39 protein-coding genes and 1 pseudogene are annotated in these 41,559 nt (G+C 55.5%); 17 read left to right on the top strand and 23 right to left on the bottom strand.

What is annotated here, in order from left to right; genetic code table 11:
- From WD429_RS04635 to urtE, 10 genes and pseudogenes are all read right to left on the bottom strand, one after another.
- Positions 1-885, bottom strand: a complete 885-nt coding sequence (locus tag WD429_RS04635; RefSeq protein WP_368421002.1) for a M14 family metallocarboxypeptidase — start codon at positions 883-885, stop codon at positions 1-3.
- Positions 886-972: 87 nt separating this feature from the next.
- On the bottom strand, positions 973-1,944 hold the full coding sequence (gene rho, locus WD429_RS04630; RefSeq protein WP_368421001.1) for a transcription termination factor Rho: 972 nt from the start codon (positions 1,942-1,944) through the stop codon (positions 973-975).
- A 139-nt stretch (positions 1,945-2,083) separates the two neighbouring features.
- Positions 2,084-4,801 (bottom strand): NB-ARC domain-containing protein, encoded by a 2,718-nt coding sequence (locus WD429_RS04625; protein ID WP_368421000.1) that lies wholly within the window; start codon positions 4,799-4,801, stop codon positions 2,084-2,086.
- Between the two features lie 724 nt (positions 4,802-5,525).
- On the bottom strand, positions 5,526-6,521 hold the full coding sequence (locus WD429_RS04620) for a DNA adenine methylase (RefSeq protein ID WP_368420999.1): 996 nt from the start codon (positions 6,519-6,521) through the stop codon (positions 5,526-5,528).
- Positions 6,522-6,586: 65 nt separating this feature from the next.
- Positions 6,587-8,053: a hypothetical protein gene (locus WD429_RS04615; protein WP_368420998.1), complete on the bottom strand. Its 1,467-nt coding sequence runs from the start codon at positions 8,051-8,053 to the stop codon at positions 6,587-6,589.
- Between the two features lie 65 nt (positions 8,054-8,118).
- Positions 8,119-8,664 carry a hypothetical protein gene (locus WD429_RS04610; RefSeq protein WP_368420997.1) on the bottom strand — a complete coding sequence of 182 codons (546 nt, stop codon included), beginning with the start codon at positions 8,662-8,664 and terminating at the stop codon, positions 8,119-8,121.
- Positions 8,665-8,696: 32 nt separating this feature from the next.
- Entirely contained in the window at positions 8,697-8,963 is a 267-nt protein-coding gene (locus WD429_RS04605) for a nuclease-related domain-containing protein (protein WP_368420996.1), read from the bottom strand.
- Between the two features lie 168 nt (positions 8,964-9,131).
- Entirely contained in the window at positions 9,132-9,317 is a 186-nt protein-coding gene (locus tag WD429_RS04600) for a hypothetical protein (RefSeq protein ID WP_368420995.1), read from the bottom strand.
- A 40-nt stretch (positions 9,318-9,357) separates the two neighbouring features.
- Positions 9,358-9,685 (bottom strand): annotated as a pseudogene (locus WD429_RS04595) (GTP-binding protein); the annotation flags it as partial.
- A 150-nt stretch (positions 9,686-9,835) separates the two neighbouring features.
- Positions 9,836-10,519, bottom strand: coding sequence for an urea ABC transporter ATP-binding subunit UrtE (gene urtE, locus WD429_RS04590; RefSeq protein ID WP_368421004.1), 684 nt, complete (start codon positions 10,517-10,519; stop codon positions 9,836-9,838).
- 472 nt (positions 10,520-10,991) lie between these two features.
- Between urtE and WD429_RS04585 the strand changes: the two genes are divergently transcribed.
- The gene (locus tag WD429_RS04585; RefSeq protein WP_368420994.1) at positions 10,992-11,261 is read left to right on the top strand and encodes a ComEA family DNA-binding protein; all 270 of its coding nucleotides are present in this window, start codon (positions 10,992-10,994) and stop codon (positions 11,259-11,261) included.
- 109 nt (positions 11,262-11,370) lie between these two features.
- Positions 11,371-12,309 carry a DMT family transporter gene (locus WD429_RS04580; RefSeq protein ID WP_368420993.1) on the top strand — a complete coding sequence of 313 codons (939 nt, stop codon included), beginning with the start codon at positions 11,371-11,373 and terminating at the stop codon, positions 12,307-12,309.
- Between the two features lie 15 nt (positions 12,310-12,324).
- Here the strand turns inward: WD429_RS04580 and gloA are convergent, their stop codons facing one another.
- A complete protein-coding gene (gloA, locus tag WD429_RS04575) occupies positions 12,325-12,873 on the bottom strand; it encodes a lactoylglutathione lyase (RefSeq protein WP_368420992.1) in 549 nt (182 codons plus the stop codon).
- Positions 12,874-13,000: 127 nt separating this feature from the next.
- Here gloA and WD429_RS04570 point away from each other — a divergent pair, with 127 nt between their 5' ends.
- From WD429_RS04570 to WD429_RS04555, 4 genes are all read left to right on the top strand, one after another.
- Positions 13,001-13,660: a GntR family transcriptional regulator gene (locus WD429_RS04570; RefSeq protein WP_368420991.1), complete on the top strand. Its 660-nt coding sequence runs from the start codon at positions 13,001-13,003 to the stop codon at positions 13,658-13,660.
- Between the two features lie 8 nt (positions 13,661-13,668).
- A complete protein-coding gene (locus WD429_RS04565) occupies positions 13,669-14,721 on the top strand; it encodes a YbhN family protein (RefSeq protein ID WP_368420990.1) in 1,053 nt (350 codons plus the stop codon).
- 2 nt (positions 14,722-14,723) lie between these two features.
- On the top strand, positions 14,724-16,961 hold the full coding sequence (locus tag WD429_RS04560) for a glycosyltransferase (RefSeq protein WP_368420989.1): 2,238 nt from the start codon (positions 14,724-14,726) through the stop codon (positions 16,959-16,961).
- A 175-nt stretch (positions 16,962-17,136) separates the two neighbouring features.
- Complete coding sequence (locus WD429_RS04555; protein ID WP_368421003.1) at positions 17,137-17,991, top strand: YbgA family protein; 855 nt, start codon at positions 17,137-17,139, stop codon at positions 17,989-17,991.
- Positions 17,992-17,994: 3 nt separating this feature from the next.
- Here WD429_RS04555 and WD429_RS04550 read toward each other — a convergent pair whose 3' ends face one another.
- From WD429_RS04550 to WD429_RS04540, 3 genes are all read right to left on the bottom strand, one after another.
- Complete coding sequence (locus WD429_RS04550) at positions 17,995-18,723, bottom strand: YdiY family protein (protein WP_368420988.1); 729 nt, start codon at positions 18,721-18,723, stop codon at positions 17,995-17,997.
- A gap of 26 nt (positions 18,724-18,749) precedes the next feature.
- Positions 18,750-19,754: a rhodanese-related sulfurtransferase gene (locus WD429_RS04545; RefSeq protein WP_368420987.1), complete on the bottom strand. Its 1,005-nt coding sequence runs from the start codon at positions 19,752-19,754 to the stop codon at positions 18,750-18,752.
- 88 nt (positions 19,755-19,842) lie between these two features.
- Positions 19,843-20,577: a DsbA family protein gene (locus tag WD429_RS04540; RefSeq protein ID WP_368420986.1), complete on the bottom strand. Its 735-nt coding sequence runs from the start codon at positions 20,575-20,577 to the stop codon at positions 19,843-19,845.
- 122 nt (positions 20,578-20,699) lie between these two features.
- Here WD429_RS04540 and WD429_RS04535 point away from each other — a divergent pair, with 122 nt between their 5' ends.
- On the top strand, positions 20,700-21,665 hold the full coding sequence (locus tag WD429_RS04535) for an NAD(P)H-dependent flavin oxidoreductase (protein WP_368420985.1): 966 nt from the start codon (positions 20,700-20,702) through the stop codon (positions 21,663-21,665).
- A gap of 246 nt (positions 21,666-21,911) precedes the next feature.
- Here WD429_RS04535 and WD429_RS04530 read toward each other — a convergent pair whose 3' ends face one another.
- Entirely contained in the window at positions 21,912-22,313 is a 402-nt protein-coding gene (locus tag WD429_RS04530; protein WP_368420984.1) for a hypothetical protein, read from the bottom strand.
- The gene (locus WD429_RS04525; RefSeq protein WP_368420983.1) at positions 22,310-23,176 is read right to left on the bottom strand and encodes a DUF6502 family protein; all 867 of its coding nucleotides are present in this window, start codon (positions 23,174-23,176) and stop codon (positions 22,310-22,312) included. Before WD429_RS04525 ends, WD429_RS04530 begins: the two co-directional genes overlap by 4 nt.
- A gap of 143 nt (positions 23,177-23,319) precedes the next feature.
- On the opposite strand from WD429_RS04525, the gene WD429_RS04520 reads away from it, so the two are divergent.
- Entirely contained in the window at positions 23,320-23,493 is a 174-nt protein-coding gene (locus WD429_RS04520; RefSeq protein ID WP_368420982.1) for a DUF6435 family protein, read from the top strand.
- A 96-nt stretch (positions 23,494-23,589) separates the two neighbouring features.
- Here WD429_RS04520 and WD429_RS04515 read toward each other — a convergent pair whose 3' ends face one another.
- The 5 genes from WD429_RS04515 to tkt all read right to left on the bottom strand — a co-directional run bounded on the left by WD429_RS04515 (position 23,590) and on the right by tkt (position 30,211).
- A complete protein-coding gene (locus WD429_RS04515; RefSeq protein WP_368420981.1) occupies positions 23,590-24,564 on the bottom strand; it encodes a DnaJ C-terminal domain-containing protein in 975 nt (324 codons plus the stop codon).
- Between the two features lie 311 nt (positions 24,565-24,875).
- Positions 24,876-25,940, bottom strand: a complete 1,065-nt coding sequence (gene fba / locus WD429_RS04510) for a class II fructose-bisphosphate aldolase (RefSeq protein ID WP_368420980.1) — start codon at positions 25,938-25,940, stop codon at positions 24,876-24,878.
- Positions 25,941-25,989: 49 nt separating this feature from the next.
- Positions 25,990-27,150, bottom strand: coding sequence for a phosphoglycerate kinase (locus WD429_RS04505; protein WP_368420979.1), 1,161 nt, complete (start codon positions 27,148-27,150; stop codon positions 25,990-25,992).
- A gap of 29 nt (positions 27,151-27,179) precedes the next feature.
- Positions 27,180-28,211 carry a type I glyceraldehyde-3-phosphate dehydrogenase gene (gene gap / locus WD429_RS04500; RefSeq protein WP_368420978.1) on the bottom strand — a complete coding sequence of 344 codons (1,032 nt, stop codon included), beginning with the start codon at positions 28,209-28,211 and terminating at the stop codon, positions 27,180-27,182.
- A complete protein-coding gene (tkt, locus tag WD429_RS04495; RefSeq protein ID WP_368420977.1) occupies positions 28,211-30,211 on the bottom strand; it encodes a transketolase in 2,001 nt (666 codons plus the stop codon). Before tkt ends, gap begins: the two co-directional genes overlap by 1 nt.
- 191 nt (positions 30,212-30,402) lie before the next feature.
- Between tkt and WD429_RS04490 the strand changes: the two genes are divergently transcribed.
- The 7 genes from WD429_RS04490 to WD429_RS04460 all read left to right on the top strand — a co-directional run bounded on the left by WD429_RS04490 (position 30,403) and on the right by WD429_RS04460 (position 37,685).
- Entirely contained in the window at positions 30,403-31,407 is a 1,005-nt protein-coding gene (locus WD429_RS04490; RefSeq protein ID WP_368420976.1) for a metalloregulator ArsR/SmtB family transcription factor, read from the top strand.
- Positions 31,408-31,553: 146 nt separating this feature from the next.
- The gene (gene metK, locus WD429_RS04485; protein ID WP_368420975.1) at positions 31,554-32,744 is read left to right on the top strand and encodes a methionine adenosyltransferase; all 1,191 of its coding nucleotides are present in this window, start codon (positions 31,554-31,556) and stop codon (positions 32,742-32,744) included.
- Positions 32,745-32,850: 106 nt separating this feature from the next.
- The gene (ahcY, locus tag WD429_RS04480; RefSeq protein ID WP_368420974.1) at positions 32,851-34,224 is read left to right on the top strand and encodes an adenosylhomocysteinase; all 1,374 of its coding nucleotides are present in this window, start codon (positions 32,851-32,853) and stop codon (positions 34,222-34,224) included.
- 12 nt (positions 34,225-34,236) lie between these two features.
- Positions 34,237-35,106, top strand: coding sequence for a methylenetetrahydrofolate reductase [NAD(P)H] (gene metF / locus WD429_RS04475; RefSeq protein ID WP_368420973.1), 870 nt, complete (start codon positions 34,237-34,239; stop codon positions 35,104-35,106).
- Between the two features lie 301 nt (positions 35,107-35,407).
- The gene (locus WD429_RS04470) at positions 35,408-36,166 is read left to right on the top strand and encodes a transporter substrate-binding domain-containing protein (protein WP_368420972.1); all 759 of its coding nucleotides are present in this window, start codon (positions 35,408-35,410) and stop codon (positions 36,164-36,166) included.
- A gap of 87 nt (positions 36,167-36,253) precedes the next feature.
- Positions 36,254-36,925 carry an amino acid ABC transporter permease gene (locus WD429_RS04465; RefSeq protein WP_368420971.1) on the top strand — a complete coding sequence of 224 codons (672 nt, stop codon included), beginning with the start codon at positions 36,254-36,256 and terminating at the stop codon, positions 36,923-36,925.
- 13 nt (positions 36,926-36,938) lie between these two features.
- On the top strand, positions 36,939-37,685 hold the full coding sequence (locus tag WD429_RS04460) for an amino acid ABC transporter ATP-binding protein (RefSeq protein WP_368420970.1): 747 nt from the start codon (positions 36,939-36,941) through the stop codon (positions 37,683-37,685).
- 21 nt (positions 37,686-37,706) lie between these two features.
- Here the strand turns inward: WD429_RS04460 and WD429_RS04455 are convergent, their stop codons facing one another.
- Entirely contained in the window at positions 37,707-38,237 is a 531-nt protein-coding gene (locus tag WD429_RS04455) for an NUDIX hydrolase (RefSeq protein ID WP_368420969.1), read from the bottom strand.
- Positions 38,238-38,249: 12 nt separating this feature from the next.
- Positions 38,250-39,293, bottom strand: a complete 1,044-nt coding sequence (locus WD429_RS04450) for a nucleoside monophosphate kinase (RefSeq protein ID WP_368420968.1) — start codon at positions 39,291-39,293, stop codon at positions 38,250-38,252.
- Between the two features lie 199 nt (positions 39,294-39,492).
- On the opposite strand from WD429_RS04450, the gene WD429_RS04445 reads away from it, so the two are divergent.
- Together WD429_RS04445 and WD429_RS04440 are read left to right on the top strand one after the other, a co-directional pair.
- On the top strand, positions 39,493-41,064 hold the full coding sequence (locus WD429_RS04445) for an N-6 DNA methylase (RefSeq protein ID WP_368420967.1): 1,572 nt from the start codon (positions 39,493-39,495) through the stop codon (positions 41,062-41,064).
- Positions 41,054-41,559: restriction endonuclease subunit S (locus WD429_RS04440; RefSeq protein WP_368420966.1), on the top strand; the 506-nt coding region annotated here is incomplete at its 3' end. The genes WD429_RS04445 and WD429_RS04440, both read left to right, overlap by 11 nt.

Raw genomic sequence — 41,559 nt, 5'->3', positions numbered from 1 at the left:
CTAATGAAATTCAGGCGGAACCGCCAACTGGACAACTAGGCTGACAGAGGGGGGGTATACCTCGGTGGTGGTCCTGTAGCGGGCGTTGGTCATGCTGGTGCAAAGGCCAAGCTGCGCCAGCGGATACTGAATAACGCCCCGAGCGGCCGCCGATGAGCCGAGGATCTCACCGTTGTCATCCGCCGGCGCGATATGGGTGATCTTTTCCACCGCCTTGATCAACGCCTGCTGAAATTCAGGCTGCGGGCTCTCGGTGTCATCCACCAGGTAGAAGCCGTCCGGAATGTCACCCGGCTCAAACGGTTTGCCATCGCGGGCCGCAAGCGCTGGGCGGAACTCGGTCTCGTCGGTATCGGTCGTCTCGTGCAGGTCGATGTGCAGCAGTATTGGCTCGTCTATCGAAGCGACCAGTTGCATGAGCGCCGCTGACTCCCCGGCTTGGCCGTCATCACGAAACGAGCGGTTGGGATCAATCGCGTTCGCGTTCCAGCGCTGGCTGCGTTCGTAAGCCCAGGGGCTGACGCAAGGCGCGACCAGTAGGTTTACACGACCAGCATAATCCAGTGCATGTTGTTCAACGAACTGCAGCGCGCCGTGTACACCGCTTGTTTCATAACCATGCACTCCGCCCGTTATCAGCACCACCGGCCGATCAGCACGCCAGTCGCGGCTGCGGATCGCCATCAGCGGATAAACGTCCGGGCCGTATTCCAGGCGGCCATACTCTTGCACGTCGAAGCGCGAACGCAACCGCTCGATCACGCTCAGTACATCAGATTCGTAACTGCGTTGACGGGTCTGCCGTAACAACCACTGGGAACGTTCCGCGTCGCCCCAGGGATTGCCGGGCGTACCGACTGGATAGGCCGCTGAAGCGGTGCTCATATCGCTTGTCTTCTTCGGTCCGTCGCTCGCGCGCATAGGCATGGTATCGATCCTGGGAAAATAGATCTGCCCCGGTTTTTCGCAGATTCAATCGGTGTGCGCCCCGGGGATGCTGCTCAGAAGCTCGGCATTTGTGGGGTACTTCTCAAGCAGCTCAACCAGCTTTCTCGTGCCCTCTAGCGGTTTGAGACCGCTAAGTGCCCGGCGCAACGCTCTTACTTTGTCTAAATATTTCGGATCTATCAGCAGCTCTTCACGGCGTGTACTGCTTTTCGAAATGTCCAGCGCGGGGAAGATTCGCTGGTTCGCAACGTCTCTTGATAAAACCAGCTCCATGTTCCCCGTGCCCTTAAATTCCTCAAATATAACCTGGTCCATACGGCTACCGGTATCAACCAGAACGGTTGCCAAAATGGTAAGCGAGCCGCCATTCTCAATGTTTCGTGCAGCGCCAAACAACCTCCGCGGGATCTCCATCGCTCGCGCATCAACCCCGCCAGACATAGTGCGACCGCTGCTCTTTCGCTCCGCATTATGCACACGCGAAAGCCTCGTGAGAGAATCAATCACAACCATGACGTTGTGACCCTCGCCAGCTTGTTGGCGGGCGATATCAAGAAGCTCATCGGCAACGCGAACGTGGTGAGCATAGCTCTCATCCGAAGAAGAAGCGTGTACCTCAGCCGGGACGCTACGCTTGAAATCAGTGACCTCTTCGGGTCGCTCATCTATCAATAATGCGTAAAGTTTAATCTCGGGATACGCCTTTCCCACCGCCTGGCAAATATCTTTTAAAATCGTCGATTTTCCAGACCCCGGCGGTGCAACGATCAAACCTCGCTGCCCCATTCCAATCGGCGTGATCAAATCCATCGCTCGCACCGTGAGCTTTTCTGAACCTGACTCCAAACGAATCCCCGGCGCTGGATTGATAGCCACACCGTTTAAAAAACGTTTTTGTGGATCAGCCTCACCCTCAACCCTAGCTTCGGCTTCCTCAGCCACTGGTTTGGCGTCTTTAATTGGTTTCCGGGTTAAACCTAATGTCTTTCTCGTCATGTCTGTTTGATAGCTCTTGTTTGATAGATATTTTTCGGAATGGGTTGATGAAGCCAAAAAACAGTGTGTACAAAATAAATCTGTCCCGGCTTTCCTTCCGATTCGCCCCTTTTCTGCCATCTTTCAAACGAAACGCGCCTTATTTATCTGCAAGGCGAATTTCTTCAGCAAACGGTCCCCGGTCGTTCTCACTCGGTTTAAAAGTTACGTTCCTCTTAAATTCCTCATCAAGTATATTCGGGGGATGCAATTCGCCTCTATGGAAAAAATATTCCACTTCATCTATTCCAGATATAAAACCAAACGAAACGCCCTTCGTTTTTTCTACGATCCTAGAAACTGTGCCTAAGATGCGATCAGCACCTTCAGGAGTCCAGGCAAATCTAATTTCTTCCTTCAAACTTATAATCTTTTGTTTTACACTATCATCAAAAGCTTCAATATTTCGAGCAACACTACTGTCTATTGCTTGCAAGGATCCTACATTAAACCGTTTTATATTATCTTTAATTGAATCAATAATAGAAAAAATTAAAGAGAAATCATTAGATTTTTTGCCAAGCGCATCGAGCGGACCAAAAAGGCTAACCAATTTTGAGACTGTCCCATGATCGAAGTCTTCTTCTTTAATCGAATTCACAAGGATTGAGCCAGCACGCTGAAAACACTTCCTAGCCTCTTCCAAATCATTATCTCTCGAATAAAGCTCACCCATGCGCCGATAACATGTAGACGCCTGATCAAAAGTACTAATCCTGAACTTTCTAAGCTGCCCCTTCTGATTCGGAATCAATTCTTCATACAAAACTGAAGCATCTTTATAGTCGCCGCTCAAAGTAAGAATCCAAGCCTTACAGGTTTTCAATGCGTTATCATCGGAATCAATTTCTACAGCTTCGTTTATTTGCTCTAAGGCTCTGTCGAAATCTTCTTCCGCGATCAAGAACTGCGCATATGAATAATGAGAAATCGCAGAATGGGGAGCTAGATCAACCGCAGTATCATACTGAGATCCTGCTTTAAAGGGATTCTGCTCTTTCAAAATCATACCATGAATCCTATAACACTCCGAAAATTCTGGCATCATTTTCTTCGCAGTATCCACAAGGCTTTCAGAACCTTCAAAATTTCCCTTTTTAGCTTCTATGAGTGCTTTCTTTAAATAAATCGAACAAATCTTCTCATCTCTTGTTTTCCAAGATATAGCATTAACGTCATACTTATAGTGATTTCTGATAATACTATGTTGATCGAGTATCTTTTGAAGCTCTTTCCTTTTGGCCTTTACCAATTGGTATATATCATCTTTCACAGGTCGAATACTATTTATATACTCTTCCGCCACTCCCGTAAGATTGTAAAGCCTTTCCTGCCTCTCTAAACGGTCGCCCGTGGAAACCAACATACTTGAATTGTTTAACTGATGTAGAGCCTCTTCAACTTCTATTTCAGGCGTCTCACCCAGAAAAAACCTGAGCTCAACAGCAGAAACCGGCCGACGCATACAAGCAACTATTGATATTACTTTTGACTCAACACTTCCAAGTCTGTCGTAAAGATTTTCAAAACAAAACCGAAGCGCGTCCGTAAAACTCACATTCTTTTTGTCTATCAAATCGGAAGGTGATTTGCCACCAGCAACAGCAAGAACATACCATTTAATTAATAGGGGATTATTATATAACCTGACACATAAATTTTTTAATATATCATTCTTTTTCTTATACAAGCTATCAAGGTTTAACAATTTAGACATAGTTCTCATCAATTCAATAGCGTGCTTGTCGTCAAGATTGTCCAACTTATAACGATACTCTATTTCACCAAGACCGATTCTAGTTGTTATTAATACCTTAGAATCCGCGGGTACATCCGCTAAAAAATCTCGAACTTCCTCACTTGATATCGTTTCGAGGTTATCTATGCACAGCAATATCCTAAACTCTGACATATATTCCGAAATTTCCGCCAATGCTGTTTTAGCATTGCTTGGATCAAGCCCTGATAAATTTTTCGAAACCTCGTGGAACAACCCAGCTCCTGTGTCAACCGCACTTTTTATCTGCTCAATTCCCTTAACCGTGAGACGATTAGCTTTGAGCGTTACCCAAACTATTATCTCAAATACTGGTTCATTAACGCTAACATCTTCACAAATTTCCAGGATGTCATAAAGGCATCTCTGAGCTAGGGCTGTTTTTCCTACACCACCCTCACCAACAATTGAAATAACCTTTGTATTAGAGGTCAAAAGCTTATTTATAGATTTTCTATCTTTTTCTCTGCCCATAAACCCAGTGTCATCAAATTCTGGAAGTGGCAAATTATGAGAAATAGTTTTTTTTGATTCTTTCCAAAAATTTGGAATATTAAGAGATAAAGCGAATGCTGGATTATCCAGATTTTTTCGTGCCTCGTTTATATTTTTCCATAACATCCCTCCGCCTCTTTTATTTAACTCATAAACAAAATCCAAAAGATCATTTAAATCATTAGGCTCTAAAGGTCGGGAATGGCACACCCTATTCCTACATTTTGTAAGATTTTCTAGGTTTTGACAGATATATAGAATATCTTCATTGGAAAATTGGCTCTGTATCGGCTTTAACTTATGAAGTACTTTACTTAAGTCATAGAAGTCCAAGAACTCTAATAGCTCATTCAGTGTCCCCTCTTTTGAGTAGGCTTCTTTTTTATGATCGAAGTACCGTTGCCTAGCATTCTCAACCACGTCATCCGGAAGAATATCAAATCTGTCATCAGGCAACTCATTGAATATGAAATTTCTAAGATCCGTTTCAATAGAGGAAACCAAAGAAAAACAAGACATTCTAGTTGCAAAATTTCTGATAGCCATCACTTACCCGTTTTTTTAAGATTAACGAATGGAGAATCTATAAATCACACAGTTTGACGCCTTTCTCCATCGGACACATGAACCGATGATACGGCAATAAGGATGCAATTGAATACTACAGGTATAAAAGAAACTGTATCAATGCGATGGACATCATCTTCTATTCCTAAATGTTGATTCTTCCATGATTCCATAGCCACAAGGTAGATCATCTCGTCACCTCGTGTCTGCGCCAGGCACCAAAACGTATAAATTTCTTCCACTGAAAAGGCTGCGAATCACGTATTGCCCCGCAGCTTTCTATTTTTTTCTTAACGTTAATATCACCTCAATCGAGTCAGAACGACGTCAATATCAAATTCATTTTAACGTCTCGTTTGTGCCGACTTAATCCGTACAAGGTCACAGCGACAGTCGCACTAGCCACCAAGAAGCATTCAATATGCAGCACATAACCAATGGCTTCGTTGCCAGAATGAGTGGAGGTTGCTGTAGAGGCGACCATCAGTAGTCAATTACATGTATTCATGGCCCTTTAGCCCTTGCCTTACGCGGTTTCGGCGATCTTTTTCGTGCGTCTTTGCCGATACACTGACCACGTACAGAGCAAGGTAAGATCAGAAAGTTCCGGCCTGAGGGCGGCAGACAGGTTTGTCGCCACCAAAAAACAGAACTGTCCCGATTTTCCGATTACCGCGATCAATGCCGAGTCAAAAACATAGCCTCACGCTTCTAATGCCTCTGCAGCGGTAAGGCTATCGCTGGGAAATGCGCCAAGCTCTTCTTCAACCTGTGGCGGCAATGGAATACGACACAGTGATGAAGCTACGAGAAGCTCCCTTCCAATCTTCGCCTGTTGCATGAGATAGCTCAGCTCAAGGACTCCCATTGTCCGCTCGGCATACAGGGAGTGGATGAGGGGATGATCATCGTAGGTAATCACCCAGCGCCATGCTTTGCACTTGATAAACTCTGCCAGTTCCCGGTGCTTCGCTTCATCAAATATATTTGCTTTGTACAGGTTTCCGCCTTGGACCACGTAAGGCGGGTCAAGGAAGATCAGAGAATCACTGACCACTGATTCATCCAGACCACGTAACAGATCACAGGCATCCCCACAGGAAACCACAACCTTATCTCTGTGTCGGCCGATGGTTTCGGCCCTCTCGATCAGTGCGGTACGGTTAAATCGACAATCAATCTTGTAATTTCCGGTTTGCTTTAATCCACCGATAGGACCACCACTCAGAAGTCCAGAACGGTTGCACCGATTCATGAAAAACGCGGCAAAACCGAGCTCTAACGTCGACGCTTCTTCGGGGCAGTTGATCACCTCTTTCCAGCGGTGCCATTGCTCAATCGTGACTGGTGTCGAGGCAACCAAGCTGATGAAGGCATCTGTATCATTGAATACCGAATCCCAGAATGCCGCTATGGCAGGGTTTGCGTCATTCAAGTAAAGCCGGCTGATTATCCCGGCATCCAGCAGCGGAATCGATGCGCCGGCGCCACCACAGAATGGTTCGATAAGTGTGCCCTCGGTCTTCCCATTGGCATGGACAATATTGGCCAGAAAATACTTCAGCGAGCCTTTCCCACCAGGATATCGAAGCGGTGTAAGATCTCTCGGTAATTTCTCTCGCCGGAAAGCTTCCTGGAAGTTCACTTTCCAGAAGTCTTTAGCAGAATTACATGCAAATGATGAGTCACGCCGGTTCATGCCACGTCTCTGTTGTTGATTTTGAACTGAACTTATCAAAATGGCTGGCCCATGGCCATCGATTTTTAGCCCTGCAGCAAAAACCGTAACAGCGGCTGTAATCTGGTGATAATGTCTCTCACATCACGCGGGACCAGAACGTGCTGATCATTGTGGGCCGCCATATTAAGAAAGGTTTTCGGGACCGTTCGATGGTCCTGAACGCCTCTGCGGAGGTTGTCATCCGGTATGGTTTTCTCGCTCGAAGCCGCAAAGGTGATGATTTTTTCCAACCCGGGGATATACCCCTTGGATCCGGCTGGAGCATGCTTTGCCATGAGCTCACCCCATTTGCCAACTTTCTTCATGCGAGCAATCAAAGCCACCTCCAAAAGCGATCTGAGAAGCAAGGCTGTTCCGTTCGGCAGTCTTTCCGGATAGATTCCCTGGAGCTCGTCCAGAAGTGCGCTCGCCTTGTCATTATTCAGGTTGCAGTCGATATCTGCATCGAGCGCTGGCCCCTGCCTTTTTTGTGGAGGCCGCTTGGTGGGCTTCTTCGGCTGGGATGGCGTTTGTTTTGGAGGGTGCACAGTCTCCTGGGTTACCAGTTCACTACCTGAAGTGGACTTTGATGAGCGCTCCGGCTTAACCTCTGAGGGCAGCTTGTCGAGATAGTCCCCAATCTCGGTCTTGCTATTTGTGGTACGACTGTTCAGCTCTGCTTTCTGTTCACTACCTGTTCCAAAGTACGGGACGGAATCATAAACCAATCTTTTCAGAAAAAGTTTGGTCTTGCTCGCATCCCAACTGAACTGAGGCCAACCCTTGACATCAAACTCAATGTCACCGAATCGCTCCTTGGTAGCAGGACTTTTCAGTACACGAGACAGTGCCTCAATGGGAAAGCTGTCGACATTTTCTAATAGTTTTTCGCGCTCGTCGTCGCCCCAGTCCAAGCCCAGAAACAAATCGAAAAGGCGTGCTTCTTGAATAGCTTTTCGCAAATCAGCGACTTTTAACCCCGTCTCTTGCTCTACAAACTCTAAGTCTTCACCCGCATCCATAGCATTGATAGCAAATTTTCCTTGGGCAAAGCGGGACCAACCGCGAACAGGTGCCTGATTCAGATGGCGTGACACGATCAGTTGCATTGCCGCTTCTCGTGAAGGAGCAATGACTGCTGGGATTTTCCTAAAGCTATCGAGCACAGGCTCCGCGAGACTCGCCCACTTCTGAACAAATCGCTGATCCTTCTCCGGAGCCAGCTTTGGCTTTAGGAGAACGCGGCATGAACAGACCCGTCTATTTCCCTCGACCACTATGAATTTGCTTTTTGATCCTTCCTTTCGGATAACAACAACCCGTTGATCTGGGAAGTATCCCGCCTTTGCAATGGAACGAACCATCTCCCTAGCTTTACCAGCTTCGAATATTTCCTTAAAGACATCGGCCTGGCTGGCATTGTGAGATAAACCTGGAAGTCGAGGGTTATCAGAGTCAAGCTCTATAGATTGAGGCGAAAGTGGTTTGTTTGGCCATTGTTCGTATCCCATTGAGTACTACTCCTTTTACAGCACTACGTTTCTTTTTATAGATGCCCTAATAATTCAATGGAGGGCTATTTGGGCTTTTTAACTATGTTATTCACTAGAGATTTGAAATCATCGATGTACGCCTTGATCTTGGCGGGAATCCAACGGTCCCAATCGGGACCTTTTTTTATCCCGAGCTCCACGGCACCGATTTTCTTTACCTTGTTCAGGCACTCATTTATTGCCGAGTTAGAGTCATCTAAAAACTCTATCCAATTAGTATTATGACTGGCATGGCCAAGTCCCCTGTTCATTTCCTGAATCACCTCTAGAACATCTGAAGAAATAATAAAGTCTGAACTATCAGCTATTTTCCAAACCTTCTTCTTAGCCCTTTCAAAGTTCTCCCAGAGTTCGGCTTTTTCGTCTTCAGCTAACTCCTTCCGATGACCGGCGCCTGCAGCGATTTCTTCACTAGGCACGAGGCTCATTTCGTGAAGTGCTTCTACCAAGTTAATGTAGGCTTCAGCTTTCCTTTCCCACCAGCGCTCGGTCCTAAAGCGCCTAAGAGTCAACCAGGCACTAAGAAATGAAGCTACGACAGCTATCGTGATTCCACTCAAAAAATCCATTGCATACTCCACGCTCTCGTAAACCCGGCCACCTAGCCACACATTACTCTCGGATCACCCGTCGCTGCTTGGGAGACGATGATATGGTCGATCTGGGTGGTGCCGTCTTCCGTGGTTAGGGTGACGTTTTTGATCAGGTGGTAACGGTCTTTGTCCAGAGATAGCCGAGCAGAGACATTGACCAAGGATTCCCCAACATGGCCCTTAAAGCGGCGAGAACCGAATATCGCCAACAACGCGATGAGTGGTATGAAGTACCATAGCTTTTCAAGAGGCTGTAACAGTACTGCAGAGTCCATCGGACATTTTCCTTAACGGTCAGTGCTTCCATAACGAACACCCAATTACCCTAGACCATTTCATCGCCTTGCGCTTGTTTTTCTTATAAAAATCGACATTTTTAGTGACAAAAAAAGCTGCTCGGTCTCCCGTACAGCCTTTTTTTGTGATGGGACGAAGCTTTGCGCTCAGTCCTCGCTTTGGGACTTAACCTTCTTCCAGGCCATCAGCACAATCGCCCCAACAATCCCCGCCGCAAACAAATCTTCAATGTGCAGCATATCACCAATCGCCTCATGCCCCGAGTGCGCCAGCACGTTAGTGGAGGCCACTAGCAACCCCACACCAGCACCGTTCTTTTGAATTCTTTTCATGTCTGTTTCTCCGTTAACGGTTTAAACCAAAACTGTTTAATCAGGCAGACGCCGCCACTTTCTCAGGCCTACGCTCCGGCAGCATTCCGCGCTCCAGAATGGAGCTAATGATGGTTTCCAGCGTTACCCCGTCATACAGGTTGGTGAACACAAAGGGCCGTTCGCCACGCATTTTTTTTGGAGTCGCGGTCCATTACGTCCAGGGAGGCGTGTACCTGTTCGGCGATGTCGATCTTGTTGATGATCAGAAGGTCGGATTTGGTGATGCCGGGGCCGCCTTTTCTCGGAATTTTGTCGCCGCTGGAGACGTCGATCACCTACAGGGTGAAGTCAGACAGTTCCAGGCTGAAGGTGGCAGAAAGGTTGTCGATACTGGTCCGGTGCGATTTGGCACCAGTACCGAGGGGCTGCGCTGAACCGATGCAGAAAGGCTTCTTTACGATAACCTACCGGGTCTCGGAAGACCGGTTTCGAGACAGTACAGGAATCTAGCATGGTGATGGCTTCCCTGAAATTTGTTACACCGTCAGGTGTTTCTTTATCAACTCATCAGTCAACCCCGCAATCTCATCCTCAGCGACCCGCCTCCCCCGATCCAAAATCGCAAACCGATCCGCATACTTCCTAGCAAACGGCAATTTCTGCTCAACCAGCAGCACCGTTAGCCCGTCTTCTTCAATCAGCCTGCGAATAACCTCCCCAATCTGCGCCACTATATTCGGCTGAATCCCCTCCCCCGGTTCATCCAAAATCAGCAGCCTGGGCTCAATCACCAACGCCCGGCCAATGGCCAACTGCTGTTGCTGCCCACCAGACAGGTCGCCGCCTCTGCGGTGTTTCATTTCCTTCAGTACCGGAAACAGCTCATACACCCGCTCGGGGATTTTCTTGCTGCCGTCCTTACGCACGGCCAGGCCGGTGCGAAGGTTTTCTTCCACGGTCAGCAGGGGGAATATTTGCCGGCCCTGGGGCACGTAGCCGATGCCGAGGCGTGAGCGATCTTCGATTTTCTTTTTGGTTAGTTCCACATCTTGGGCGAATTCGATGCTGCCGCTTTTGGTGGTTTCTTCGCCCATGATGCATTTCATCAGGGTGGTTTTGCCCACGCCGTTGCGGCCCATTACGCAGGTGCACTGGCCCTGGGGTACGTCCAGGTCCCAGAGGGTGTGCCTTTCGCCGTAATATTGGCTAGGGCAGCCCATCCGCGCGGGCAACAAATTGCCCGGGAGACCGCATAAACACTGAACTCCGGTTCATTTTCAGACCGCGCCACCGGCTCACGAATCTGTAAGAGATATCGCACAACACCGAGAGCGAATGTCCGATATCTGCAGATCCCGACCCCTGTAGACTATCGATTGTCAGGGATGACAAGCCAGCAAGGAACGTTGGCGCAAGGATGATGATGACTCCAGGGATACGGAGCAGCCCAAGGAACCGGGCAGGCAGGGACGACCACCAGGGATGAAGCACACAGGACGTGTGCAGCCTGAAGGATCAGGCGGGGGTCAGCCACGGAGAAAGGATCACACGGAAGGTGGTCCTGCCCCGTGCACTTTCTATACCTTCCAGTTTGTATCTACCTGCGGCATCTATCCGAAAAGCGAAACTTCCTGCTGATTGCGTTCTGGCATCCAACTATAACGACAGTATTCAGCTCCAGGAGTTTACCCTATGAAAGCTACCCCAATGATTGCCACACTCGTTCTGCTGTTCAGCCTGTTTACCGGCTTTGCCCACGCCGAACCCGCTTCGATTAACATCAACACCGCGAACGTAGAAACGCTCGCCAGCCTGAATGGCATTGGTGCGAGCAAAGCGGAAGCGATTGTCGCCTACCGTGATACCAACGGCCCGTTCCAGTCTGCGGAAGACCTGGCCAACGTCAAAGGCATTGGTGCGCGCACGGTCCAGAAAAACGCCGACAGCCTCACCGTTGAGTAAGCCGTGCCCGGCGGTGCCGTGCGGGCTCCGCTACTCTTTGCCACTGGCGTCGCCAATACGGCACTGTTAACCTCACGCCCTTGTTTTCACGGAACTGGGCCGATAACCGATGATACACGGTGCACTCCTCATAGCCTTGGCCGCCTTGCTGTGGGCCACCACCGGTGTTGTTGCCAAATTCCTGTTTACCGGCACCGAACTGCAGGCCATCACCCTCGGTTTCCTGCGGCTTGCGGTGGCATTGCCATTCTTTTTCGTATTAATGCTGCGTGAACGACACCAACTGGCCAAGCGTCAGCCAGCCGCCGACCGCCAACCCCTGTTGACCCTGAAAGCCCTGATTCCGCTGGCCGCCCTGGGCCTGTTCCAGGCTTGCTACCAGGGCAGCTACCTGATTGCCGTGGACCTTACCGGTGCCGGTATCGCCACCCTCATTGCGCTCTGCCTGGCACCGGTTCTGGTGGCCATCGTGGCGGCACCAATACTGGGCGAAACACCCAGCCTGGTCACGGTACTGGCCCTCGTCGCCGCCATCATCGGCACTTCCATGCTGGTGGTCAGTGACATGGGCACCGCCGGCGAATTGCGTCTGGCGGGTATTCTTGTCGCCGTATTCGCCGCCGTGGTCTACGCCGGCTTCACCCTGACCAGCCGCCATACCTCCACCGGCACACCGGTGTTCACCACCGCGTTCATCTGTTTCGCCACGGCGGCGCTGGTGCTGCTCGTTGTGCTGCTTGCGATTGACGGTTTCGCCGGCCTCGGTTCGTTGGGCATCAAGCACTGGCTGATGGTGGCCTACATTGGCGTGGTCCCCACCTGCATCGGTTATGTGAGCTTTTTTACCGGTATGAAGACCACACCGGCGACTCTTTCGAGCATCATCGTGACTATGGAGCCGCTGTTTGTGGCCCTGCTGGCCTGGCTGGTTCTTGGGGAAGTACTGGGGGTGGTCGGTGTTGCGGGCGCGCTGATTCTCACCACAGCGGTGATCGTAGCGTCACGGAGCAGTGCCGGGGCAACGGCCGGCACTGCTCAAAAGACCTGATTTAAAGCTGGCCGATCAGCTGCTCTTGCGCTGTTTCTCCAGCATGTTCGGCTGCAGGATTTCGATCCAGTAGCCGTCCGGGTCTTTGATGAAAGCCAACCCTTTCATTTTGCCGTCGTCAGGCTTCTTGACGAATTCCACATCAAGCTTTTCAAAGCGCTCACAGGCGGCGTACACATCGGGTACCGCCATGCCAATGTGGCCGAAGCCCTGAGGCTGGTCGTTGCCATTGTGATAACTGAAGTCCGCTTCCTTTTCCGTGCCCCAGTTGTCGGTCAGCTCCAGCATGGCTTCGCGGCCGAAGGTGAAGGTGGTGCGGTGAGCATCGTCGGTGGGCACGGTGTTGGCCTGGCGGTCATCGAGGTAAGCCAGGAAGTACAGGGTGAACTCCATCTCCGGGAAATCGAGTTTCCGGACAAGGCGCATGCCCATTACACGGGTGTAGAAGTCCAGGGAGCGCTCGGGGTCTTTGATGCGCATCATGGTCTGGTTGAAGACATAGCCTTCGGTTTCCGGTACCGGTGCTTCGTGCAGGCCGGGGGCCTGTTCAAAGTGCTTGGGCATGATCGGTTCCTTTCTGTTTGTCAGGATTCAGACAGTATACCTGTGTGCGTTTCAGTAAGATTTCAAGGGGCTGTGATAGACTCCGGCCCACATCGAGTCCCGAAAATGTCCTGTTCAGAGAGCCATTATGGATTTTCAGGTTCCCAACACCCTCGCGGAGCAAATTGCCAACTATTTGGCTGAGCGTATCATGACCGGACAGATACGCCCGGGTGATCGCATTCATGAGGCCACCACGGCCACGGAATTGAAGGTGAGCCGAGCGTCAGTGAAGGAAGCGCTCTACACCCTTGAGCGCTGGCACCTGGTGGAGATCACCCCCCGCAAGGGCGCTTCGGCCACCAAACTGGACGAAGCCCACGCCGCTGAGCTTTACGATGTCTACATGCATCTGTTGATGATGCTCGCGGTGCGGGTCAGCGAGCGCTGGCAGGAAAAAGACAAGCAACCGATGCTGGACGCAGTCGGCAAGGTGACCGAGCAAATGAAGCAGCCGTCCGCCGATATTGCCGCGATTGTTGAGACCAGCTTTGAGGTCATGGAAGTCTGCTGCGATGTGGTCGGTAATCCCTACCTCACCGAGGCGCTCTCCAATTTCAAGCCGGCGGTCAGCCGTGCCTATTACCTGAGTGCCGAGCGTTACCAGCAAGACCTGGCCCAGACCAGCGAATTTTTCACTGAGTTGCCACTAGCGGTCATGGCAAGGGATTCAGCCACGGCCCAGTTGCTGATCCGGAAATTCGCCGAGCACCAGAAAAAGCTGATTCAACAGGCTCTGGCTTCCTAGGGCCTGTCATGACGGACTCCACCGACCTAACATACTCAAAACGGACGTCCGGGCGACGGCTGGCGCTGTTCAGCCTGATCTTTATTGCGCTTACGGGTGTGGGCCTGTATGCCGTTTATGACCGCTTCGCCGGGCGCAGCCTCAGTTTCGACGCCCGGCTGGTTGCCCCCGAAACGCTCGCGGCCATCCTCGCCCTGCTGTTGGTGTATTTTACGGCCGACGGCTTGCGCCTGCACTTCACCCTGCGGGCACTCGGGCACCGGCTCTCGCTGAAGGCGATTTTCCGCCTGGTGTTCATCAACCTGTTCTTCTCCAACGTGACGCCCATGGCCACGGGCGGCGGCTTTGCGCAGATCTGGTACCTGCACCATCACGGCGTTCCCGTGGGCCGGGCAACTGCGGCGACCACCATCCGCACGGTGTTGGCGGTGCTGTTCATCTTCTCTCTGACCCCGATATTCCTGCTGACCCTGGACGCCTTCAACGGCCACTCCATAGCCGGCGAGGTGGGCATCGCCCTCGCCATTTTTATTGCCCTGTACCTTGGGTTTTTCGCGGTGCTGCTGTTCAGAACGCGCTGGCTGATTGGCCCCCTCAGCAAAGTGCTGGCGGCGCTGCGCCGGGCCCACTTTATCGGGGACGCTCGCCATCAGCGCTGGCAATTCAAGGCGCGGCGGGAGATGCTGCGGTTTTCCCACAGTTTCAGCGACTACCTGCGCGGGCGACCGTTGTTCATCGCGCTGTCGGTGCTGTTCACCGTGGTGTTTCTGCTCAGCCTGTTCAGCTTTCCGGCGCTGCTGATGGCCAGTCTCGGGTATGAGGTGGACTATCTGGCGTCGCTCGGGCTGCTGGTCGTTACCACCTTCGTGATGTATTTCTCACCCACGCCTGGGACATCGGGCATATCAGAGGGTGTGTTTGGCAGCTTTTTTCGCGATATTCTTTCAGGCAACCACCTGATTCTGGTTATCATCAGTTGGCGGCTACTGACCATTTATCTGGGCATGCTGATCGGCCTTGTGGTGCTTCAGGCGGAAGTTCTCAGACAACGCAGGGAATAGCGATGATCTTTCGCAATCCTTTAAAACTGCTGTTCTACCTCTGCCTGCTGATTGTAGTTCTGCTGGTGGGCTACAAGCTTTACCTGAACCTGTTTATGGAAGAGTACGAGGGCGTCCATACCGGGCAGGTGGAGCGTATAGAACGGCTGACTCAGGCGGGCGAGCCGTTCAGCTTTGCGGTGGTTGGCAATATCAACAACTCCGTGGGGATTTTTGAGCAGCGGATCATTCCCCTGCTCAACAACTCTGATCTCGATTTCATGGTGTCCGCCGGCAATGCCGTAAGCGGCGGCGGTGAGGACAAATACCGCGCCCTTCATGGCACCCTCAGCCACCTCGACATGCCCTACCTGCTAACGTTCGGAGCCCACGAATACGAGGACTTTGGCAGTTTCCGTTTCTACGATCACTTCGGTCCGCATTTCTTCAGTGTGGCCGTCGGAAACGCCCGCCTGATGTTTCTCGACAGTACCGGCAAAACGCCCTGGCAGTGGCAGGTACGCTGGCTGGATGACTTGCTGAGTCAGGACTCGTCCGCAGCACGGATTGCCTTTATCGGGCACCCACCGTTCGAGCCAGAAGGCGATATGCCTTTTGACCGGGATGAAGACTACCTCCACCCTGCTGAGTTTCGCGCAGCCCTGATTGGCATCGCCGACCGATACGACATAGACCGCGTGTTCTCGGCCAACCTGTCGGCCTTTTCCGAAACCCAGAGCGGTAACACTCAGTTTATTACCACCGGCGGTGCCGGCGGGCTGATACTGAACGATGACACCAGCTTCTACCACTACGTGCGAGTGGACGTGAGCGCCGATGGCGAGGTCAGCCATAGCCTGCAGCGGGTGGGCAATGGCCAGCACCCTGTCCTCAAACGTCTGGAAGGCCTTTGGTTCTTTATTTACTCGCTGTTTTACACCGGTTATATCAATTTCCTGCTGATCGTGGCGTTGTTCGCCGCCGTCGCTATCAAGCTCTACGGTGCCATCTTCGTGGCCAAGGACTATTACCCGGATTACGACCTGGACCCTGCCCCCTGGCTGGATAAACCCCTGCGCATTGCCATGTTCACCAACAACTATCTGCCATTCATCGGCGGTGTGCCCATTTCCATTGACCGGCTTCGCCGCGGGCTGGAGCATCTGGGTGACAGGCTGCTGATCGTGGCCCCCCGATACCGGGACCAATCTCCGGAGGAATCCGGGGTGCTGCGAGTGCCGTCGTTACTGGCGATGGGAGAAAAACGGGAATTCCGGTTGGCGAATATTTTTCTGGCCCGCATCCGCCGTGGTGTTCGCGACTTCCGGCCGGACATCATTCACCTTCACCACCCGATCTGGCTGGGTTCGCTGGGTCTGTTTATGGCCCGCAGGCTCAGGGTACCGGCGATCTACACCTACCACACCCGCCTGGAACACTACGCCCACTTTGTGCCCTTGCCGGGCATGCTGTTTCGCAACCTGATCTCTCACGCGTTGATCAAACGCTTCGCCAATAAGTGTGACGGGATCATTGTGCCGACCGACTCCACAGAGGAGTACCTGCGCATGATCGGCGTCAAAACACCGACTTTCGTTCAGCCGACCGGCATTGAATATCAACGTTTCCAGGACGTCACCCCGGAACAGGTTTTGGATCTTCGCAAGCAACTCGGGCTGGGCGCCGAAAAAGTCCTTATCAGCGTGTCGCGGTTGTCGAACGAGAAAAACATCGATTTCATGATTGAAGCCATCAACGAGCTGCGCCACCAGACCGACGTACCCTTCCGTTTCCTGATGATCGGTGACGGGCACCAGAAAGATCGCCTGCAGCAAAAACTCGAACACCTGAAGCTGGACGATCACGTCACGCTGGTCGGTGCCGTGCCGCCCGATGACATGGCCATCTGGTACAGGCTGGGGGATGCCTTTGTGTTTGCCTCCAAATCCGAAACCCAGGGCATGGTCATCCTGGAGGCGATGGCGGCCGGGTTGCCGGTGGTGGCCGTGCGTTCCAGCGGCATAGACGATGTGGTTCGCCACGGCGTCAATGGTTTCAAAACCCCGGAAAGGCAGGATCAGTGGCAAGAAGCTGTCAGGCAGCTACTGGAGAACGACGGACATCGTGAGGAACTGGCAAAGCAGGCACTGGCCTTTGCCCGGGACTTTTCCATCGACCGGTTCGCGGACGATATCCGGCGGATCTACGCCACCACCCTCGCGCAGGCTGATAAAAAACGAAAACGCCGCCACCGCGCCTGAGGCGGCGCTTTCGCCCCCTGCCCTGATCGGTTTAGACTGGAATCACGTATTTCCTGTGTACGTTCATGATCGGAGAAACAGTGTGAGTGGCATCCCCGTAGGAATAAGCGCCTGTCTGCTTGGCAAGGAAGTTCGCCATGACGGCGGCCACAAACATTCCCGCTAATGTACGCAGATCCTCTCAAAGCATTTTGAATTCCGGTCTGTCTGCCCGGAACTGGAGGCCGGGCTGGGTGTACCGCGCCCGGCCATTCACTTGCGCGAATACGAGAATGGCCTGCGGCTGACGGACACCAAAGGCACCGCGGACCACACCGAATCCATGCAGGCATTTATTGATCAGGTCATGCCGGCATTGGCCGACTTGCGTGGCTATATTCTGATGGCCAAATCCCCCAGTTGCGGTATGGAACGCATCAAAGTCCATAACGCAGAAGGCCAGGTGGTTCACCGTGATGGTCGTGGCATGTTTGCGGAGGCGCTGATCAGAACTTACCCGCTTATGCCGGTGGAGGAAGAAGGCCGGTTGAATGATGACATGCTGCGGGAAAACTTCATTGAACGGGTATTCGCTTACGACGACTGGATGCAGAACGTGGCCGGGGGCAACCTCTCTCCCAAAGCGCTGATCGAATTCCACACCCGCCACAAGTTTCAGTTGCTGGCCCATTCCGAACGCATTTACCGCCAGCTTGGCCCCATGTTAGGGGATCTGAAATCGCAGTCGCTGGCCGATCTGGCCGACCGTTACATTCACGGGTTTATGGAGGCGATGAGCCAGAAAGTCAGCCGCGGGTCCCACGTCAACGCCATGCAGCACCTGATGGGCTATCTGCGGGACGCCATGGCGGACGCGGATCGCAAAGTGCTGATGGAACAGATTGAGGCTTACCACCGGGGGGAGATTCCCCTCATCGTGCCGATGACCCTGCTGCGCATGGCCCAGCGCCGGGAGCCCGTGGACTACCTGAACACTCAACAGTATCTCACGCCCTACCCGGACGAACTCGGCCTGCGCAACAAGGTGTGAATGTCAGAAACCGTATAGCAGCGACAAGGAGGTTTCCGTATCAGTGTCGTCCGAGTCGGGCGGCGCGTCGGATACGTGTTCAACCCGGTACGCCACTTTCAGCGAGAGGTTGCCGACAACACTGGCCTGGATGGACGTTTCCGATTCGGTAATCACGTTGTTATCGTCCAGACCGATTTCCGTACTCAGCTTCTGGCGGAACAGGGACGTTTCGGACAGCGCGAAATCGAACTGGGCCGCCAGCCGCGCGATGGCCTCTTCTTCCTCACGGTTGCCGTCATCGTCTGGCACTTCCAGCTTGTTATACCGGTAACCGAGACCGGCAGAGAGGTCAAGGAAGGAACGTTCTCCCCAGTTCAGAAAGCGGTTACCGTAACCGGCGGTGGAGGAAGACTGGAAATCGTACCCGGAGAAGCGGTCGTCTTCATAGCTGCCGCGTAGGAACACATAGTGGTGTTCGTCGAACTTGTAGTTGGTTTCCAGTTCGGCGCGGTAACGCTCGGCGGTGGTTTCATCCTGCGCTTCGGAGTAGGCCGAGCGGAAATTACCGATGTTCCGCCATTCCGTCACTTCGTGAACCAGGCCGAGGCGGCCATTGACGTTGGTTTCCTCGGTGTTGCCGGTGGTTTTCAGCACACCCAGCTCCACCTCACCTTCCCAATCTTTGGCGTCGGCTCCCGCCAGGGGCGACATCAGAATGGCGGTGATGGCCGTAGCCTGTTTCAGTCCCATGGAGTCTCCTTTTACGCGTTCGCGGATTACCCGGCCCGCTCGCCCGCCACGCTTTTGCGCGCCTGACGTTCACGCTCCGCCTTTTTGTGGGCCTTGCGCTCAGCAATGAGGCGGGCGGCCTCGCCACCGACGTGGACCTCGCCACGCTCCCGTGCCAGACGCATCTGCCGCTCACGCTCTGAAAATCGGGCTTTCTGTTCGTCGGTCAGTGACTCGATGCACTGATGACAGCTCACACCCTGCTCGTACTCCGGGCGCTCTTTGTCTTCGTCGGTGATCGGCCGGCGGCAGGCGTGGCACTGGTCGTAGCCGCCGCGCTCCAGCTTGTGGTTCACCGTTACCCGATCATCGAAAACAAAACACTCGCCCTGCCAGAGGCTGTTTTCCTCGGGTACTTCTTCCAGGTACTTGAGAATGCCACCGTGCAGGTGATACACCTCCTCAAACCCCTGCTCTTTCAGAAACGCCGTGGATTTTTCGCAACGGATACCGCCGGTGCAGAACATCGCGACTTTCTTGTGTTTCGCAGGATTGAGGTTTCGCTTCACATACTCGGGAAACTCGCGGAACGTGTCAGTGGCCGGATTGACGGCATTTTTGAACGTTCCGATCTCCACCTCGTACTGGTTGCGAGTATCCACCAACACTACGTCGGGGTCAGAGATCAGATCATTCCAGTCACTGGGCTGCACGTAAGTGCCGACAATGCGCTGGGGGTCGATGCCATCCACTCCCATGGTGACGATCTCTTTCTTCAGCTTCACCTTGGTGCGTTTGAACGGCTGGATATCCACGAAGGATTCCTTGTAATCGATACCGTCAAAACGCGCATCGCTGCCGATCCATTCTTTTACCGCATCAATACCCTCGCGACTGCCGGCGATGGTGCCATTCACACCCTCTCGCGCCAGCAGCAGCGTGCCGTGCACATCTTTCGCCAGCAGCAGATCCGCCAATGGCTGGCGAAGGGCTTTGTAATCATTCAGCACTGCGAACTTATAAAGCGCACAGACCACAACGTTGTGACTCATATTTACTCCTGCGGGCCGGATCGTAAATCCGGAGCATGTGTATTGGTCAAGGAGCCCAGATTCTAATCAACCCGTGGCTCCAATCAAGTTAATCCTGATTACTGTTTGCCAGTTCGCGCTCCACCACGGCGGACAACTGCCCCCACCCCGGGCGGGTCAGGCGGATGTTATCCACCAGTACAGTCGGCGTGCTGGTAACACGCATCTGCATGGCCACGCGCAAACTCTGCTCCACAGCTTCCTTGTGCAGTTCCGTGTTCATGCAGTGGCGGAAACGACGCTCTTCCAACCCGAGGTCAGTGGCGTACCGTGAGAAGGTTGCCACCGGATCGCCGGAACCACTCCATTCCGTTTGCATGTCAAAGAGCTGATCGTGCATGCCCCAATAGGCACCCTGGTCGCCGGCGCACCGTGCCGCCTGGGCCGCTGGCTGCGCGTTCTGGTGCTGCTGCAAGGGCAGATCGAAATATACGAAACGGACGCGCCCGGACTCCACATACTCCTCTTTGAGGCGTTGACTGGCATCAGAGAATCGCCCACAGGCGGGGCATTGATAATCGGCAAACTCCCGAACCACCACCGGTGCGCCTTCATCGCCCACGGACACCCCATAACGGTCCAGTTCGGCCGGGAATGCGTCGGCGTCTGGTGCGGCAACGGGCAATTCGTCTGAGGTTTTATCCGGCGCGGCAGTCAGGAAGAACACGCCAATGATCACCAACAAAATGACCAGCACCGACACCCCCAGAGCGAGTGGCTTACGGTTGCTATTTTTTGCCGGTGAAGGCTGACCGGTTTCCTTGCGACGTTTTGCTTCGCCCATACAAGCTCCTTTTTTATTTCTTGCTGTGTTATTGATTGGTGACAGGATATGTTCAGAGTTTCGTAAGCACGCTAAGATCCTTTATATCCTACTAAAGTTCCAACAAAAATTAAGGAATACTCATGGCTTTGCCCGATTCCCTAAAAAACTGCCTGTCTCTGCCGCTGGTGGCAGCCCCCATGTTTTTGATTTCCGGCCCGGAACTGGCTCTGGCCTGCTGCAAGCAGGGCATTGTCGGAAGTTTCCCGGCGCTGAACCAACGCACCAGCGAGGGCTTCGAGGAATGGCTGATTCAGATGAACGAGGAACTGGCCGCGTTCACTGAGCAGAACCCCGATACGACGGTTGCCCCGTACGCCGTCAACCTGATTGTGCACCGCACCAACCCGCGCTGGCAGGCGGATCTGGAACTGTGCGTGAAGCACAAGGTGCCCATGATCATTACCTCGCTGGGTGCCGCCAGCCAGGTGGTGGAAGCCGCGCACAGCTACGGTGGCGTGGTGTTCCATGACGTCACTAACCAAAAACACGCCCGAAAAGCGGCGGAAGCCGGAGTGGACGGCGTTATCGCGGTCGCCGCCGGAGCGGGCGGCCATGCCGGCACCATCAACCCGTTTGTGCTGGTGCACGAGATTCGCGATGTGTTCGAGGGCACGATCCTTCTGGCCGGTGGTTTGTCTCAGGGTGAAGACCTGCTGGCAGCGCAGGCAATGGGTGCCGACCTGGCCTACCTGGGTACGCGCTTCATCAACACCGAGGAATCCCTGGCCGACGAGGCCTATCGCAACATGATTATTGAGGCGGTGTCTGGCGACATCATTCACACGCCGGCGGTGTCTGGCGTGCCCGCCAGCTTTATGCGCCAGAGCCTGGAGGCGGCCGGCTTTCCCATGGACAAGCTGAACCAGACTGGCGAAGTGAATTACGGGGAAAAGCTCAAACCCATTGCTGACGAAGCCAAGGCGTGGAAAACCGTGTGGTCCGCCGGTCAGGGGGTCAGCCAGATTCACGATGTGCTGTCGGTTGAGGCGTTGGTAGCACGGCTTACCAGCGAGTATCACCGCGCCAGACAACGGCTCTGCGGCTGAGCAAGGCCGATATTAGTCTTCTTCCAGTTCAACTTCCTCGGCCACGAAGTTTCCGCTACCCGTGGTGGGCTCCTCCGTATATTCAACCTCAATGAACGGACGTTAATTCCGATCCCGACCCCACCTCCGCTACCACCGCAGCCCACGAGTATCAACGCGGCCAGAGGGGCTGCGTGAGAGGTCAGTGTTCGGTTACCGGGAAACGGTTTCATAGCTAGCTCTCCATGATCAGCCGTAACGGCCAGTTTATCCGATGTCATTATACCGCCGGCGCCGGATCGGCGGGGCCATGTTCAGGGCTCGCTCCAGTTGCCAGCCATTCTGCAGACGGGGCTGGCCTGGCGCGTAGGCACTTCGGCGCAACAGCAGTTGCCCGTTGATGTGTTCTTCCACAATGCCTTTGCGGAGCAGTTCGTTGAGGATGACCGACGGAGTCAGGTCCTGACTCGCCTGAGTGACCAATCGCTCAAAGCCGTTTGCGCCGTGCCCGGCTATATTCAAGATGACCGGCTCGTTGTAATCGTCCAGGTAGTTAGCCGCGCTGATCCAAAGTCGCACAACCTGTCGGGCACCGGCTGACAGCAAGGTGCTGACCAGCTCGGCAGGTTCCCAGCGGCAGGTTTTGCCGGGTCCACTCATGACAGTCATTCGCTTGGCTCCCCACTTGAACCCGGCTGGACCGGGTCCTCAAAATAGAAAATGCTGATGCCGGTCCTGACCGGCTCCCCGCTCTGGCTGTGCCCTGATGCGCCTGCAATATCGCGATCATGGGGCCCCAGCCACTGATCGAGTTGCACCAGGAGTGCCTGGGATTGTGCCGCGGCGTGCTTGCGCCAGCGGTCTATGATTTCCGGGGGAACGTTGTTGTACGTCAGCGTACGCTGGAACAGTGGCTGACTGCCTGACTCACCACTGACCAGATTGTGATCAACCGTTGCTATAAGGTCTGATACGTCTTCACCGAAGATTTGGAGCATTTCCTCGCTGTCTCCGGCTGGTACGTAGGCACGCTGCTTCAACACCAATTTGCCGGTTGCATCGTCAACACCCACGATACCCACCCGGACAAGCTCATCAAACACCGCCCTGGGCGGCATATCGCCGCTATAGCGTTTTACCAGTTCGCTGAAGCTCAGCGGCCCGTCAAAATCAAGCAATGCCGGTTCCCCGTTCCGGTTCTGGAAGGCCGCATCGTGCACCCAGCCAGACACCACCCGTGAAGCCCGGTTGGCATGGCCTGTCCGTGCAGTACCGGTGCCTTCACCGGTAAGGATTTCACGGTGACGCTTCACCTCTTTACGGGTCAGGCCTGTCATCACGGCTGCCCGGGAATCCGTAGGTTTCTTGCGACCATCGCCGAAATCCTCCAGGGCTGCTTCCACATACGCGCGCTTGACCAGATCCGAAAACTCACCGAATGGAATGCCATTGCGAAGCAGGAGCCGGGCGAGCGGGCGTAGAATGCGATACAGCGCCCGATGCAGGGGGTGGGTGTTGGACGTTGTCATCATCGTGGTCGCTTAGCCCAAACTATATTTTGGGAATTTAATCCCAATTTATTTTGAATGTCCAGTTTTGTGCATTAAAATTTGATGAACTTTTAACGACCGACCGCGTAAGCTCTTCCTACACGGCAACAGACAGGAAACGATTCATGCTGGGATTTTTGAAAAGTGACCCGAAGAAAAAACTGCAGAAAGCGTACGAAGACAAGCTGACCAAAGCGCTTCACGCACAACGCAACGGCGATTTACGTGCCCATGGCACGCTGATGGAAGAAGCAGAGAAGATTTACGCGGATATTCAGGCGCTGGAAAAGCGGGAATAGAAAACGGTCGGGGCTGAGTGTCGGGGCATCACCACTCCCCCCGGTCGCACCCACAACCAGAATCGGATCTTTACTGGTCATTCGCAACTCCCCAGCTTACACATGAAGCTTGCTGCGTGGGTTGAACTGCTTTTCCGCTTCAGCCAGCTTTTCGTAGAGCGTTGCGGCTGCGTCGGAGTGATGCTCGGGCATTACGATTTGCAGGATCACGATCTGGTCCCCCGGGTACTTGCCCGGCAGCCCTTTGCCTTTGAGTCTAAGCTTGCGACCACTGGACGAGCCTTTGGGTACTTTCACACTGACTTTGGAGCCCACTGTCGGCACGGTGACCGACGCGCCGAGCGCCGCCTCCCAAGGCGTAACCGGCACTGTCACCATCACGTCACGGCCTTCAACACTGAACAAGGGGTGAGGTGCCAGCTCCACCTCAATCAGCAGGTCCCCGGCCTCACTGCCGCCCACACCCGGCGAGCCCTGCCCTTTCAGGCGCAGGTGTTGACCGTCACGCATGCCAGCAGGAATTTTCACTTTCAGGTGCTTCGACCGTGACACGATCCGGCCGCGGTCATCGGCTTCGTGAACCATGAACGACACCTGCTTTTCGCAACCGTGGAACACTTCTTCAAGAAACAGGGCCAGCCGGGCGTGGACGTCTTCGCCCCGCATGCGATTACTCTGACGAAAATCATGGCCGCCTCTAAAGCCCTGGCTCGAATACCCGCCACGGCCACCCCCAAAAATTTCTTCGAAGAATTCGCTGAACTGGCGGGCGTCTGCTTCGGTGTAACCACCACGCCCGAAACCGGAGGCGCTCTGCCATCCCGGAGGCGGCTGAAACGAGCCATCCTCCCGTACGTTGTACTTTCGCAGCTGATCGTATTCGGTCCGCTTTTCGGGATCTTTCAATACTTCGTAGGCTTCGCCCAGGTCTTTGAATTGCGAGTCGGCATTCTTTTCCTTGCTGACGTCCGGGTGATACTTCCGGGCGAGCTTGCGGTAGGATTTTTTAATTTCCTCGGGAGAGGCGGACTCGCTCACACCGAGCACGGCGTAATAGTCTTTGAAGTCCATTCGGGGCCTCACCACTGGTTATTCTGCGGAGCGGTTTTGCTCGTCGACTATTCTTTATAGTTGATGAGGTTTTGGAAATTACAAGGCTGGGGTTGTTGTTTATTGAGGTTATGGCCGGCTCTTCAAACAATCACGGTATATCAGCAAAGTCAGACGAAATTGGGGCGTGGGCCCTGTTCAAAACTGTCTGTGGCCATGGATGGCCACAGCCAAGCCCTACAGGGACGTACTTGCGGGCGTGTTTTGAACAGGGCCTCCGCCCCAATTTAACTCCATAGCCCGCAGGCTAGGAGGGTAACGAACTCCGAAGCTTACTTAACCTTCGGGTCCAGCTCGCCAGCCGCATACCGCTCGAACATACGCTCCAGGTTGATCGGCTTGATCTTGCTGGCGTTGCCGGCACAACCGAAGGCTTCGTAGCGGGCGATGCACACATCGGTCATAGCCTTCATGGTTGCCTTGAGGAATTTGCGCGGGTCAAACTCGGCCGGGTTCTGGGCCAGGAATTGGCGGGTTGCGCCGGTGCTGGCCAGGCGCAGGTCGGTGTCGATATTGACTTTGCGCACGCCGTGTTTGATGCCTTCGACGATTTCCTCTACCGGCACGCCGTAGGTTTCCGGGATCTCGCCGCCGTATTCGTTGATGATTTTGAGCCACTCCTGGGGTACGGAGCTGGAGCCGTGCATGACCAGGTGGGTGTCTGGAATGCGTTTGTGAATGGCTTTGATTTGCTCGATGGCCAGGATGTCACCTGTGGGCGGACGGGTGAACTTGTAGGCGCCGTGGCTGGTGCCGATGGCGATGGCCAGGGCGTCGACGTGGGTTTTCTTGACGAAGTCAGCGGCTTCTTCCGGGTCGGTCAGCATCTGGCTGTGGTCCAGGGTGCCTTCCGCGCCGATGCCGTCTTCTTCACCGGCCTGACCGGTTTCGAGGGAGCCGAGGCAGCCCAGCTCACCTTCTACCGATACGCCGCAGGCGTGAGCCATGTCGACGGTGCGGCGGGTGACGTCGACGTTGTAGTCGTAATCCATCGGGGTTTTGCCGTCTTCACCAAGGGAGCCGTCCATCATCACCGAGCTGAAGCCCAGTTGAATGGAGCGCTGGCACACGGAGGGGCTGGTGCCGTGGTCCTGGTGCATGACCACCGGGATGTGCGGCCATTCTTCGATGGCCGCGAGGATCAGGTGGCGCAGGAAGGGGGAACCGGCGTATTTTCTTGCGCCGGCGGAGGCCTGGACAATGACCGGAGAGTCGGTTTTGTCGGCGGCTTCCATGATGGCGCGCATCTGTTCCAGGTTGTTGACGTTAAAGGCTGGCACACCGTAACCATGCTCGGCGGCGTGATCCAGCATTTGCCGCATCGAAATCAGGGCCATGGGTCGTCTCCTTCGTTGGACGTTTGTTTGGTAGTTGAATTCTTTTCGTTTATGCGCCGCGCTCTTCGAGCACAGCTACGGCCGGCAGGGTTTTGCCTTCCACGAACTCGAGGAACGCGCCACCGCCGGTGGAAATGTAGGAAATCTTGTCAGCCACGCCGTACTTGTCAACGGCGGCGACGGTATCACCACCACCGGCCAGGGAGAAGGCGTCGCTTTCCGCGATGGCGTTTGCCAGGGTTTTGGTGCCGTTGCCGAACTGGTCGTATTCGAACACGCCGACGGGGCCGTTCCAGAGGATGGTTTTGGCGTTTTTCAACAGCTCGGCGAACTGGCCGGCGGTTTCCGGGCCAACGTCGAGGATCATGTCCTCACTGCTGACGTCGGAGATGTTCTTGGTGGTGGCGGTGGCGGTTTCGGCGAATTCGCTGGCAACCACCACGTCGACCGGCAGCGGGATATTCACGCGTGAGGCAATCTCTTTGGCGGTGTCGACCAGGTCGTGTTCGCACAGGGATTTGCCGACCGGGTGGCCGGCAGCCGCCAGAAAGGTGTTGGCGATGCCGCCGCCGACGATGATCTGGTCGCAGACGTTTTCCAGGGCGTTCAGCACGTCCAGTTTGGTGGACACTTTGGAGCCGCCAACGATGGCCACGACCGGTTTGGCCGGGTTGTCGAGGGCTTTGCCGAGGGCGTCCAGTTCGGCCGCCAGCAGCGGGCCGGCGCAGGCTTCGGGGGCGAATCTGGCGACACCGTGGGTGGAGGCCTGGGCGCGGTGGGCGGTGCCGAAGGCGTCCATGACGTAGACGTCGCACAGGGCGGCGTATTGTTTCGCCAGGGTTTCGTCGTCTTTCTTTTCGCCTTTGTTGAAGCGGACGTTTTCGAACAGGACGACTTCGCCGTCGGCCACGTCAACGCCGTCGAGGTAATCCTTGATCAGGCGGACTTCCTGGCCCAACACTTGGGTGAGGTGGTCGGCGACGGGCTTCATGGAGGCCGCTTCGTCATAAACGCCTTCTTCTGGGCGGCCGAGGTGTGACATCAGCATGACTTTCGCGCCGGCATCTTTCGCGGCTTTGATGGTGGGCAGTGACGCGCGAATGCGGGCGTCACTGGAGACCTTGCCGTTTTTGACCGGTACGTTGAGGTCTTCGCGTATCAGTACCCGCTTGCCGGCGAGGTCCAGGTCGGTCATTTTTTTAATGGCCATGTGTTTCGTCCCTTCCACAAAATTTCAGATCAAGAATGTTTGGTTAGCCAACTTTTGCTGACATCGAGCATCCGGTTGGCGAAGCCCCACTCGTTATCGAACCAGCACAACACTTTTACCATGGTGCCGGAGGTCACCCGGGTTTGGCCGCCGTCGACGATGCCGGAGTGGGCGTCGTGGTTGAAGTCGGAGCTAGCCAGCAGTTCGTCGGTGTAGCCGAGGATGCCTTTCAAAGGGCCGTCTGCAGCGGCTTTCAACAGCGTATTAACCGCCGCTACGTCGGTACGCTCACGGACGTTGACCACCATGTCGATGGCCGAGACGTTCATGGTCGGCACGCGCATGGCAACGGAGCTGAACTTGCCTTCCATCTCTGGAAGCAACCGTTCTATGCCCTTGGCGAGGCCGGTATCCACCGGAACGATGTTGTGCAACGCGCTTCGGGTTCTGCGCAGGTCCTGGTGATGATAGGCATCGATCACGGGTTGATCGTTCATCGCTGCGTGGATCGTGGTGGTGCTGCCCTGTTCAACGCCCAGGGCGTCATCCAGCGCTTTGATGACTGGTACCAGGCAATTGGTGGTGCAGGAAGCCGCCGCAACGATGGTATCGCCAGCCGTGAGTTCGCGGTCGTTAATGCCAAACACCACGGTACGATCCACATCGGATTCCGCAGGCTGGGAAAATAGCAGCCGTCGCGCTCCGGCGGCGATGTGTTTCTCCGCCGTCGCCCGGTCAGAGTAGGCACCGGAGCACTCCAGTACCAGATCCACATCCAGCAGACGCCAGGGCAGGTCCGCCGGGTCCGGGTGTCGCAGCACGCGTATGGCGTCGCCATTCACCATCAGGTTGTCACCCTGCACCGCAATCTCACCCTGGAATCGGCCATGGGTGGAATCGTAGCGGGTCAGGTGCGCAATGGTGTCGATGTCCGACAGCTCATTGATGGCCACCACCTGCAGCTGATCGCGAAAGCCGTTTTCGTAGAGCGCGCGCAACACGCATTGGCCAATGCGGCCATACCCGTTGATTGCGATGCGAAAAGGCTTTGCGTTGCTCATCAGGCTTCCAGCAGTTCCCCAGCCACTTCCAGGATGTTATCGACGGTGAAGCCGAATTCCTTGAACAGCTCGCCAGCCGGGGCGGACTCACCGAAAGTGGTCATACCAACCACGCGGCCGTCCAGGCCCACGTACTTGTACCAGAAGTCGGCAATGGCGGCTTCGATGGCGATGCGGTTGGTGACTTCCAGCGGCAGTACCTTCTGCTTGTACTCGGCACTTTGCGCGTCGAAGGTGTCGGTGGACGGCATGGAAACGACACGCACGTTTTTGCCCTGTTCACGAAGTTTGGCGGCGGTGTCCTGAGCCAGCCCTACTTCAGAACCGGTGGCGATCAGGATCAGGTCCGGGGTGCCTTGGCTGCCGGACAGGATGTAAGCGCCTTTGGCCACATCGGCCAGTTGCTGGGCGTCACGCTGCTGGTGCGGCAGACCCTGACGGGAGAAGACCATGGCCGTCGGGCCGTCGGTGCGCTCAAGCGCGGCTTTCCAGGCGACGGCGGTTTCCACGGTGTCGGCCGGACGCCAGGTGCTCATGTTCGGCGTGGTGCGCAGGCTGGCCAGTTGCTCGATGGGCTGGTGCGTGGGGCCGTCTTCACCGAGGCCAATGGAGTCGTGGGTGAACACGTAGATGGAACGCTGCTTCATCAACGCCGCCATGCGCACGGCGTTACGGCAGTATTCCATGAAGATCAGGAAGGTCGCGCCGTAGGGCACGTAGCCGCCGTGCAGCGCGATGCCGTTCATGATGGCGGCCATGCCGAATTCACGCACACCGTAATAGATGTAGTTGCCGCTGGCGTCTTCTTTGGTCACGCCTTTGGAGCCGCCCCAGATAGTGAGGTTGGAACCGGCCAGATCGGCAGAACCACCCAACAGTTCCGGCAGCATCGGGCCATAGGCGTTCAGGGTGTTCTGGGACGCCTTGCGGCTGGCGACGGTTTCGCCCTTGTCCTGACACTCCTGAATGTACGCCTGGGCTTTTTCGGAGAAATCCGCTGGCAGATCGCCGGCCATACGGCGCTTGAATTCGGCGGCCAGTTCCGGCTCCGCTTTGGCGTAAGCAGCGAAGGTCTCTTCCCACGCTTTCTCGGCGGCTGCGCCTTTCTCTTTGGCGTTCCACTCGGCGTAAATCACAGACGGCACTTCAAACGCACCGTGGGACCAGCCCAGTTGCTCACGAGTCAGGGTAATTTCGTCATCGCCCAGCGGCGCGCCATGGCAATCTTCCTTGCCCTGCTTGTTGGGAGAGCCGAAGCCGATGATGGTCTTGCAGCAGATCATGGTGGGCTGGTCGGTGTTGGCACGAGCCGCTTCAATCGCTGCGCGGATGGCTTCGGCATCGTGGCCGTCAACCGCCGGAATAACCTGCCAGCCGTAGGCTTCGAAACGCTTCGGGGTGTCGTCGGTGAACCAGCCGTCCACTTCACCGTCGATGGAAATGCCGTTGTCATCGTAGAAGCAGATCAGCTTGCCCAGGCCCAGGGTACCGGCCAGGGATGCCACCTCGTGGGAGATGCCTTCCATCAGGCAGCCGTCGCCCAGAAAGGTGTAAGTGTAGTGATCAACGATATCGTGGCCGGGGCGATTGAACTGTGCCGCCATCGCCTTCTCTGCCAGCGCAAAACCGATGGAATTGGCGAAACCCTGGCCTAGCGGGCCGGTGGTGGTTTCAACGCCCGGGGTGTACCCGTATTCCGGGTGGCCCGGTGTTTTCGAGTGCAGCTGACGAAAGTTTTTCAGATCTTCGATGGAAACGTCGTACCCGCTCAGGTGCAGCAGCGAATACTGCAGCATGGAGCCGTGACCGTTGGACAGCACGAAGCGGTCACGGTTGGCCCATTGCGGGTTAGCCGGGTTGTGGCTGAGGTAATCGTTCCACAGCACCTCGGCGATATCCGCCATGCCCATGGGCGCACCCGGGTGGCCGGATTTGGCTTTCTGAACCGCATCCATGCTCAGCGCGCGAATGGCGTTGGCGAGATCTTTACGAGACGGCATTGACGTTTCTCCAATGTTTATCGGGAAAAATAGAACTGCTCAAAAATAAGGCGCGTATTTTCGCCGATTAGTGTGTGCGGGAGCAAATCGGGTTTCCCGAAACAGGCCCCTTTCAAAAAATGTAAATCTATATCAATATTTTTTGATATGCCTATTGATTGACCAGCCCAACCCCCCTAAACTTGCCAACCATGACATCCATGACCACACACGCCGCCGATCCGTCCTCCGTGGACGCCCTGGCTCCGATCTATAAAGCGAGCGGGGACCCGTTGCGCCTGGAGATTCTGCGTGTGCTGCGCCGTGACACCTTCGGGGTGCTGGAGCTGAGCCAGCTATTCGACATGCGCCAGTCCGGCATGAGTCACCACCTGAAAGTGATGCACAAGGCCGGGTTACTGGAGCCCCAGCGGGAAGGCAACGCGATTTTCTACCGTCGCCCGCTGAGCCTGGACAGCGACAAGCTCACGGACCAGACCATTCGCCAGGTGTTCGAAGCGGTGGACCGGGTGCCCTTGCCATCTCACCTGAAGGAAAAAATAGAGGCCATCCGCAACCAGCGGGCGGACCAGTCACAGGCGTTTTTCTCCCGCCACGCTGAGCAGTTTCGCGAGCAGCAGGAGTTGATAGCCGCCTTTGACCTCTACGCCAAACCGGTTGCCGACCTACTTCGCAAACGGGCTGACCGGAACCCCTGGCACACCGCATTGGAAATCGGCCCCGGTGAAGGCGCGTTCCTGCCCACCCTGGCCCGCTTGTGTCACCACGTAGTGGCGCTGGATAACAGCCGCGACATGCTGGCGAAAGCCACACGGACCTGCATCGACGAACGGCTGAACAATGTCGATCTTATCGAAGGTGTTACAGACAACCTGCTGGCCCGCGGTGATGCCTTTGATCTGGTCGTCGCCAACATGGTGTTGCATCACGTTCCCAGCCCGGTGGACATTTTCCTCGACGCCGCAGCACTGATGAACAACGGCGGCTGTTTTGTGGTCAGCGACCTGTGCAGCCACGATCAAGACTGGGCCAAGGCCAACTGCGGCGACCTGTGGCTGGGTTTCGAGCCAGAAGAACTCACCGCTTGGGCGGCCGACGCTGGCCTGGTCGCCGGGGAACAACTGTTTATAGGCCTGCGCAACGGTTTCCAGATACAGGTGCGAGAATTCTGGAAAAGCAGCGGGCAGAACGGATGACTAACATCGCAATATCAATAAGTTTTGATATACAGATACGTAGCTTTACGTATCCTTACATTAACCAACAAACCGGTAACCGGAAGATACTTCAAGAAAGTCACTTACCGGTCTGAAATTGAAACGCTCACAGAGGGGCACGCTTTATGGCTGACTACAACATCTTCACCTCCGAATCGGTCTCTGAAGGCCATCCTGACAAACTGGCGGATCAGATTTCCGACGCCGTTCTGGATGCCATTCTCACCGAAGACCCCCACGCCCGTGTTGCCTGTGAAACCATGGTAAACACCGGTGTGGCTATCGTAGGTGGTGAAATCACCACCAGCGCCTGGGTGGACCTGGAAGACCTGGTACGGGGCGTGATCACCGACATCGGCTATACCTCGTCTGACGTGGGCTATGACGGTGCCACCTGCGGCATCATCAACATCATCGGCAAACAGTCTGTCGACATTGCCCAGGGCGTTGATCGCCAGAAGCCGGAAGATCAGGGTGCTGGCGACCAGGGCCTGATGTTCGGCTACGCCAGCAACGAAACCGACGTACTGATGCCGGCTCCGATCACCTTCTCGCACCGCCTGGTGCAGCGCCAGGCCGAAGCCCGCAAGAGCGGCCTGCTGCCGTGGCTGCGCCCGGATGCGAAAAGCCAGGTCACCTGCCGCTACGAAAACGGCCGCGTGTCTGGCATCGACGCCGTGGTGCTGTCCACCCAGCACGACCCCGACGTCTCTCAGGAAGATCTGAAAGAAGCGGTGATGGAGCTGATCGTCAAGCACGCCCTGCCCGCAGAGCTGCTGCACAAAGACACCCAGTTCCACATCAACCCGACCGGCAAGTTCGTCATCGGCGGCCCCGTAGGCGACTGCGGCCTGACCGGCCGCAAGATCATCGTCGACACCTACGGCGGCATGGCCCGCCACGGTGGCGGTGCCTTCTCCGGCAAAGACCCCTCGAAGGTTGACCGTTCCGCTGCCTACGCTGGCCGTTACGTGGCCAAGAACATCGTCGCCGCCGGCCTGGCCGACAAGTGCGAGATCCAGGTGTCCTACGCCATCGGCGTGGCACAGCCGACCTCGATCTCTTTGAACACCTTCGGCACCGGCAAGATCAGCGACGACAAGATCATCGACCTGGTGCGCCAGAACTTCGATCTGCGTCCCTACGCGATCACCAACATGCTCGACCTGCTGCACCCGATGTATCGCCAGACCGCAGCTTACGGTCACTTTGGTCGCGAGCCGCAGGAGATGACCGTTGGCGGCAAGACGTTCACCGCGTTCCCATGGGAAAAGACGGATCGTGCCTCGGTTTTGAAAGACGCTGCCGGCATCTGATAATCGCGGCTCCCGACACCACCAAAATTAGCGGTACCGGAGATCAAACTCCGGGGCTAAAAAACACTGACACGAGAGCACCAATATGAGCACTCCAGCAGAAAAAATGAACAATTTCGAAGACTACAAAGTACGCGATATGTCCCTGGCCGACTGGGGCCGCAAAGAAATCAACATCGCGGAGGGCGAAATGCCCGCGCTGATCAAACTGCGCGAAAAGTACAAAGCCGAGCAGCCGCTGAAAGGCGCGAACATCATGGGCTGCATCCACATGACCATCCAGACCGCCGTGCTGATCGAAACCCTGGTTGAGCTGGGTGCGAGCGTGCGCTGGTCATCGTGCAACATATTTTCCACCCAGGACCAGGCCGCTGCCGCCATCGCCGCACAGAACATTCCGGTGTTTGCGTGGAAAGGCGAAACCGACGAAGAATACGACTGGTGCCTCGAACGCACCGTCGGTGCCGACGTCGACGGCTGGGAACCCAACATGATCCTGGACGACGGCGGCGATCTGACCGCCCTGCTCCACGAAAAGTATCCGGAAATCCTGGCCAACTGCCACGGCGTGACCGAAGAAACCACCACCGGCGTACATCGCCTGCAGGAAATGCTGCGCGACGGCACCCTGAAAGTACCGGCGATCAACGTCAACGACGCTGTCACCAAATCCAAGAACGACAACAAGTACGGCTGTCGCCACAGCCTGAACGACGCCATTAAGCGCGGCACCGACCACCTGATGGCCGGCAAAAAAGCCCTGGTCATCGGATATGGTGACGTCGGCAAAGGCTCTGCCGCCTCCCTGCGCCAGGAAGGCATGATCGTAAAAATCACCGAGGCCGATCCGATCTGCGCCATGCAGGCGTGCATGGACGGTTTCGAAGTGGTTTCGCCTTATCTCAACGGCGTGAATACCGGCACCGAAGCGGGCATCGACAAGGCGCTGCTGCAGAACACCGACCTGCTGGTAACCACCACCGGTAACATGAACGTGTGTGACGCCAACATGCTCAAGGCGATCAAGACCGGAGCCGTGGTGTGCAACATCGGCCACTTCGACAACGAGATCGACACCGCCTACATGCGCAAGAACTGGGAGTGGGACGAGGTCAAACCGCAGGTACACGTGGTGTATCGCGACAAAGCCACCAACGACCACCTAATCCTGCTGTCCGAAGGCCGCCTGGTAAACCTGGGCAACGCCACCGGCCACCCGTCACGGATCATGGACGGTTCCTTCGCCAACCAGGTGCTGGCGCAGATGTATCTGTTCGAGCGCAAGTTCGCCGATCTGCCTGAAGACGCCCGCGCCAAGGGTGTTTACGTTCAGGTGCTGCCGAAAGAGCTGGACGAGGAAGTGGCCCGCGCCATGGTGGAAGGCTTTGGAGGCGTAGTCACCAAGATGACACCCGAGCAGGCCAAATACATCGGCGTACCGGTCGAAGGTCCGTACAAGCCGGAAACCTACAAGTACTGATTGGGTATCAAGATGGAATCCCAGACACAGTTCAAGCGCCGTTTCAGCTTTGAGTTTTTCCCGCCCAAGACCGATCAGGGCAAGGAAAAACTGCAGAACGTGCGAAACCAGCTGGCCAAGGTAAATCCGGATTTTTTCTCGGTGACCTTTGGCGCGGGCGGTTCTACCCGGGACCGCACCATTGAGACCGTTCTGAGCCTGCATGAACAGGGCATCTCCACGGCTCCCCACCTGTCCTGCGTGGGTGGCACCCGCCAGGACATCGGCGAGCTGCTGGATTTGTATAAAGAGAACGGCATCAACCGCATTGTCGCCCTGCGGGGCGACCTGCCCTCGGGCATGGGGGCAGCCGGTGAACTGCGCTACGCCAACGAGTTGGTGGCGTTCATCCGGGAGCACAGTGGCGATCACTTCAACCTGGAGGTGGCCGCCTACCCGGAGTTTCATCCTCAGGCTCGCAGTGCCGAAGAAGATCTGAAGAACTTTGCCCGCAAAGTGGAAGCCGGGGCCAACAGCGCCATTACCCAGTACTTCTTCAATGCGGACAGCTACTTCTACTTCATCGACCGGCTGGAGAAAATGGGCGTTACCATTCCGGTGGTGCCGGGCATTATGCCCATCGTCAATTTCTCCAACCTGGTGCGTTTCTCCGACATGTGCGGTGCGGAAATTCCGCGCTGGATTCGCAAGCAGCTCGAAGCCTATGGCGACGACAGCGACTCCATCCGCAAGTTTGGCGAGGAAGTGGTCACCGAGATGTGCGAGAAGCTGCTCAGGGCCGGCGCGCCGGGGCTGCATTTCTATACCCTGAACCAGGTGGAACCCAGCCTTTCAATCTGGAAAAACCTGGGCATCAGTGAGCGGGAGAAGATCGCTTTTTGATGTTTGCCACCTTGTTGGATTACGGCCCTTTGGGCCTAATCCAACCTACATGACTGATCCGACCCGCGGGCATTAAACCAATCCGTAGGTTGGATTAGGTCCACTGGACCGTAATCCAGCAACTGCCTGCCCCCAGCTCCGCCTCCCCAAGCATTTGATTTTATGCACCTCTCCGGTTAATGGTCTAAAGTGTAATGGATGCAGTTCCATTAACGCTCCCCGAGAGACACCGTCACCAACCGTGGCTTTCGGCCTGCCTTACCGGGCAAAGGGGGCTTCATAAGAAAGAAAAGGAGAAAGCATGAGCACGAAATGGCTGAAGACCCTCGGCACCACACTGGCAATGACCGTGGCTGCGGGAACCGTTAGCGCTGAAACGCTCAAAGTCGTGACCGACCCCAGCTTCGTACCCTTCGAGATGATGGATCAGGAAACCGGTGAAATGATCGGTTTCGACATGGAGATTATCCGCGAGGTAGCTGACCGCGCCGGGTTCGAGATTGACCTCAACACCATGGATTTCAATGGCATCATCCCGGCACTGCAGACCGGTAACGTGGATATCGCCATCGCCGGTATCACCATTACCGACGAGCGTCAGGAAATCGTTGATTTCTCCGATCCTTACTACGATTCCGGCCTGCGCATTCTGGTACGCACGAGTAACGACGATGTCCAGGAAATAGCTGATCTGGAAGGCAAAAAAATCGGCACCAAGATCGGCAGCACCAGCTACGACTACCTGATGAAATCCCTTGATGAAAACGATGGGGTCACCCCATACCCAGGCAGCTCTGACATGTACATGGCACTGATGTCTCGGGCGGTCGACGCGGTATTCTACGATGCCCCTAACGTGGGTTACTTCGCCAGCACCAAGGGTGAAGGGAAGGTCAAAGCCGTCGGCGATCTGTACGAAGGCCAGCAATATGGCATTGCCCTGAAGAAAGGCAGCGAATGGGTGGATGAAGTAAACGACGCCCTCGCGTCCATCAAGGAAGACGGCACCTACAAAGAAATCTACGAGAAGTGGTTCGGTGAAATGCCGGAAAGTGAATAAGGTCTGAGCGTTTATTGACCTGATATCCCGTGCCGGGGCACTCAGCCCCGGCCGTATCTGATTCCCACTGTCTCCGGAGACTCTACCGTGGAATTCCAGTTTCAGTTCGACTGGCAAGCCGCCATCGACTCGATACCCTTTATCATCAAGGGCATCCCCTACACCCTGTTAATCTCGTTCGGCGGTCTTGTGATCGGCTTTGCCCTGGGCATTATTTTTGGGCTTTTGAGCATCAACAAAAAGTGGTTTTTCAAGTGGCCAGCCACGGCCTACATCGAAATTTTTCGCGGCACCCCGATACTCGTGCAGGTTCTGTTCATCTTTTACGGCCTGCCTGACCTGATCGGAGCCCCGGTTGACCCCCTGACCGCCGGTATCGCGGCCATCGCGCTGAACTCAGGTGCCTACATCTCAGAGGTCGTCCGCGGCGGCGTTCAGTCCATCGACAAAGGCCAGACCGAAGCCGGGCTGTCACTCGGGTTGTCACGCACCCAGACGTTCTGGTCCATTACCTGGCCACAAGCGTTCCGCCGCATGATCCCACCACTGGGCAACCAGGCCATTGTCAGCATCAAGGACACCTCTCTGTTCTCGGTGATCGGCGTTGGTGAACTGGTCCGTCAGGGCCAGATCTACATCGCGAACACCTTTACCGCCTTCGAGGTGTACTTTGTGGTCGCCATTCTCTACCTGGCCATCACCCTGTCACTGTCCCTGATTCTGCGCCTGGTCGAACGGCGCGGATTGGCTTCTGTCTGAAGGAACGTTACCCATGACTCAGATTGTGAAAATGAAGGGCATGAACAAATACTTCGGCAGCCTGCATGTCCTCAAAGAAATTGATTTAACCGTCGAGCAGGGCGAAGTCGTGGTCATTATCGGTGCCAGCGGCTCCGGCAAGTCCACTCTGATCCGCTGCGTCAATGGCCTTGAAGAATTCGAATCCGGACAGCTCGAGGTGGACAGCCAACCGCTCGCACCCAAGAGCGGCAACCCGAAATCGCTGGCGGAAATCCGCAAGGAAGTCGGCATGGTGTTCCAGCAGTTCAACCTGTTCCCTCACCTGACGGTGAAAAAGAACATCATGCTGGCCCCGCAGAAGGTCAAGAATGCCCCCGAAGTGATCGCCAACGCCACCGCCGAACGCCTGCTCAACCGCGTCGGTATCGGCAACCAGGCGGACAAATACCCCAGCCAGCTCTCCGGTGGCCAGCAGCAACGTGTAGCCATCGCCCGGGCACTGGCCATGGACCCACGCCTGATGCTGTTTGATGAGCCTACTTCAGCGCTGGACCCGGAAATGATCGGTGAAGTGCTGGACGTCATGCGGGAACTGGCCAAGGAAGGCATGACCATGATGGTGGTTACCCACGAAATGGGCTTCGCCCGGGAAGTGGCTGACCGGGTGATCTACATCCACGAAGGGCAGATTGTGGAAGAAGGCAAACCCGCTGATGTGTTCGACAACCCCCAGAACGAGCGAACGCAGGCGTTCCTGTCACGGGTACTGGCGCACTGAGTTGCGCCAGTTCTCCGTTTCTCAAGCCGGTTGCAGAACCAGCTCACGGGAAATTTTCTCCAGCATGAAGGTTTCCCGCTGAATCGACTGCCCCATGGTTTTTTCCTGGCGGGCCATCACCTTCTGGTTGTGGCTCACCGCCTCCGACACTGAGACCCAGGCGGGCCTCATACCGTTGGCAACCTCGTAGCTTTCCATCCGCACTTCCGCCAATTCGGGCGCAACATCGCACACGAAGAAGTGCGAGGTCATGTGCATCAGGTCGTATTGCGGCTTCCAGTGCGGGCGATACTCTTCAATAAAGCCGTAATGGTTTTTTACCTGAACATCCCGGGCACCGGTTTCTTCCTCCAGCTCCCGCGCCAGGGCAACGGTAATCTCTTCACCTTCATCAATACCGCCGCCGGGCAAACTGAAATCGTTGTAGCGCTCGGTGAACAGCAGCAGGATCTTGTCCTCCCGGAGCACGATGCCGCGCGCCGCATGACGCCGGAGAACGCGACCCTCGCGGCTGCTCAGCTCAGGGTGGATCATTTCTTTGAGAAGTTTCATGACCGTCCTGACTCAAGCGTTTTTCGGATAAGGCCGCAGGCCAAGAAGAATCTCGGCCTTCTCAGTCAGCGGCTGCGCCATCAACTGCGGATCGGTGTATGTGGCGAGCTGGTCACGGAACAGCGCGTAGACCGCTTCCCGGTCCTGGCTGGTGTCGATTTCAGCGCACTTGTCTTTTTCCTTGAACAGCTCAACCGTCGGCAGCGTCTCCGCTTTGAACGTGTCGAACCTCCGCTTCATCGCCTCGACATTATCATCCGCCCGGCCGGAGTATCTGGCACGGCCCAGAATACGCTGTTCAAGTACTTCAAACGGGCACTCAAAGTACACCATGGTGGGAAGCTCGGCCTCGCGACCAAACACCTCGTACCAGGCTTCCAGGTTGGACAGCGAGCGGGGAAAGCCGTCAATCAGAAAGTTTCTCTTGCCCGTGGTTCGGGTGGTCCGCTCCATGGCGTCCTTCAGCAGGCGCACCACGATTTCATTCGGTACCAGCTTGCCCGCAGCAATGTACTCCTTGATAACCTCCTGGGTCGGGCCACCGGCCTCCTGCTCGGCGCGCAACAGATCACCGGTGGACAGGTGTGTCCAGCCCAGCTGGATCTCCGCCAGTTCACACATGGTGCCCTTGCCGGCACCGGGGCCGCCAAGCACGTAGACCACGTTCGGCTCCGGGCAAGGTTCACGCGGGTCACAATAGTGAATGGTTACCTGGGGTGCCGGGGCGACGCCCATCTTGTAAACGTTCCAATCACGATCCGTAGGCGGCAGCTCGTCCTCGCAGGTCAGCTCATAAGCGAGATGGCCATCGAGGCGGCAAATACGCCAGGATTTATAACTGTTGGAGTAGGAAATCGCAGGGCTTCTGGCCGATTTGCCATCGGCGCGATCCCAGGCCATTTTACCGTTCCAGTAACCGGCAGTGGACACCACGCCTGATTCGGATTTGGTGGGCGGTGCCTCAGAGGGCACATACAGGCCATCAACCTCAGGCAGGCCGGAGCCGGATACTTCAATGAACAGGGTGTTGGCTTGGGGTTTTGTTGATTCTGTCATACATCCTCTCGTGCGTGGTTAGCAACTCGGGAGGGAGCGTTTGCCTACAAAAGCGACCTCGACGAAATAGCTGCCGACTATAGCAAACCCATGCCAGCTTTTCCCCCTTGATTGCCCAACCCCAAACCGCAACAATGCCCTGCAAATCGACCAACCGGCGGCATCCACCCAGCTGCTGCCTCAGGATGCAGTCATTCCCATGGCCAAAGCCCAAAGCAAAAAAACCACCAAAAGCTTCGAACAGACCCTCTGGGACACCGCCGACAAACTGCGCGGCACGGTGGAATCCTCCGAGTACAAACACGTGGTGCTCAGCCTGATCTTCCTGAAATTTGTCAGTGACAAATTCGAGGAACGTAAGCAGGCGATGATCGACGAAGGCCAGGGCGACTACGTGGACAGAGTAGAATTCTACGCCATGAAAAACGTGTTCTACCTGCCGCCGGAAGCCCGCTGGAGCTTTATCCGCAAACACGCCAAGCAGGACGACATCGCCCTGAAAATCGATACGGCGCTGTCGACTATCGAGAAAACCAACAAATCCCTGCGCGGTGCCCTGCCGGACAACTACTTTTCCCGCCTGGGCATAGACGTGAGCAAACTGGCTGCGCTGATCGACTCTATCGACAACATCGACACCGTGGAAGACCGGGAGCAGGACGTCGTGGGCCGGGTGTACGAATACTTTCTCGGTAAATTCGCGGCCACCGAAGGCAAAGGCGGCGGCGAGTTCTATACACCAAAATGCATCGTTAACCTGCTGGCAGAGATGATTGAGCCGTTCCAGGGCAAGATCTACGACCCGTGTTGTGGCTCCGGCGGCATGTTCGTGCAGTCCATCAAGTTTGTGGAAAGCCACCAGGGCAACCAGAAAGACATCTCCATCTACGGCCAGGAATACACCGCCACCACCTACAAACTGGCCAAAATGAACCTCGCCATTCGCGGCATTGCCGGCAACCTGGGGGACGTACCGGCTGACAGCTTCTTCAAGGACCAGCACCCGGACCTGAAGGCGGACTTCATCATGGCCAACCCGCCCTTCAACATGGACCAGTGGCGCGCAACCGACGAACTCACCGACGACCCCCGCTGGGCCGGCTATGAGGTACCGCCCACCGGCAACGCCAACTACGCCTGGATACTGCACATGATCGCCAAGCTGTCCGAGCACGGCACCGCCGGGTTCGTGATGGCCAACGGCTCCATGTCCACCAACACCAAGGGCGAAGGCGCCATCCGCCAGAAGATGGTCGAAAACGACCTGGTGGACTGCATGATCGCCCTACCCGGCCAGCTGTTCTATACCACGCAGATTCCGGTGTGCCTGTGGTTCGTCACCAAAAACAAAAAAGCCCAGACCATCCCCGGCCACACCGACAGCAACCACCGCAACCGCGAAGGCGAAACCCTGTTCATCGACGCCCGGAATATGGGCAGCATGATCAGCCGCGTACACAAGGAACTCACCCCCGACGACGTCGCCCACATCGCCCGCACCTACCACGCTTGGCGCGGTGAGGCGAAAGACGGCGACTACGATGATGTACCCGGCTTCTGCAAAGCCGTCACCCTCGACGATATCAAGGCCAACGATTACGTGCTCACCCCCGGCCGCTACGTGGGCGCGGCGGCGATTGAGGATGATGGCGTGCCGTTTGAGGTGAAGATGGCGGAGCTGAGCCAGACGCTGTATCGGCAGATGGCTGAGGGGGAGACGTTGGATAAGGTGATTCGGGGGAATTTGGAGGGGTTGGGTTATGGGGAGTGAGTGGCGCAGAGTTCCAATCTCAGATGTTTGCGAATTAATCGTCGACTGTGTAAATAAAACCGCACCCACCGTTAATGAACCAACACCCTACAAAATGGTTAGGACACCAAATGTGAAGGGAGGAAGGGTCTCAACTGCTGACTGCAAATTCGTCACTGAACACACTTTCGAAAAATGGACTCGGAGAGCCGAAGTACGTGTAAACGATGTTCTGCTGACCCGCGAGGCACCGCTTGGAGAGGTCGGCATAGTAAAAAGCCATGAAAAGCTCTTCTTGGGCCAGAGGCTTATGCAATACCGAGCCAATAGGAACGTGCTAGATCCGGACTATTTAGTCTATGCGTTTCTATCCAGAGACCTGCAGCATCAATTCAATATGCATGAAGGCTCTGGCTCTGTAGTGAGCCACATACGGGTCGGCGATTGCTCGAAATTTGAACTCAATCTCCCACCCCTGCTGATCCAGAAGCGGATAGCGAATATTCTCGGCACACT

Source organism: Marinobacter sp. (genome assembly GCF_040904845.1).
GTDB lineage: Bacteria > Pseudomonadota > Gammaproteobacteria > Pseudomonadales > Oleiphilaceae > Marinobacter.
This window is presented reverse-complemented; position numbering and strand designations above follow the sequence as displayed.

Coding starts and splice junctions, on each gene's coding strand:
- WD429_RS04620 (WP_368420999.1), bottom strand. CDS start 6,521: ATGAACCGGCGTGACTCATCATTTGCATGTAATTCTGCTAAAGACTTC.
- WD429_RS04545 (WP_368420987.1), bottom strand. CDS start 19,754: ATGAGTCACAACGTTGTGGTCTGTGCGCTTTATAAGTTCGCAGTGCTG.
- WD429_RS04570 (WP_368420991.1), top strand. CDS start 13,001: ATGGATTTTCAGGTTCCCAACACCCTCGCGGAGCAAATTGCCAACTAT.
- WD429_RS04580 (WP_368420993.1), top strand. CDS start 11,371: ATGATACACGGTGCACTCCTCATAGCCTTGGCCGCCTTGCTGTGGGCC.
- rho (WP_368421001.1), bottom strand. CDS start 1,944: ATGACGAGAAAGACATTAGGTTTAACCCGGAAACCAATTAAAGACGCC.
- WD429_RS04610 (WP_368420997.1), bottom strand. CDS start 8,664: ATGGATTTTTTGAGTGGAATCACGATAGCTGTCGTAGCTTCATTTCTT.
- WD429_RS04585 (WP_368420994.1), top strand. CDS start 10,992: ATGAAAGCTACCCCAATGATTGCCACACTCGTTCTGCTGTTCAGCCTG.
- WD429_RS04470 (WP_368420972.1), top strand. CDS start 35,408: ATGAGCACGAAATGGCTGAAGACCCTCGGCACCACACTGGCAATGACC.
- WD429_RS04535 (WP_368420985.1), top strand. CDS start 20,700: ATGGCTTTGCCCGATTCCCTAAAAAACTGCCTGTCTCTGCCGCTGGTG.
- metK (WP_368420975.1), top strand. CDS start 31,554: ATGGCTGACTACAACATCTTCACCTCCGAATCGGTCTCTGAAGGCCAT.
- WD429_RS04520 (WP_368420982.1), top strand. CDS start 23,320: ATGCTGGGATTTTTGAAAAGTGACCCGAAGAAAAAACTGCAGAAAGCG.
- WD429_RS04540 (WP_368420986.1), bottom strand. CDS start 20,577: ATGGGCGAAGCAAAACGTCGCAAGGAAACCGGTCAGCCTTCACCGGCA.
- WD429_RS04455 (WP_368420969.1), bottom strand. CDS start 38,237: ATGAAACTTCTCAAAGAAATGATCCACCCTGAGCTGAGCAGCCGCGAG.
- WD429_RS04615 (WP_368420998.1), bottom strand. CDS start 8,053: ATGGGATACGAACAATGGCCAAACAAACCACTTTCGCCTCAATCTATA.
- WD429_RS04445 (WP_368420967.1), top strand. CDS start 39,493: ATGGCCAAAGCCCAAAGCAAAAAAACCACCAAAAGCTTCGAACAGACC.
- urtE (WP_368421004.1), bottom strand. CDS start 10,519: ATGGGCTGCCCTAGCCAATATTACGGCGAAAGGCACACCCTCTGGGAC.
- WD429_RS04460 (WP_368420970.1), top strand. CDS start 36,939: ATGACTCAGATTGTGAAAATGAAGGGCATGAACAAATACTTCGGCAGC.
- WD429_RS04550 (WP_368420988.1), bottom strand. CDS start 18,723: ATGGGACTGAAACAGGCTACGGCCATCACCGCCATTCTGATGTCGCCC.
- WD429_RS04515 (WP_368420981.1), bottom strand. CDS start 24,564: ATGGACTTCAAAGACTATTACGCCGTGCTCGGTGTGAGCGAGTCCGCC.
- WD429_RS04600 (WP_368420995.1), bottom strand. CDS start 9,317: ATGAAAAGAATTCAAAAGAACGGTGCTGGTGTGGGGTTGCTAGTGGCC.
- metF (WP_368420973.1), top strand. CDS start 34,237: ATGGAATCCCAGACACAGTTCAAGCGCCGTTTCAGCTTTGAGTTTTTC.
- WD429_RS04565 (WP_368420990.1), top strand. CDS start 13,669: ATGACGGACTCCACCGACCTAACATACTCAAAACGGACGTCCGGGCGA.
- WD429_RS04635 (WP_368421002.1), bottom strand. CDS start 885: ATGAGCACCGCTTCAGCGGCCTATCCAGTCGGTACGCCCGGCAATCCC.
- fba (WP_368420980.1), bottom strand. CDS start 25,940: ATGGCCCTGATTTCGATGCGGCAAATGCTGGATCACGCCGCCGAGCAT.
- gap (WP_368420978.1), bottom strand. CDS start 28,211: ATGAGCAACGCAAAGCCTTTTCGCATCGCAATCAACGGGTATGGCCGC.
- WD429_RS04525 (WP_368420983.1), bottom strand. CDS start 23,176: ATGATGACAACGTCCAACACCCACCCCCTGCATCGGGCGCTGTATCGC.
- WD429_RS04605 (WP_368420996.1), bottom strand. CDS start 8,963: ATGGACTCTGCAGTACTGTTACAGCCTCTTGAAAAGCTATGGTACTTC.
- WD429_RS04490 (WP_368420976.1), top strand. CDS start 30,403: ATGACATCCATGACCACACACGCCGCCGATCCGTCCTCCGTGGACGCC.
- tkt (WP_368420977.1), bottom strand. CDS start 30,211: ATGCCGTCTCGTAAAGATCTCGCCAACGCCATTCGCGCGCTGAGCATG.
- gloA (WP_368420992.1), bottom strand. CDS start 12,873: ATGCCCAAGCACTTTGAACAGGCCCCCGGCCTGCACGAAGCACCGGTA.
- WD429_RS04530 (WP_368420984.1), bottom strand. CDS start 22,313: ATGACTGTCATGAGTGGACCCGGCAAAACCTGCCGCTGGGAACCTGCC.
- WD429_RS04505 (WP_368420979.1), bottom strand. CDS start 27,150: ATGGCCATTAAAAAAATGACCGACCTGGACCTCGCCGGCAAGCGGGTA.
- ahcY (WP_368420974.1), top strand. CDS start 32,851: ATGAACAATTTCGAAGACTACAAAGTACGCGATATGTCCCTGGCCGAC.
- WD429_RS04450 (WP_368420968.1), bottom strand. CDS start 39,293: ATGACAGAATCAACAAAACCCCAAGCCAACACCCTGTTCATTGAAGTA.
- WD429_RS04625 (WP_368421000.1), bottom strand. CDS start 4,801: ATGGCTATCAGAAATTTTGCAACTAGAATGTCTTGTTTTTCTTTGGTT.
- WD429_RS04560 (WP_368420989.1), top strand. CDS start 14,724: ATGATCTTTCGCAATCCTTTAAAACTGCTGTTCTACCTCTGCCTGCTG.